Origin of the sequence: Nonomuraea sp. NPDC050790 (genome assembly GCF_044456745.1) — a bacterium.
Taxonomy (GTDB): domain Bacteria; phylum Actinomycetota; class Actinomycetes; order Streptosporangiales; family Streptosporangiaceae; genus Nonomuraea.
The window spans coordinates 57125-114795 of record NZ_JBITGF010000017.1 but is presented as its reverse complement, the minus strand read 5'-3'; the positions used below and the strand labels follow the sequence as shown (position 1 = coordinate 114795).

The 57671-nt window shown below is 72.3% G+C and carries 44 protein-coding genes (2 of these 44 running past the window's edge); 31 read left to right on the top strand and 13 right to left on the bottom strand.

Translation table 11 applies throughout. From position 1 onward, the window contains the following. From ACIBEJ_RS49730 to ACIBEJ_RS49700, 7 genes are all read left to right on the top strand, one after another. Window positions 1–25, top strand: partial view of an acyl-CoA dehydrogenase family protein gene (locus ACIBEJ_RS49730; protein ID WP_397190054.1) — the 3' portion only. It extends 1136 nt beyond the left edge of the window; the window shows 25 of its 1161 coding nt (coding positions 1137–1161); its start codon lies off the left edge, out of view; its stop codon occupies window positions 23–25. 2 nt (window positions 26–27) lie between these two features. Continuing rightward, window positions 28–753, top strand: a complete 726-nt coding sequence (locus ACIBEJ_RS49725) for a thioesterase II family protein (RefSeq protein WP_397190053.1) — start codon at window positions 28–30, stop codon at window positions 751–753. Further along, window positions 750–2111 carry an AMP-binding protein gene (locus ACIBEJ_RS49720; protein ID WP_397190052.1) on the top strand — a complete coding sequence of 454 codons (1362 nt, stop codon included), beginning with the start codon at window positions 750–752 and terminating at the stop codon, window positions 2109–2111. The genes ACIBEJ_RS49725 and ACIBEJ_RS49720 overlap by 4 nt, the downstream gene beginning before the upstream one ends. Continuing rightward, complete coding sequence (locus ACIBEJ_RS49715; protein ID WP_397190051.1) at window positions 2108–5206, top strand: amino acid adenylation domain-containing protein; 3099 nt, start codon at window positions 2108–2110, stop codon at window positions 5204–5206. Before ACIBEJ_RS49720 ends, ACIBEJ_RS49715 begins: the two co-directional genes overlap by 4 nt. A gap of 11 nt (window positions 5207–5217) precedes the next feature. Next, on the top strand, window positions 5218–5385 hold the full coding sequence (locus ACIBEJ_RS49710; RefSeq protein WP_397190050.1) for an MbtH family protein: 168 nt from the start codon (window positions 5218–5220) through the stop codon (window positions 5383–5385). A gap of 18 nt (window positions 5386–5403) precedes the next feature. Beyond that, entirely contained in the window at window positions 5404–13959 is an 8556-nt protein-coding gene (locus tag ACIBEJ_RS49705) for an amino acid adenylation domain-containing protein (RefSeq protein ID WP_397190049.1), read from the top strand. Between the two features lie 194 nt (window positions 13960–14153). Further along, entirely contained in the window at window positions 14154–17057 is a 2904-nt protein-coding gene (locus ACIBEJ_RS49700; RefSeq protein WP_397190048.1) for a BTAD domain-containing putative transcriptional regulator, read from the top strand. A gap of 4 nt (window positions 17058–17061) precedes the next feature. Here the strand turns inward: ACIBEJ_RS49700 and ACIBEJ_RS49695 are convergent, their stop codons facing one another. Next, window positions 17062–18042 (bottom strand): LacI family DNA-binding transcriptional regulator, encoded by a 981-nt coding sequence (locus ACIBEJ_RS49695; protein WP_397190047.1) that lies wholly within the window; start codon window positions 18040–18042, stop codon window positions 17062–17064. A 154-nt stretch (window positions 18043–18196) separates the two neighbouring features. On the opposite strand from ACIBEJ_RS49695, the gene ACIBEJ_RS49690 reads away from it, so the two are divergent. From ACIBEJ_RS49690 to ACIBEJ_RS49670, 5 genes are read left to right on the top strand one after another with little or no spacing between them, the layout of a single operon-like run. Beyond that, window positions 18197–19471, top strand: coding sequence for an ABC transporter substrate-binding protein (locus ACIBEJ_RS49690; protein ID WP_397190046.1), 1275 nt, complete (start codon window positions 18197–18199; stop codon window positions 19469–19471). After that, window positions 19468–20280 carry a carbohydrate ABC transporter permease gene (locus tag ACIBEJ_RS49685; RefSeq protein WP_397190045.1) on the top strand — a complete coding sequence of 271 codons (813 nt, stop codon included), beginning with the start codon at window positions 19468–19470 and terminating at the stop codon, window positions 20278–20280. Before ACIBEJ_RS49690 ends, ACIBEJ_RS49685 begins: the two co-directional genes overlap by 4 nt. After that, window positions 20277–21125: a carbohydrate ABC transporter permease gene (locus ACIBEJ_RS49680; RefSeq protein WP_397190044.1), complete on the top strand. Its 849-nt coding sequence runs from the start codon at window positions 20277–20279 to the stop codon at window positions 21123–21125. Before ACIBEJ_RS49685 ends, ACIBEJ_RS49680 begins: the two co-directional genes overlap by 4 nt. A gap of 2 nt (window positions 21126–21127) precedes the next feature. After that, window positions 21128–22858, top strand: coding sequence for a DUF2264 domain-containing protein (locus tag ACIBEJ_RS49675; RefSeq protein WP_397190043.1), 1731 nt, complete (start codon window positions 21128–21130; stop codon window positions 22856–22858). Beyond that, complete coding sequence (locus ACIBEJ_RS49670) at window positions 22855–25011, top strand: malectin domain-containing carbohydrate-binding protein (protein WP_397190042.1); 2157 nt, start codon at window positions 22855–22857, stop codon at window positions 25009–25011. The genes ACIBEJ_RS49675 and ACIBEJ_RS49670 overlap by 4 nt, the downstream gene beginning before the upstream one ends. A 34-nt stretch (window positions 25012–25045) precedes the next feature. On the opposite strand, the gene ACIBEJ_RS49665 is transcribed toward ACIBEJ_RS49670, so the two are convergent. The 3 genes from ACIBEJ_RS49665 to ACIBEJ_RS49655 form a co-directional block, all read right to left on the bottom strand. Then, complete coding sequence (locus ACIBEJ_RS49665) at window positions 25046–25690, bottom strand: cysteine hydrolase family protein (RefSeq protein ID WP_397190041.1); 645 nt, start codon at window positions 25688–25690, stop codon at window positions 25046–25048. 268 nt (window positions 25691–25958) lie between these two features. Beyond that, a complete protein-coding gene (locus ACIBEJ_RS49660) occupies window positions 25959–27104 on the bottom strand; it encodes a GlxA family transcriptional regulator (RefSeq protein ID WP_397190040.1) in 1146 nt (381 codons plus the stop codon). A 66-nt stretch (window positions 27105–27170) separates the two neighbouring features. After that, window positions 27171–28304 (bottom strand): serine hydrolase domain-containing protein, encoded by a 1134-nt coding sequence (locus ACIBEJ_RS49655; protein WP_397190039.1) that lies wholly within the window; start codon window positions 28302–28304, stop codon window positions 27171–27173. A gap of 199 nt (window positions 28305–28503) precedes the next feature. On the opposite strand from ACIBEJ_RS49655, the gene ACIBEJ_RS49650 reads away from it, so the two are divergent. Next, on the top strand, window positions 28504–29217 hold the full coding sequence (locus tag ACIBEJ_RS49650; RefSeq protein WP_397190038.1) for a helix-turn-helix domain-containing protein: 714 nt from the start codon (window positions 28504–28506) through the stop codon (window positions 29215–29217). A gap of 71 nt (window positions 29218–29288) precedes the next feature. On the opposite strand, the gene ACIBEJ_RS49645 is transcribed toward ACIBEJ_RS49650, so the two are convergent. Both ACIBEJ_RS49645 and ACIBEJ_RS49640 read right to left on the bottom strand, forming a co-directional pair. Beyond that, the gene (locus ACIBEJ_RS49645; RefSeq protein ID WP_397190037.1) at window positions 29289–30653 is read right to left on the bottom strand and encodes a D-arabinono-1,4-lactone oxidase; all 1365 of its coding nucleotides are present in this window, start codon (window positions 30651–30653) and stop codon (window positions 29289–29291) included. A 12-nt stretch (window positions 30654–30665) separates the two neighbouring features. Next, window positions 30666–30917, bottom strand: a complete 252-nt coding sequence (locus ACIBEJ_RS49640) for a hypothetical protein (protein WP_397190036.1) — start codon at window positions 30915–30917, stop codon at window positions 30666–30668. 138 nt (window positions 30918–31055) lie between these two features. Here ACIBEJ_RS49640 and ACIBEJ_RS49635 point away from each other — a divergent pair, with 138 nt between their 5' ends. Beyond that, entirely contained in the window at window positions 31056–32033 is a 978-nt protein-coding gene (locus tag ACIBEJ_RS49635; RefSeq protein ID WP_397190035.1) for an aldo/keto reductase, read from the top strand. Here ACIBEJ_RS49635 and ACIBEJ_RS49630 read toward each other — a convergent pair. Together ACIBEJ_RS49630 and ACIBEJ_RS49625 are read right to left on the bottom strand one after the other, a co-directional pair. Further along, entirely contained in the window at window positions 32021–32452 is a 432-nt protein-coding gene (locus tag ACIBEJ_RS49630; RefSeq protein ID WP_397190034.1) for an NUDIX hydrolase, read from the bottom strand. The genes ACIBEJ_RS49635 and ACIBEJ_RS49630 overlap by 13 nt on opposite strands. Then, window positions 32449–33048, bottom strand: a complete 600-nt coding sequence (locus tag ACIBEJ_RS49625) for a TetR/AcrR family transcriptional regulator (protein ID WP_397190033.1) — start codon at window positions 33046–33048, stop codon at window positions 32449–32451. Before ACIBEJ_RS49625 ends, ACIBEJ_RS49630 begins: the two co-directional genes overlap by 4 nt. A 131-nt stretch (window positions 33049–33179) precedes the next feature. Here ACIBEJ_RS49625 and ACIBEJ_RS49620 point away from each other — a divergent pair, with 131 nt between their 5' ends. Genes ACIBEJ_RS49620 through ACIBEJ_RS49605 form a run of 4 tightly spaced genes read left to right on the top strand, consistent with a single transcriptional unit; the run spans window position 33180 to window position 38691 of the window. Further along, window positions 33180–36278 carry a bifunctional cytochrome P450/NADPH--P450 reductase gene (locus ACIBEJ_RS49620; RefSeq protein WP_397190032.1) on the top strand — a complete coding sequence of 1033 codons (3099 nt, stop codon included), beginning with the start codon at window positions 33180–33182 and terminating at the stop codon, window positions 36276–36278. 52 nt (window positions 36279–36330) lie between these two features. After that, complete coding sequence (locus tag ACIBEJ_RS49615) at window positions 36331–37005, top strand: response regulator transcription factor (protein ID WP_397190031.1); 675 nt, start codon at window positions 36331–36333, stop codon at window positions 37003–37005. Continuing rightward, the gene (locus ACIBEJ_RS49610) at window positions 37002–38315 is read left to right on the top strand and encodes an ATP-binding protein (protein ID WP_397190030.1); all 1314 of its coding nucleotides are present in this window, start codon (window positions 37002–37004) and stop codon (window positions 38313–38315) included. The genes ACIBEJ_RS49615 and ACIBEJ_RS49610 overlap by 4 nt, the downstream gene beginning before the upstream one ends. After that, on the top strand, window positions 38299–38691 hold the full coding sequence (locus tag ACIBEJ_RS49605) for a VOC family protein (protein WP_397190029.1): 393 nt from the start codon (window positions 38299–38301) through the stop codon (window positions 38689–38691). Before ACIBEJ_RS49610 ends, ACIBEJ_RS49605 begins: the two co-directional genes overlap by 17 nt. Here the strand turns inward: ACIBEJ_RS49605 and ACIBEJ_RS49600 are convergent. Next, window positions 38668–39963 carry a sulfatase gene (locus ACIBEJ_RS49600; RefSeq protein ID WP_397190028.1) on the bottom strand — a complete coding sequence of 432 codons (1296 nt, stop codon included), beginning with the start codon at window positions 39961–39963 and terminating at the stop codon, window positions 38668–38670. The two genes, ACIBEJ_RS49605 and ACIBEJ_RS49600, sit on opposite strands and share 24 nt — an antisense overlap. Window positions 39964–40068: 105 nt before the next feature. Between ACIBEJ_RS49600 and ACIBEJ_RS49595 the strand changes: the two genes are divergently transcribed. Beyond that, complete coding sequence (locus ACIBEJ_RS49595) at window positions 40069–40866, top strand: NAD(P)H-binding protein (protein WP_397190027.1); 798 nt, start codon at window positions 40069–40071, stop codon at window positions 40864–40866. Window positions 40867–40937: 71 nt separating this feature from the next. Continuing rightward, a complete protein-coding gene (locus ACIBEJ_RS49590; protein ID WP_397190026.1) occupies window positions 40938–41096 on the top strand; it encodes a hypothetical protein in 159 nt (52 codons plus the stop codon). On the opposite strand, the gene ispG is transcribed toward ACIBEJ_RS49590, so the two are convergent. Both ispG and ACIBEJ_RS49580 read right to left on the bottom strand, forming a co-directional pair. Further along, entirely contained in the window at window positions 41090–42184 is a 1095-nt protein-coding gene (ispG, locus tag ACIBEJ_RS49585; RefSeq protein ID WP_397190025.1) for a flavodoxin-dependent (E)-4-hydroxy-3-methylbut-2-enyl-diphosphate synthase, read from the bottom strand. The two genes, ACIBEJ_RS49590 and ispG, sit on opposite strands and share 7 nt — an antisense overlap. Beyond that, window positions 42181–43917, bottom strand: a complete 1737-nt coding sequence (locus ACIBEJ_RS49580) for a 1-deoxy-D-xylulose-5-phosphate synthase (RefSeq protein ID WP_397190024.1) — start codon at window positions 43915–43917, stop codon at window positions 42181–42183. Before ACIBEJ_RS49580 ends, ispG begins: the two co-directional genes overlap by 4 nt. Window positions 43918–44081: 164 nt before the next feature. On the opposite strand from ACIBEJ_RS49580, the gene ACIBEJ_RS49575 reads away from it, so the two are divergent. From ACIBEJ_RS49575 to ACIBEJ_RS49545, 7 genes are all read left to right on the top strand, one after another. Beyond that, the gene (locus tag ACIBEJ_RS49575; RefSeq protein ID WP_397190023.1) at window positions 44082–45137 is read left to right on the top strand and encodes a polyprenyl synthetase family protein; all 1056 of its coding nucleotides are present in this window, start codon (window positions 44082–44084) and stop codon (window positions 45135–45137) included. Continuing rightward, on the top strand, window positions 45134–46090 hold the full coding sequence (locus ACIBEJ_RS49570; RefSeq protein WP_397190022.1) for a 4-hydroxy-3-methylbut-2-enyl diphosphate reductase: 957 nt from the start codon (window positions 45134–45136) through the stop codon (window positions 46088–46090). Before ACIBEJ_RS49575 ends, ACIBEJ_RS49570 begins: the two co-directional genes overlap by 4 nt. Further along, a complete protein-coding gene (locus tag ACIBEJ_RS49565; RefSeq protein WP_397190021.1) occupies window positions 46087–47475 on the top strand; it encodes a family 2B encapsulin nanocompartment shell protein in 1389 nt (462 codons plus the stop codon). Before ACIBEJ_RS49570 ends, ACIBEJ_RS49565 begins: the two co-directional genes overlap by 4 nt. Then, window positions 47475–49625, top strand: a complete 2151-nt coding sequence (locus ACIBEJ_RS49560) for a germacradienol/geosmin synthase (protein WP_397190020.1) — start codon at window positions 47475–47477, stop codon at window positions 49623–49625. The genes ACIBEJ_RS49565 and ACIBEJ_RS49560 overlap by 1 nt, the downstream gene beginning before the upstream one ends. After that, the gene (locus ACIBEJ_RS49555; RefSeq protein WP_397190019.1) at window positions 49622–50950 is read left to right on the top strand and encodes a family 2B encapsulin nanocompartment shell protein; all 1329 of its coding nucleotides are present in this window, start codon (window positions 49622–49624) and stop codon (window positions 50948–50950) included. Before ACIBEJ_RS49560 ends, ACIBEJ_RS49555 begins: the two co-directional genes overlap by 4 nt. Before the next feature lie 132 nt (window positions 50951–51082). Then, window positions 51083–51535 (top strand): hemerythrin domain-containing protein, encoded by a 453-nt coding sequence (locus ACIBEJ_RS49550; RefSeq protein WP_397190018.1) that lies wholly within the window; start codon window positions 51083–51085, stop codon window positions 51533–51535. Beyond that, window positions 51532–51882 (top strand): nucleotide pyrophosphohydrolase, encoded by a 351-nt coding sequence (locus ACIBEJ_RS49545; protein ID WP_397190017.1) that lies wholly within the window; start codon window positions 51532–51534, stop codon window positions 51880–51882. Before ACIBEJ_RS49550 ends, ACIBEJ_RS49545 begins: the two co-directional genes overlap by 4 nt. Window positions 51883–51901: 19 nt before the next feature. Here ACIBEJ_RS49545 and ACIBEJ_RS49540 read toward each other — a convergent pair whose 3' ends face one another. Further along, a complete protein-coding gene (locus ACIBEJ_RS49540) occupies window positions 51902–52036 on the bottom strand; it encodes a hypothetical protein (protein WP_397190016.1) in 135 nt (44 codons plus the stop codon). A 154-nt stretch (window positions 52037–52190) separates the two neighbouring features. On the opposite strand from ACIBEJ_RS49540, the gene ACIBEJ_RS49535 reads away from it, so the two are divergent. Then, window positions 52191–53171, top strand: coding sequence for a hypothetical protein (locus tag ACIBEJ_RS49535; protein WP_397190015.1), 981 nt, complete (start codon window positions 52191–52193; stop codon window positions 53169–53171). 253 nt (window positions 53172–53424) lie between these two features. Here the strand turns inward: ACIBEJ_RS49535 and ACIBEJ_RS49530 are convergent, their stop codons facing one another. After that, a complete protein-coding gene (locus ACIBEJ_RS49530) occupies window positions 53425–55527 on the bottom strand; it encodes an ATP-dependent RecD-like DNA helicase (protein WP_397190014.1) in 2103 nt (700 codons plus the stop codon). A gap of 328 nt (window positions 55528–55855) precedes the next feature. Here ACIBEJ_RS49530 and ACIBEJ_RS49525 point away from each other — a divergent pair, with 328 nt between their 5' ends. The 3 genes in view from ACIBEJ_RS49525 to ACIBEJ_RS49515 are tightly spaced (each overlapping or abutting the next) and all read left to right on the top strand, a layout consistent with a single transcriptional unit that may run on beyond the window. Continuing rightward, window positions 55856–56863 (top strand): ROK family protein, encoded by a 1008-nt coding sequence (locus tag ACIBEJ_RS49525; RefSeq protein WP_397190013.1) that lies wholly within the window; start codon window positions 55856–55858, stop codon window positions 56861–56863. Further along, window positions 56838–56990 (top strand): lasso RiPP family leader peptide-containing protein, encoded by a 153-nt coding sequence (locus tag ACIBEJ_RS49520; protein WP_397190012.1) that lies wholly within the window; start codon window positions 56838–56840, stop codon window positions 56988–56990. The genes ACIBEJ_RS49525 and ACIBEJ_RS49520 overlap by 26 nt, the downstream gene beginning before the upstream one ends. Then, a protein-coding gene (locus tag ACIBEJ_RS49515; RefSeq protein WP_397190011.1) for an asparagine synthase-related protein crosses the window boundary here: on the top strand, window positions 56953–57671 show its beginning. Its footprint extends 1090 nt past the window's final position; the window shows 719 of its 1809 coding nt (coding positions 1–719); the start codon lies at window positions 56953–56955; its stop codon lies beyond the right edge, outside the window. Before ACIBEJ_RS49520 ends, ACIBEJ_RS49515 begins: the two co-directional genes overlap by 38 nt.

Genomic DNA, 57671 nt, shown 5'->3' with positions numbered 1-57671 from the left:
CTTCCACATCCCGGGCGGAGACTGATCATGAGCGACTGGCTTCAGCCGATCCGCGAGCAGGGCAGGGACCGGTTCGTCTTCTTCCCCTCGGCGGGTTCGAGCGCCTCGGCCGCGATGGCCCTGGCCCACGCCGTGCCCGGCGGGTGGTCGCTGTGGAGCGTGCAGTACCCGGGACGCGGGCCCCGGCTGCGCGAGCCGCAGGCCGGCTCGGTCAGGGAGATCGCCGTGGGCTGCCTGCCCGAGCTGCTGCGGGCGCCCGGCCGCGTGCTGCTGTTCGGCCACAGCTTCGGCGCCTTCGCCGCCTACGACACCGCCCAGTTGCTGGCCGCCAAGCAGCGGCCCGCCGCAGGGCTGCTGGTCTCCGGCTCGGCCGCGCCCGGCTCGCCCATGCCCGACCTGTCGCCGGAACGGCTGAGCGCCGGATCGCTGATCGCCTCGCTGACCCGGCAGGGCGGCACCGCGGCCGAGCTGCTCGACAACGAGGAGCTCATGGAGCTGGTGCTGCCCGCGCTCCGCGCCGACCTCGCCCTCGGCAGGGAGTACGTGGACGACCACCCCGAGCCGCTGTCCATTCCGGTGCTCGCGCTGGCCGGACGGCACGACCCGGTCATGACCGAGGCGCACCTGGCGACCTGGCGCCGGCACACCGCCGCCTGGCTGGGTTGCGAGGCGGGCGAAGGCGATCACTTCTTCTACCTCCAGGACCCGGCGGTGCTCGCCGGGGCCGTGGACCGGCATTGGCGGGCGGCATGATCTACGACCAGGTGATGAGCTGGGTCGGCAAGGACCCCGAGGCGCCCTGCGTCCTGGAGGCTGGCAGGGTCTACACCTGCGGGCGGATGGCGCGGGACGTGGAGGAGTTCAGGACCGAGCTGGCCCGCGCCCGCGTCGGGCCGGGCGACCTCGTGGCCGTGGCCTGCGCGAGCCGCGGGCCGGCGATCGCGGGCATGCTCGCCGCCTGGTCGGCCGGCGCCGCCTACCTGCCCCTGGCCCACGGACAGCCGAAGGCCAGGGTGCGCACGATCCTCGACACCGCCCGGCCGGCGGCCGTGCTCACCGACGACGAGGGCGATGGGCCCGGCTCGGGCCGGTGCCGGCTGCTGCCCGATCCGGCCCCGATCGACCCGGCCGCCGCGTACGTGATCTTCACCTCGGGCTCGTCGGGCAAGCCGAAGGGCGTGGTCGTCGGCCACGCCGGGCTCGGCCCGATGACCCGGTGGTACAAGGAGATCACCACGCTGGAGCCCGGCGACGTCGCGGGACAGGTCGCGCAGCTCAGCTTCGACGCCAGCGTGCTGGAGATCTGGGGCGCTCTGGCCAACGGCGCCGCGCTCGCGGTGCCCTCGCTCGACGCCGTCCTCGACCCGCTCGACTACCAGGAGTTCCTGCGCGCGCACGAGGTCAGGGCGTCGTTCGTGCCGACCGGGATGGTCGCGGGCGTCCTCGACCAGGAGTGGCCGGCCGGCTTCCCGACCCGCATGTTGTTCACCGGCGGCGACCGGCTCACCCGGCGGCCCGAGCCGCGCCACCCGTTCGTCTTCTACAACATCTACGGGCCGGCCGAGTGCACCGTCGCCGCCACCTGCCAGCGGCTCGGGCCGGGGGAGGGGCCGCCGCCGATCGGGCGGGCGCTGCCGTACGTGCGGACCCGCGTCGCGGCGGACGGCGAGCTGTGGCTCGGCGGGCGCGCGGTGGCGCTCGGCTACCTCGGCGCGGGCGACGACGCCTTCGTCCGCCACGACGGCGAGCGCTGGTACCGCACCGGCGACCTCGTCTCCGAAGGCCCCGACGGGGTGCTCCACTACCTGTCCCGCGCCGACGACCAGATCCAGATCGGCGGGCGCAGGACCGAGCCCGCGGAGATCGTCCACGCCATCCTGATGCTCGCCGGCCTCACCGACGCCGTCGTCTACACCCGCGAGACCCCCTCGGGAGAGGTACGGCTGGCCGCCGCTGTCACCCCCGCCACCGCGAACCGGCAGGACATCCAGCGCCACCTCCAGGACCTGCTCCCGGCGTACATGATCCCGTCGGAGATCGCGGCCATGGACGCGCTCCCGCTCACCCGCCACGGCAAGATCGACGTCGACGCCCTGAGGGGAAGCCCGTGAACCACGTCCGCGTGCCCCGCGTCCAGCACCGCCTCTGGCTGGCCGACCAGCTCACCCCCGGCGAGGCCGGCTACCTGGGCAGCACGTTCCTGCGCCTGCGCGGCCCCCTCGACGCCGGGCGGCTGGAGCGGGCGCTCACCACGATCGTCGCCCGGCACGAGGTGCTGCGCACCTCCCTGGACACCCGCGACGGCGAGCTGGCAGGGGTGCTGCGGCCCGCCTCGGGCTTCCGCCTCGACGTGCGCACGGTCGCCGAGGACGACCTCGGCGCGGCGCTCGCGGCGGAGTCGGCGACGCCGCTGGACATCTCCGCCGGGCTGCCGCTGCGCGCGTTGCTGCTGCGCCTGGCGCCGGACGAGCACGTGCTCTGCCTGACCGTGCACCACCTCGCCTTCGACCGGGGCTCGGTCGGCGTCCTCCACCGCGAGCTCACCGAGCTGTACGCCGGGCGCGAGCTGCCGCCGATACCCCGGCAGTTCCGCGACCTGGCCGCCGCCGACGACGCCGCCTACGACGCGGGCGAGCTGGCCCCGATCGTGGCGGAGCGGCGCGCGGCGCTGGCCGACCTCAGCCCGTTCGAGCTGGCCCCCGACCATCCACGGCCGCAGATCCGCGGCGGCGAGGGAGCTCTGCGCCACGGGTTCGAGCTGACGGACGAGACCGCCCGCGCTCTGTCCGAGCTCGCCCGTGGCCAGGGCGCCTCCCTCTACATGGTGCTGCTGGCCGGCGTGCACGCCCTGCTCTACCGCTACAGCGGGCGCGACGACGTCACCACCGGCGCGTCCTCCTCGACCAGGCGCGAGCCGGTCATCGGCCCGTTCTTCAACATGCTCGTGCTGCCCGGCGACGTCTCGGCGAACCCGACCTTCGCCGAGCTGGTCGGCCGGGTGCGCGACGCCGCCCTGGACGCCTACGACGGGCGGGCGCTGGCCTTCGACTCCCTGGTCACCGAGCTGCGCGTCGAGCGCGACCCGTCCAGGACGCCGCTGTTCCAGATCCTCGTGGACCTGACCGCCCCGGTCGCGCCGCCCGAGCTGGACGGCGTCGAGGTGAGCGAGATCCTCACGCCGGGCGGCGGCTCCAAGTACGACCTCACGATCGAGTTCCGCCGCGAGGGCGACGGCGTCGCCTACTCCGTCGAGTGGGACACCGCGCTCTACGAGACCACCACGGTCATGCGGCTCATGGCGCACCTGCGGGCGGTGCTCGACGCGGTCGCCGCCGACCCGTCGCTGCGCGTGGACGAGGTGCCCGTGCTCGCCGACTCCGAGGTGATCGGCCTGCGCGCGCACGCCGAGCCGGGCCGGGTCGAGCTGCCCGATCGCTGCCTGCACGAGCTGTTCGCCGAGCAGGCCGCCCGCACGCCCGATGCCCCCGCGGTCGAGGACGGCGAGCTGACGCTGACCTACGACGAGCTGCGGCAGCGGGTCGACGCGGTCGCCCGCGCGCTGGCCGCCCGGGGCGTCGGCCCCGACACGCCGGTCGGCGTCATGCTGGAGCGCTCGGCCGACCTGGTGGCCGTGGTGCTCGGGGTGCTGAAGGCCGGCGGGGCGTACCTGCCGATCGAGCCCGACACCCCGCCCGCCCGCGTGCGCAGGCTCCTGGAACTGGCCGGCGCGCAGGTCTGCGTGAGCGCGGGCGAGGTCGCCGAGCTGCTGCGCGGCGAGGGCCCAGACCCCCAGCCGGTACGGCCCGGCCACCTGTGCGCCGTCTACTTCACCTCCGGCTCGACCGGCGAGCCCAAGGGCGTGGCCTGCACCCACCAGGGCTGGACCGGCCAGATGGCCAACCTCCAGGAGCGCTACCAGCTCGCCCCGGGCGAGGCCGTCCTGCTGAAGACGCCCCTGACCTTCGACGACGTGGCCAGGGAGATCTTCTGGCCGCTCATGGTCGGGGCGCGCGTGGTGGTCCTGCCGCCCGGCCTGCACCGCGACGCGCAGGCGCTGCTGCGGGCGGCGATCGAGCACGAGGTGGTCTGGCTGCAGTTCGTGCCGAGCATGCTGGTGATGTTCCTGGACGAGATCGGGCCGGGCGCGCGCGAGGGCCTGCACGCGCTGCGGCACGTGGTCTCCGACGGCGACCGGCTGCGCCCCGAGACCGTCGCCGCCTTCTACGACCGGCTCGGCTGCCGGCCCAGGCTGAACAACCACTGGGGCACCACCGAGGTCTCCATCGACTCCACGCACCACGTCTGCACCCCGGCCGACGCCGACGGCGGCGAGGCGGTCTGCCTCGGCCGGCCGATGGAGAACCACGAGGTGTACGTGCTGGACCACACCCTCCAGCCGGTGCCGCACGGCGCGGTCGGCGAGCTGTGCATCGGCGGCCTCGGCCTGGCCCGGGGCTACGTGGGCGACCCCGGCAAGACGGCGCGGGCCTTCGTCCCCCATCCGTGGCGGGCGGGCGAGCGCGTCTACCGGACCGGCGACACCGGCCGGCTGCGCCCCGACGGCTCCCTGCAGTACCGCGGCCGGCGCGACCACCAGGTGAAGGTCCGGGGCGTGCGGATCGAGCTGGGCGAGGTGGAGGCGGCCCTGCGCGCCTTCCCCGGCGTGACCGACACGGTGGTCGCCACCTGGGAGCCGGTCGCGGGCGACAAGCGCCTGGCCGCGTACGTGACCTTCGACGGGCCCGCCCCTACGACGGCCGAGATTCGGGCGTTCCTGGGCGAACGGCTCGCGCCGCAGGCCGTGCCCAGCGCGATCGTCGCGCTGCCGAAGCTGCCCAGGATGCCCAGCGGCAAGGTGGACCGCAGGTCGCTGCCCGAGCCGGACCCCGGCTCGCTGAGCGACGAGCCGTTCGTGCCCCCGCGCACCGACACCGAGCGGGCGATCGCCGAGGTGTGGGCGGCCGTGCTGGGCGTGCCCAGGCTGGGCGCCAACGACGACTTCTTCGCCATGGGCGGGCACTCCCTGCTGGTCACCAGGGCGGTCAACAGGATGCGCGAGTCCTTCGCCCTCGACATCCCGCTGCGCCTGGTGTTCGAGCACTCCACGGTACGCGCCGCGGCCGCCCGCATCGAAGAGCTGATCTTCGCCGAGATCGAGGCGATGAGCGACGACGAGGCCGCCCGCCTCATGGTCGCGGAAACGTGAGGAGGCACCCGATGTACAAGGTCGTCGTCAACGACGAGGAGCAGTACTCCATCTGGCCCGCCGGCCGGGACGTGCCGGCCGGCTGGAAGGAGGAGGGCACGAGCGGCACCGAGGAGGAGTGCACCGCCCACATCGAGCGGGTGTGGGTGGACATGCGCCCGCGCAGCCTGCGCACGTGAGTCCGTGAGGGAGCGACGATGAACATCGACAGCCTTTCGCCCGAGAAGCAAGCCCTGCTGCGCAGGCGCCTGCAGGGCCGGGCCGGGGGCGGCGACGGGGGCATCCCGCGCCGCCCGGCCGGCGCCGCGCCGCTCTCGCCGGTGCAGCACGCCATGTGGGTCACCAACCAGTTCCTGGACTCGAACGCGGTCTACACCGTCCCCCGGCTGCTGCGTCTCCCGGGCGAACTGGATGTCGACGCTCTGCGCCGCGCCCTCGACGCCCTGGTGGAACGGCACGAGATCCTGCGCACCGCCTACCGGGGCACGCCGCCGCTCCAGGAGGTCGCACCGCCCGCCCCCGCCGCGTTCCGCCTGGCCGCCGCGGCCGGCAGGGACGAGGCGCTCGCCCTGGCCATGGCCGAGATCGCCACCCCCTTCGACCTGGCAGAGGGCCCGGTCTTCCGCGCGCTGCTCGTGCGCGTCGCCGAGCCCGGCGAGCACCTGCTCGCCCTCACCACCCACCACGTCGCCTCCGACGGCTGGTCGTGCACGCTGATGCTGCGCGAGCTCGACGAGCTGTACGGCGCCGCGGTGGCCGGCCGCGCCCCGTCCCTTTCCCCGCTGCCCGTCCAGTACGCCGACTACGCCCACTGGCAGGCGCGCAGGGTCGCCGAGCGCGAACCCGCCCAGCTCGCCTACTGGCGGCAGGCGCTGGACGGCGTCCCCCAGGTGCTGGAGCTGCCCACGGACCTGCCGAGACCGGCGGCGGAGTCGCACGCCGGCGACGCGGTCGGCCTCGAACTCGACCCCGAGCTGAGCGGCCGGGTCCGCGCCCTGGCCGCCGCCCACGGCGTCACCGTCTACACCGTGCTGCTGACCTGCTACGCGATCGTCCTGAGGCACTACAGCGGGCAGCGCGGGTTCGCGATCGGATCGGTGCTGTCGGGGCGCAACGCCGCCGAGACCGAGGCGCTGCTCGGCCTGTTCGCCAACGCGGTGGCGCTGCCCATGGACCTGTCGGGGGAAGCGGCGTTCGCGGAGCTGCTGCGCCGTACGCACGAGGTGGTCCTGGGCGCCTTCGACCACCAGGACGTCACCTTCGACCAGGTGGTGGCGGCGGTGAAGGCCACCAGGTCGGCCGCGCGCAACCCCGTCTACCAGGTTCTCTACCAGTGCTTCGAGACCGGCGAGCGGGCCGGTGAGCTGCCCGCGCTGAAGGCCGAGCCGGTCGGCTTCGCCGACCCCACCGCCAAGGTGGACCTGACGCTGATCGCGGTCAACGGCGGCGCGGGCATCGAGCTGTCGCTGAACTACGCCACCGACCTGTTCACCGCGGACACCGCGCGGCGGCTGCTCGGCTACCTGGTCAACGTCGTGGAGCACGTGGTCGCGCGGCCCGGCGAGCCCGTCGGGAGCGCGGCGGTCATGGGGGACACAGAGACGCACCTGCTCACCCGCACCTGGGCCGGTTCCGCCGGAGGGGAACCACCTACCGGGACGGTGGTGAGCCTCTTCCGGGCGCAGGCGGCGGCCTCGCCCGGGGCGACCGCCCTGGTGTGCGGTGAGCAGGTGTTCGGCTACCGCGAGCTGGACGTGGTCACCGACCGGCTGGCGCGCGGGCTGCTGGCGCGAGGGGTGCGGCCGGGTGACGTGGTCGGGCTGGCGTTGCCCCGGGGTGCGGAGATGGTGCTGTCGGCGCTGGCCGTGATGAAGGCGGGCGCCGCCTATCTGGCGCTGGATCCGGCCTATCCGGCGGCGCGGCTGGCGTACATGCTGGAGGACGTCGAGGCGGCGCTGGTGATCGGCGACGGCGAGACGTCCGGCGTGCCCTTCTCCGACGTGGGTGCGGATGAAGGCGAGTTGCCTGGGCCTCGGCCGGAGGATCTGGCCTACGTGGTGTACACCTCCGGCTCCACCGGGCGGCCCAAGGGGACCGACGCCACCCACGCCGCCGTGGTGAACCTGCTGCACGGCGCCCGCGACCACCTGGGCGCCGGCCCCGGCGACCGGTGGCTGCTGCTCGCCTCCATGGGCTTCGACGCCTCCACGCTGGAGCTCTACCTGCCGCTGATCTCCGGGGGCCGCGTGGTCGTGGCGCCGGAGTCGGTCAGGGCCGACGGGGCGGGGCAGTGCCGGGTCATCCGCGAGCATGGGGTCACCCACGTGCAGGCCACCCCGTCCGGCTGGCGGCTGCTCATGTCCGGCGACGTCGGCGACTCGCTGCGGGTGGCCCTCTACACCGCGGAGCCGATGCCCGAGCCGCTCGCCGCCGAGATCAGGGCGCGGGCGGAGCGGCTGGTCAACGGCTACGGCCCGACCGAGACCACCGTCCACACCACCTACGCCGACGTGCCCGAGGGCGCGCCGCCCTTCCGCATCGGCCGGCCCATCGCCGGCGCCGCCGTCTACCTGCTCGACGAGCGGCTGCGGCCGGTGCCGCGCGGCGCGCTCGGCGAACTGTGCGTCGGCGGGCGCGGGCTGGCGCTCGGCTACCACGGGCGTCCCGGGCTGACCGCGCGCCGGTTCGTGCCCGACCCGTTCGGCCCGCCCGGCGCGCGCATGTACCGCACCGGCGACCGCGCCAGGTTCCTGCCCGACGGGCAGCTCGAACTGCAGGGCAGGATCGACGACCAGGTCAAGATCCGCGGCAACCGGGTCGAGCCGGGCGAGGTCGCGGCCGTCCTGCTGACCCACCCCGGCGTACGGCAGGCCGCCGTCGTCCCCGTCGAGGGGCCGGGCGGGCTCCGGCTGGCCGGATACGTCGTGCCGTCCGGCCAGGTCGAGGTGGCCGAGCTGCGCCGCCACCTGGCCGGGGCGCTGCCCGGGTACATGGTGCCGGCGACGCTGGCCGTACTGGAGGAGATCCCGCTCACCCCGAGCGGCAAGCTCGACCGCGCGCGGCTGCCCGCGCCGGAGGACGGACCGAGCGCCGCCGCGGAGCCCGCCACCGACGCCGAGCGTGCGCTGGCCCGCGTGTGGGCGGACGTGCTCGGCCGCGAGGCGGTCGGCGCCGGCGACAACTTCTTCGACATCGGCGGCGACTCCGTGCTGGCCATCTACGTCGTGGCAGGGGCACGCGCGGCCGGGCTGGAGATCACCCCGCGCCAGGTGCTGTCCCGGCAGACGCTGCGGGAACTGGCCGCCGTGGCCGTGCCCGCCGTCGAGCAGCGGGACGACACGGCCGCGCCCGAGACCTACCCGCTCTCGCCGCTGCAGGCCGGAATGCTCTTCCACACGCTGTTCGAGCCCGAGAGCACCGACTACATCGTGCAGTTCGTCCACACCGTCGAGGGCGAGCTGGACGTCCCCGCGCTGCGCCGGGCCTGGGAGCACGTCGTCGCGCGCCATCCGATCCTGCGCACCACGTTCGCGTGGGACGGCCTGCCGGAACCCATGCAGATCGTCCACCCCCACGCCCCGGTACGGCTGCGCGAACTCGACTGGACCGCCCTGCCGATGCCGAAGGTCGCCGAGCGCCTGGCCGCCCACCTGGCCGACGAGCGCGCCCGCGGCGTCGACCTTGAGAACGAGCCCCCGCGCCGCTTCGACCTCATCCGGCTGGCCGACGGCACGCACCGGCTGATCTGGCACGGTCACCACGTCCTGCTGGACGGCTGGAGCGTCCGCCTGGTCCTCGACGAGGTGCGGGAGGTCTACCGGAGCCTGCGCGAGAGCGGCGAGCCGCCCGCGCTGCCGGAGCCGGCGCCGTTCAGGAAGTACATCGAGTGGGTGCGCGGCCACGACCGGGCCGCCGCCGCGGGCTACTGGCGGGACATGCTCGCCGACGTCACCAGCCCCACCCCGCTGACGATCCTGCCGCCCGAGCGCGCCGACGGCCACGGCGCGACCAGGCAGGACGTCGCCCTGCTGCACGAGCGGCTGTCCGAGCGGGCCACGCGGCGGCTGCGCGAGCTGGCCCGCGAGCACCGCATCACGGTCAGCGCGATCGCCCACGCCGCCTGGGGACTCCTGCTCAGCCGCCACTCCGGCGGCCGCGACGTCGTCTTCGGCTCGACCGTGTCCGGGCGCTCGGGCGGGCTGCCCGGCGTCGAGCGGACCGTCGGGCTGCTGATCAACACGCTGCCGGTGCGGGTGCGCGTGCCCGAGCGCGCCACGGTCGCCGGCTGGCTGCGCGAGGTCCACGAGCAGCTCGTCGAGCACCGCGACCACGAGCACTGCGCGCTGGTCGACGTGCGGCGGCAGTCGGGGGTGCCCGCGGGGCAGCGGTTGTTCCACACGATCCTCATGTTCGAGAACTTCCCCCGCAAGGAGCGCGCGCCCGGCGGCCTGGAGATCACCGCCGCCCAGACGTGGGAGCAGACCGGCTACCCGCTGGTGCTGAACGTCGGGCTCGACGACGAGCTGCGGCTGCGGCTGGACTACCAGCCCTCCCGGGTCACCGCGGACGGCGCCCGGCGGCTGCTGGCCCACTACCGGATGCTGCTCGAAGAGCTGGCCGCCCGGCCTGGCGCGGCGCCCGCCGATCTCGCGCCGCTGCCCGCCGAGGAGTGGCGGGCCGTGGTCGAGGAGTTCAACGACACCGCGGCGCCGTACCCTCGGGAGCGTTGCCTGCACGAGCTGTTCGAGGACAGCGCCGAGCGGGCGCCCGGCGCGGTCGCGGTCGTGTGCGGCGGGGCCGGCGTCACCTACGGCGAGCTGGACGCGCGGGCCAACCGGCTCGCCCACCACCTGCGCGAGCTCGGCGTCGGGCCGGAGACGCTGGTCGGCATCTGCGTCGAGCGCGGCGTGGAGATGGCCGTGGCGGTGCTCGGCGTGCTCAAGGCCGGCGGCGCCTACGTGCCGCTCGACCCGGAGTACCCGCCGGAGCGGCTGGCGTTCATGCTGGCCGACACCGCGGCGCCGGTCGTGCTCACCCAGGAACGGCTGGCCGGACGGCTGCCCGAGCACGACGGGCGGGTGGTCGTGCTCGACGGCGGGCCGGACGCGGCGCGCATCGCCGCCCAGGACCCGGGCCGCCCCGAACGCTCGGCCCGTCCGGGCAACCTGTCCTACGTCATCTACACCTCGGGCTCGACCGGGCGGCCGAAGGGCACGCTCATCAGGCACCAGGGCATCGTCAACTACATCTGGTGGATGGTGCGCGGCTTCCCCCTCGGCGACGGCGACAAGGTCCTGCAACTGGCCGGGCTGAGCTTCGACATCTCCGTCTACGAGATGTTCTGGCCCTGGGCCTCGGGGGCGGCGGTCTTCCTGGCCAGGCCGGACGGCTACCGCGACCCGCACTACATCGTCCAGGTCATGACCGGCGAGAACGTCACCGCCGCGCACCTGGTCCCCTCGATGCTGCGGGCCATGCTGCCGCTGGTCGAGGAGGGCGGGCTGCCGCTGCGCTGGCTGTTCGCCAGCGCCGAGGCGCTCACGCCCGACGTGCTGCGCGAGTGGGGCAGGCGCTGCCCGGACACGCGCCTGCTCAACCTCTACGGTGCGACCGAGGTGTCCGTGGACTCCACCGCGTGGGTCTGCGACCCCGCCGCGGAGCGGGTCTCGGTGGGCGCGCCGATCGCCAACACCCGCGTGTACGTGCTCGACCCGGCCGGCGATCCGGTGCCCGTCGGGGTGGCGGGGGAGGCGTACCTGGCCGGGGACAGCGTCGGCCGCGGCTACCACGGCCGTCCCGGGCTGACCGCGCGGCGCTTCGTGCCCGACCCGTTCGGCCCGCCGGGCGGACGGCTCTACCGCACCGGCGACCTGGTCCGCTGGCTGCCCGAGGGGACGCTGGAGTTCCTGGGCCGGCTCGACCACCAGGTGAAGGTACGCGGCTTCCGGGTCGAGCTGGGCGAGGTCGAGGCGGTCATCGAGGCCCACCCGCTGATCGGCCAGGCCGTCGTGGTCGCCCGCGAGGAGGAGAACGCGCCCAAGCGGCTCGTGGCCTACGTGGTCGCCCGCGGCCGCCGGCCGACGACCTCCGAGCTGCGCGCGCACGTGCAGTCCCGGTTGCCCGACTACATGGTGCCGAGCACCTTCGTCATGCTCGACGAGATGCCGCTGAACCCGAACACGAAGGTGGACCGGCTGGCGCTGCCCGCGCCCGACGCGGTCCGCCCCGAGCTGGCCGCGGCCTTCGTGGCCCCGCGCACCGAGGTGGAGAAGATCCTCGCCGAGGCGTGGAGCGAGGTGCTGGGCGTGCCCGACGTGGGCGTCCACGACAACTTCTTCGACCTCGGCGGCGACTCGATCCTGTCCATCCAGGTCATGGTCAAGGCCCGCCGCGCCGGGCTCGCCCTCACCCCGCGGCAGATGTTCGCCGACCCGACCATCGCCGAACTCGCCCGCGCCCTGGAGAGCGCGGAGACCCCCGCCGCCACCCACGCCGAGCAGGGCACGGTCACCGGGGCGGTCCCGCTCACCCCCATCCAGCGCTGGTTCACCGCGCTCGACTGGCCGCACGACCATTACCACCAGACGGTACGGCTGCGCTGGACCGAACCCCCCGACCCCGATCGGCTGCGCGCCGCGCTGGCCAGGCTCACCGCCCACCACGACGCCCTGCGGCTACGGCTGCGCAGGACCCCGGCCGGCTGGACCCAGCACCTGGCCGCGACCGAGGACGCCGACCTGCTCCACACGGGCCGGGCGCCCGAAGAAGGGCTCGACCTGGAGCGCGGCCCGATCGTCCGAGCCCACCTGGACGGCCGCGAGCTGACCGTCACCATCCACCACGTGGCCGTGGACATCGTCTCGTGGGGCATCCTGCTCGACGACCTGGCCACCGCCTACCAGGGGCTGCCGCTTCCCCCGAAGACCACCTCCTTCCGCCACTGGGCCGTGAAGCTGGCCGAGTACGCGCAGTCGGCGGAGTTCGCCGCCGAGGCCGCGTACTGGAGGATGCCGCGGCCGCAGGCGGCGCCGTTCCCGGTGGACCTGCCGGGCGGCGACAACGTGGAGTCCTCCACCGCCACGGTGGTCCGCACGCTGGACGCCTCTTACACGCAGGCGCTGCTGCGCTCGGCGCACACCGCCTACCGCACCTCCGTGCACGACCTGCTGGTGACCGCGCTGGCCCAGACGGCGGCCGACCACACCGGCAGCCCCGACGTCCACATCGACCTGGAGGGACACGGGCGCGAGCCGCTCTTCGACGACGTTGACCTGTCCAGGACCGTCGGCTGGTTCACCGCGCTGCACCCGCTGCACGTCCACCTGCCCGACGCCCTCGACACCGGGCGCTGCGTCAAGATCGTCCGGGAGCACCTGCACACCACGCCGCACCACGGCATCGGGCACGGACTGGCGTGCGCGCACGAGGCGGCGCCGATCAGCTTCAACTACCACGGCCAGGTCCGCACCGCCGCCGAGACCGGGCTGTTCACCCGCATCAGGTCGGCGGGAGGCGGCGACCGCGCGCCCGCCGGACGCCGTCCCCACCTCATCGAGATCAACGGGGCCGTCGTGGACGGCGTCTTCCAGGTCGCCTGGAACTACTCGGCCAACCTCCACCGCGAGGAGACCGTGGGCGCGCTGGCCGACCGCTTCCTCGACCGGCTGGTGGCGCTGCTCATCCCCGCCCAGGGACACACGCCGAGCGGGCGCGCGTTCCTGGACCGGTTCTTCCCCGGCATTCCGGCCACCCGGCTGCGGCTGCGGCGCCACCGGGTGCCGGGCGCCGCCGTCGCGCTCGTGGCCGACGGCTCGGTGGCCGAGGCGTGGGGCGAGGGTCTCGCCTCGGCCGCCACCGGGGCGCTGGTCAGGCCGGACACCGTCTTCCAGGCGGGCTCGGTGAGCAAGCACGTCACCGCGGTCGGCGTGCTCAGGCTCGTCCAGGAGGGCCTCGCCGACCTCGACGAGGACGTCAACCACTACCTGCGCGGCTGGCGGCTGGCGGCGTCCGGTGTGACGCTGCGCGGGCTGCTGGCCCACACCGCGGGGCTCACCCGGGACGAGTTCGGCGGGGCGGGCGCGCGGCGGCCGGACGAGCCGGAGCCCGGCCTGCTCGACGTGCTGGACGGCCGCCTGCCCGCGGCCACCGCGCCGATCCGCGCCGAACTGGCGCCGGGCGAGCGCTACCGGTACTCGGGCAACCACTTCGTGGTGGTCGAGCAGGTGCTGCGCGACCTGACCGGCCGGCCGTTCGGCGAGCTGATGCGCGAACTCGTCTTCGGCCCGCTCGGGATGCGCGACAGCGGCTACGGTACCGCCTACGCCCGGTCGCTCGGCGAGCGCGCCGCCGTCGGCCACGACCAGGAGGGCCGCCCGCTCGACGGCGGCTGGCGGGTCTACCCGAGCGCCACGGGCGGGCTGTGGACCAGCGCCGCCGACCTGGCCAGGGTGGCCGCGGAGATCCAGCGGGCGCACGCGGGAACCGGCCGGCTGCTCGACCGGTGGGCCGCCGGGCAGCTCCTCACCCCGGGCTCCGGGGCCGCGTACGGGCTCGGGACCGTCGTCAGGGAGGTGGACGGTATCCGCTGGTTCGGGCACACCGGGGTGGCCGCGGGATACCGCTGCTATTCGGGTGTCGGCCTTGAATCGGGGGCCGGAGTGGTCCTGATGTCGAACGGGGAATCGGGGACGGACTTCGCCATCGACCTCCTCGTGGAACTCGACGCGGGATTCCACGCCTGGGCCGAACAGTAGTCAGACCTTGACGGGTGCCACCCTTGGATTTCAGCGGGTGGCACCCGTGCCGTTATCCCGATTAACTCGTATGTTGGCATTTGTGCTGGCCGAAACCCTGCCCCCGAATCGGGGTTCTCCCCAACGTCATATTTCACGCATATAGTGACCTCTGCAGATCAACGGTAACTCGTTGTCAAGTGAGTAGGTGGGCGTTGATCCTCGAGTTTCGGGTGCTTGGGCCGCTCGAAGTATTCGCCGGAACCAAGGTGGATATCGAGGGCCGCCGCCGCCAGATCGTGCTGGTGATGCTGTTACTGGAACCCGGCAGGGTGGTCACCACCGGCCGCCTCGTCGAGGCCCTGTACGGCGAGGAGCCCCCGAAGACCGCCGACGCCCAGGTCCAGATCTGCATCTCCCAGCTACGCGGCTGGTTCGGCAAGTACACCGACGCCGAGGTCATCGTCACCCACTCGGCCGGATACCTCATCAGGGTCCCGGAGGACTGCCTCGACCTCACCCGCTTCCGCCGCCACGTCACCCGGGGCCGCGAGGCAGCCCGCGCCCAGGACCTCGAAGGAGCGGTCAGCGAGTTCCGCGCCGGCCTGGCCCTGTGGCGGGGCGAGGCGCTGGAGGGCATCAACAGCCGCCGCGTCGAGGCCGCCGCCACCCGTCACAACGAGGAACGCTTCGCCGCGCTCCAGGAGTGCATCGAGCTCGAACTGCGCCTGCAACGCCACCACGAGCTGCTCGGCGAGCTCAAGGAACTCGTCGCCGTCCACCCGCTGCGCGAGGAGCTGCACATGCAACTCGCCCTCGCCCTCTACCGGGCCGACCGGCAGGTCGAGGCGCTCGAAGTGCTGCGGAACGTGCAGTACACGCTGGTCGAGGAGCACGGGCTCAGCCCCGGCGAGGAACTGCGCCAGCTTGAGCAGGCCATCCTCTCGCAGGACCCCGGCCTGGCCGCCGCGCCCGTGGCCGAGCCGGAGAAGATCGTGCCCCACCAGTTGCCCGCCGCGCCGTCCAACTTCGTCGGCCGCGACGAGGTCATCGCCGACGTGCGCGACCACCTGGTCGACTCGCGGCAGATGCACCGGGCCGCCGTCGTCATGGTCACCGGGCCGGGCGGAGTGGGGAAGACGGCGCTGGCCGTACACGCCGCGCACAAGGCCCGCGAGGCCTTCCCCGACGGGCAGCTCTACGCCCACCTGCGCGACGCCGACGGCCACCCCGTCCCCGCCGAGCAGGTGCTCGAACGCCTGCTGCGCTCCCTCGGCGTCGCCCCGTCCGTGCTGCCGAGCGGCATCGTCGAACTCGGCACCATGTACCGCAGCGTCATGGCCAACCGGCGCGTGCTCGTCGTCCTCGACGACGCCGCCAGCGCCCGCCAGATCCTGCCGCTGGTGCCCGCCGAGCCCCGCTGCGCCCTGCTCGTCACCAGCCGCCGCTCCGTCATCGGCCTGCACGGCGCCCACCACGTCGACCTCGACGTCTTCGACGAGGACACCAGCCTCGAACTGCTCTCCCAGGTCATCGGCCAGGGCCGGGTCATGACCCAGCACGCCGCCGCCAGGCGCCTGGCCGAAGCCTGCGGCCACCTGCCGCTCGGCCTCGGCATCGTCGCCGCCAAGCTCTCCATGCGCCAGCACTGGCAGATCGACCAGATGGTGCGCAGGCTCGCCGACGAGCGGCGCCGCCTCGACGAGCTGATCCTGGGCGACGCCAGCGTCCGCGCCACGATCTCCATCTCCTGCCAGGAGCTCGACCCGCCCGCCGCCCGGCTGGTGCTGCTGCTCGGCGCGCTGGACGAGGTGGACTTCGGCGGCTGGATCGCCGGGCCGCTGCTCGACATGGACCCCTACGCGGCCACCGACATCCTGGAGACCCTGGTCGAGGAGCGCCTGGTCGACCTCGTCGTCCGCGACGACCAGCAGGTCCGCTACCGGCTGCACGACCTCACCAGGACCTATGTACGCGAGCTGCTGGCCAGGGAGATCCCGGTCCAGGAGCAGGAGGAGGCGCTGCACCGGCTGCTGCGCTGCTGGCTGCACCTCGCCGGCCGGGCGCACCGGCAGGCGTACGGCGGCGACTACACCATCCTCCACTCCGGCGCCGAGCCGTGGCCCCTACCGGAGGAGCTGGTGGAGAGCCTGATCGAGGACCCCATCGAGTGGTTCCAGACCGAGCTCACCAACCTCGTCTCCAGCGTGCACCAGGCCGCCCGGCTCGGCCTGCACGAGATCTGCTGGGACCTGGCCGTCACTTCCGTCACCCTCTTCGAGACCCGCTCCTACCGGCAGGCGTGGCGCGAGACGCACGAGATCGCCTGGGGCGCGGTACGGCGGGCCGGGGACAGACGCGGCGAGGCCGTCGTCCGGTACTCGCTCAGCGGGCTGGAACTGGTCGAGCAACGTCTGGCCGAGGCGCAGCAGAACCTCGAGGCCGCCCGCTCCTGGTTCGAGGCCAGCGGCGACGTGCACGGCAGAGGGCTCGTGCTGCGGCACCTGGCCTTCATCGAGCGCACCAAAGGCCAGTACACGGTGGCGCAGGAATGGTACGAGCAGGCGCTCGAAGACCTGCGCTCGGTCGGCGACCCGGTGGGGGAGGCGCACGTGCTGCGCAACATCGCGCAGATCCACCTGGAGTCGGGGCGGGCGGAGGAGGCGGAGCCGTACCTGCGGGAGTCGCTGGCCATCTGCGTGCGTACCGGGTCCAGCCGGATCGAGGCGCAGGTGCGCTTCCGGCTGGGCGAGGCGCTGCTCACCCGGGGGCGGCTGGAGGCGGCCGAGGAGTCGTTCGACGCCGCCCTGCATACCGCGACCAGCATGAACGACTCCATCGGCGAGGCGTTCGCGCTGCTGGGGATCGGACGGGTGCGCCTGGCCCAGGGCGACCTCGTGGGCGCGAAGCCGCTGCTGGGCGACGCGCTGATGGCGGCCTGCCTGGGCGGAAGCCAGCAGTGCGAGGGGCAGGCGCTGCTGGCTCTGGCCGAGCTGGCCCTGGCCCGCGACGAGCCGGAGATGGCGGCGGTGCGCCTGGAACGCGCGGAGGCCATCTTCACCGACAGCGAGGCGAAGGTCTGGCGGGCCCGCGTGGACGAACTCCGCAGCAAGTTCTGAACGGTCAGGCGGGGCCGGTGCTCTCTCTGATCACCAGCTTGGTGACCAGCTCGACCCGCATGGTCTCCAGCTCCTCGCCGGCCAGCAACTGCAGCACCATCCGGGCCGCCATCGCGGTCATCTCCGACAGCGGCTGGCGGACGGTGGTCAGGCGCGGGGTGACCCAGTCGGCGAAGGGCAGGTCGTCGAAGCCGACCACGCTCACGTCGGCCGGCACGTTCAGGCCGCGCTCGCGCAGCGCGCGGTAGGTGCCGAGCGACTGGTGGTCGCTTCCGGCGAAGATGGCGGTGGGCGGGGCGGGCAGGGCCAGCAGGTCGAGGGCGTGGCGGTAGGCCAGCTCGTGCTCGAAGTCGCCGTGCCGTACCAGTGCCTCGTCGTAGGCGATGCCCGCCTCCTCCAGCGCCGCGCGGTAGCCGTCGTGGCGGGCGCGGGCCGACAGGCGCTGCGGCGGGCCGCCTATGAGGGCGATGCGGCGGTGGCCGAGCTCGATGAGGTGCCGGGTCGCGGTGTAGCCGCCGGGCCAGTTGGTGGCGCCCACGGAGGGCACGTCGGGGCCGGGGTCGGCGGCGGGGTGGACGACGGCGAAGGGGATGTCCAGCTTGCGCAGCGCGCTCTCCTGCTCGGGCGACAGCTCGGAGATCACCAGGATCGCGCCGAGCGAGCCCCGCCTGGCCAGGGCGTCGACCCACTGCCTGGCCAGTTTGGAGCGTCCGTGCACGGCCGAGACCACCAGGCCCATGCCCGCGCGCTGCACCACTTCCTCGGCCCCGCGGATCAGCTCGACCGCCCACGGGCTGTCCAGCTCGTTGACGACGAACTCCACCAGCCCGCCGGAGCCGCCGGGCTGGATGTAGCGGTGGCGGTCGAGCAGCCGCTGGACGCGGGCGCGGGTCTCGGCGGAGACGTCGGAGCGGCCGTTGAGGACCTTGGAGACCGTCGAGATCGACACACCCGCCTGTGCGGCGATGTCGGCCAGCCGTGCCATCTTTCGAAACCTCCCGAAACCAGGTCGCCCGAGGATCGCACGGGCAGGGTCCCAGCGACAACCGGCTCTTGACGACATCCGATGTCTCGGCCTACGGTACCGGCACGCTCAGGATTTGCGAAACTTATCGCAACTTTCCGATCCGAGGTGCACCATGAAACACGCCCTGACAGCGGCGGCCCTGGTGATGAGCATCGCGGCGTGCGGCGGCGGATCGCCGGCCGGCAACAAGGAGGAACTGCTCGTGTGGGTGGACAACACCCGTACGGCCGCCGCGCAGGAGTACGCCAGGGCGCACCGGGACCAGAACATCAGAGTCGTCACCATGCCACCGGAGGCCGGCTACGTCCCCACCAAGGTCTCGCTGGCCAACAAGACCGGCAAGGGCTGGCCCGACGTCGTCTTCCTGACCAACCCGGCCGAGGTCGCCACGCTGGCGGCCCCGCCGTTCGACTTCGCCGCCCCGCTCGACGAGGTGGTGCCCGCGACGGTGCGCGCGGCGTTCACCCCGGGCGCGCTCGACGCCTGCGCGTTCGGCGGCAGGCTCTACTGCCTGCGCAACGACGTCGCGCCCACCGTCCTGTGGTACGACGCCGCGCTGATGAAGGAGTTCGGCTACCAGGTGCCCAAGACCTGGCAGGAGTACACGAAGCTCGGCGAGCGGGTCGCCAAGGAGCACCCCGGCCACCTGATCGGCACCATCAACGGCAAGTACGGCGCCGGCGTCTTCTTCGCCAGCAGCGGCTGCCCGACCAGGGACGCGCGCAGCCTGAGCGAGGTGCGCATCGATGTGCGCGACCCGTCCTGCGTCCGGGTGGCGCAGGCGTTGCAGCCGCTGACCGCCAACAAGACCGTCACCACGATGAGCCCGACCGATCCGGCCTTCGCCAAGCTGGGCCAGAGCGGCAAGATCCTCATGCTGCCCGGCCCCGCCTGGTTCGGCGACTTCCTGTTCAAGCCGTCCTTCAAGCTGGCGCCCGGCCGCCTGGCCGCCGCCCCGATGCCGCTGTGGGAGGGCGACGACCGCCCCTACAGCGGCCAGGTCGGCGGCGGCGTGTTCGTCGTCTCCAAGCACGCGGGGCAGCGGACCAAGGCGGCGGCCGACCTGGTCACCTGGCTCACCACCGACCAGAAGCTCCAGGCCAGACAGCCGACCTTCCCCGCCCACGGCCCCTCCGCCCAGGCGTGGGGCGAGGCCAAGGCCGCCGACCCCTTCTACGCCGAGAATCCGGTGCCCGTGCTCACCGAGGCGGCGCGGAACATGCGGCAGGGCTTCGGCTTCGTCCGCTACGAGGCCGCCTGGCAGAGCAGCTTCAACGAGATCGTCGTGGCCGCGGTGACCGCGGGCGAACCGCTGGCCGGCGCGCTGCCCGACTGGCAGGACCGCCTCGCCCAGGCCGCCACGGCGACCGGATACACGGTCAAGTGAGGACCGCCGCCGCCTGGCTGCTCCTCGGTCCCTACGTGCTGTTCCTGCTCGCGTTCGGGATCGCGCCCGCCGGCTACGGGGTCTGGACGGCGCTGGCGGAAGGCGGATTCGACGGGCTGTTCGCCGACTACCGGCTCGCCGACGCCGCCCGCAACGTCGCGCTGTACCTGGTGCTGTGGCTGCCGGTCCTGGTGCTGCTCGTGCTGTCGCTGGCGCTCACCCTGCACGCCCGTCCCGACCGGTTCGGCGGCGTCATGCGGTTCGTGTACTACCTGCCCGGCGCGGTGACCGGCGCGGCGGCGGCCCTGCTGTGGTTGTTCATGATCTCTCCGGACATGTCACCCTTCTGGTTCCTGCTCTCCGGTACGGCCAGCGAGTACCTGGAGGGCGACAGCCTCATCGGCGTCCTGGTGGTGATGGGCGTCGCGATCCACGCCGGCGGCTGGGTCGTCGTCCTGTACGGCGCGCTGACCGCGCTGCCCCGCGAGGTGGTCGAGGCGGCGGCCGTGGACGGCGCCACCACCTGGCAGACCACGCGCCACATCAAGCTCCCGCTGGTCAGGCGGTACGTCACGTTCATCGTGATCAGCAGCTTCGCCAGCGGCAGCCAGGTGTTCGTCGAGCCCACGGTGCTCAGCACCGGCGCGCCCGGCCAGATCAGCCCCACCTGGTCGGTCAACCAGCTCGCCTACTTCTACGCCACCCAGGAGGGCGACTTCGGCAGGGCCGCCGCCCTCTCGCTGGTCATGCTGGCCGTCGGCCTCGGCGCGGCGCTGCTCGTCATCCACCGGACGGGCTTCTACCGATGATCAGACGAGCCGTCCTGGGCGTCTTCGCCGTCTTCTTCGCGCTGCCGCTGGTGTGGATGGTGCTGGCGCCCACCCGCACCGCCGAGGACCTGATCGGCGGCCCGCCCCTGAGCTTCGGCTCCCTCGGCAACGTCGTCACCGCCTGGGGCGACCTGATGACGTTCAACGACGGCGAGCTGACGCTGTGGATCGTCAACTCCGTCTGGTACGCCGCCGCCTCCGTCGTCCTCACCCTCGTGCTGTCGCTGCCCGCCGGCTACGCGCTCGCCGTGTACGTCTTCGCCGGTCGCCGGGCCGTCCTGACCGCCACCCTGATCGGGATGATCCTCCCGCAGGCCGCCCTGGTCCTGCCGCTCTACCTGGAGATGACCTCGGTCGGGCTGACCGGGACGCCGTGGTCGGTGATCCTGCCGCTGGCGTTCTACCCGTTCGGGGTCTACCTGTCGTACCTGCACTTCGCCGAGTCGCTGCCCGGCACGATCCTGGACGCCGGCCGGATCGACGGCGCGGGCGAACTGCGGCTGTTCTTCGTCATCGGACTGCCCCTGGCCAGGCCGGCGATCGGGCTCATCGCCTTCTTCGCCTTCGTGAACGTGTGGACGAACTTCTTCCTGCCGTTCGTGATGCTGGACGACGACCGGACGTTCACCCTGCAGCTCGGGCTGATGACGCTCCTGCAGTCCACCGGCGCGATCAACGCCTCCAGCGGCTTCTCCACCCTGGACATCCACCAGCCCGAGGCCGCGCTGGCCGGGCTGGTGGCCTGCGCGCCCACGCTGGCGGCCTTCCTGGTCGCCCAGCGTTTCCTGCGCGCGGGACTGCTCGCCGGCGCGGAGAAGGGGTGAGCGTGCGCGAGCACCTGCAGACCTGGACGCGCGAGCTGGTCTCGCCGCTGATCCCCTACTACAGCCCCGGCGGGGCCAGGGTCCGGCTCGGCGTGAACGCCGCGCTCCACGACGACGCCGCCGCCGAGCTGGAGTCCTTCGCCCGCCCGCTGTGGGGCCTGGCCCCGCTCGCCGCCGGCGGCGGCCGCTTCGACCACTGGGATCTGGTACGGCGCGGCCTCGCCTCCGGCACCGACCCCGCCCACGAGGAGTACTGGCGCGAACCGCGCGACAGCGACCAGCGCATCGTGGAGATGGCCGCCATCGGCTTCGCCCTCGCCCTGGCACCCGAGCGGCTCTGGGACCCGCTGAGCGGCGGCGAACGCGACCGGCTCGCCGCCTGGCTGGCCACCGCGCTGGCCCGCGACACCTCCGACAACAACTGGCGCTTCTTCGGCGTGCTCGTCTCGCTGGGCCTGTCGCGGGTGGGCGTCCGGCACGACCGGGCCGCCGTCACCGAGCGGCTCGACCGGCTGGAGACCTACGCGCTCGGTGACGGCTGGTACTCCGACGGCCCCACGGAACGCCGCGACTACTACGTGTCCTTCGCCATGCACTTCTACGGCCTGGTCTACGCCGCGCTCTCGGCCGACCGGGCGCGGGCCGAGCGGTTCAGGGAACGGGCCGCGGTCTTCGCCCACGACTTCCAGCACTGGTTCGCGGCCGACGGGGCGGCGGTGCCGTACGGGAGGAGCCTGACCTACCGCTTCGCGCAGGGCGCCTTCTGGGGCGCGCTCGCCTTCGCCGGCGTGGAGGCGCTGCCGTGGGGCGTGGTCAAGGGGCAGTTGCTGCGCCACCTGCGGTGGTGGCGCGCGCGGCCCATCTTCACCGCCGACGGCCTGCTGTCCGTCGGGTACGGCTACGCCCAGCCCATGCTGGCCGAGCAGTACAACGCGCCGGGCTCGCCGTACTGGGCGATGAAGGCGATGCTGCCGCTGGCGCTGCCCGCCACCCACCCCTTCTGGACCGCGCCCGAGCTGGCCGCCCCCGACCTGCCGGGCGTGCGCGCGCAGCCGCACGCCGGCGCGGTGCTCATGCGTGCCGAGCGGGGGCGGCACGTCGTGGCCCTGTCCGCCCGCCAGCACCACATGTGGGTACGGCACGGCGCGGAGAAATACGCGAAGTTCGCCTACTCCACCCACTTCGGCTTCAGCGTGCCAGGCGGCTACGCCGGCCTCGAACACGGCGCCCACGACAGCATGCTGGCCCTGAGCGAGGACGGCGTCCACTACCGGGTCAGGGAGGAGCCGCTCGACCACGCCGTGGACGGCGACACCCTGTACTCGCGCTGGCGGCCCTGGCCCGACGTCGAGGTGGAGACCTGGCTGACCGCGGCGCCGCCCTGGCACGTGCGCACCCACCGCATCGTGACGGCCAGGGCCCTGCACACCGCGGAGGGCGGCTTCGCCATCGACCGCGAACCGCCCCTGGAGCGCGAGGCGGCACCGGGGCGCGCCTGCGCACGGGGGCGGTCCGGGGTGTCGGCCATCGAGGACCTGTCGGCCTGCCGTACCGGACGGCTGGTCGTGGCCCTGCCCGGCACCAACGTGGCGGCGCCGCGCACCGAGATCCCCACGCTCGTCGAAGACCTTCCTCCCGGCGAGCACTGGCGCTCCGCCGCCGTGCTCGGGCTCACCGACCCCGGCGCCGACGTGCCCCCTCCACCCGACGCACCTGTGAGGAGAGTTCCGTGAGAAGAATCCTGCTCTTATGCGCGCTGCTGATGGCGGCGACCGGGCTGGCCGCGCCCGCCCAGGCGAGCGCCGCCCGCCACCTGTACGTCGCCACCTGGGGTGACGACCGCGCGCCGGGGAGCGCGTCGCGGCCGTTCCGCACCCTCCAGCGCGCCAAGGCGGCGGTCCGCGCGCTCAACGACGACCAGCGCGGCGACCTCGTCGTGCACGTCCGCCGCGGCGACTACGAGCTGGCCGGCGGCCTCGACTTCACCGCCGAGGACTCGGGCGGCAACGGCCACCGGGTCGTCTACCAGGTGTGGGGCGGCCCGCCCGGCTCGGCGCGCCTCATCGGCGGGCACAAGGTGACCGGCTGGAGCCGCTACCGGGGCGAGATCTTCAGGGCGCCGGTCAGCGAGCGCTTCGACACCCTGTACGAGGGCGCGGAGCGGGCCGTCAAGGCACGCACGCCCAACCATGCGCCCAGCCCCTTCGCCACCGCCAAGGCCGGATACTTCGTGGCCGAGCCCGGCGAGGTCGGCAACACCGTGCTGAAGTACCGCGACGGCGACCTCGACCCGACCGGCTGGGACCTCACCGACGCCCAGGTCTACCTGTGGCCGAGGGCCAATTGGTTCGCCGAGCACAACCCGATCGCCGCGATCGACCCCGCCACGCGCACGATCACGCTGAAGAACCAGACGCGCTACCCGATGGGCGTCGCCAACTACAACTCCCGCTTCTACGTCCAGGGCATGCTGTCGATGCTGGACCAGCCGGGCGAGTTCCACTACTCCACCACCGAGAAGATGCTCTACTACTGGCCGCGCGAGAGCCTGCGCGAGGTGATCGTCCCCACGACCAAGAGCCTGCTGCGGCTGTCCGGCGCCCACCACCTCACCTTCGACGGGCTCGGCTTCGAGGCCACCGACTTCTCCGCCTCCTACCGCCACGGCATGCTCGCCGCCGGGGACTCGGGCGAGACGCACCAGTACCCCATCTACGACCGGCAGATCAACCGCGTCGTGGACCGGATCGGCATGATCTTCATGACCGGCACGCACGACGTCACGATCAGCCGCTCCCACCTGCGCAACAGCGGCCACTCCGCGATCTACATGCTGTTCGCCAACACCCGCAACCGCATCGAGTCGAACTGGATCGAGCGCACCGGCCACACCGGCGTCTTCCTTGAGGGCAACTACCCCGCCGAGGGCGACACGCTGACCGGCAACGTCCTGACCAACAACCTGATCCACGACGTCGGCGAACTGCTCGGCCACGGCGCCGGCTACTGCCTCATGCAGGCGTCGGGCAACGAGATCTCCTACAGCGAGATCTACAACAGCCCCCGCTTCGGCACCTACATCGCCGGATACCGCGAACTGCCCAACGAGACCCTCTACGCCCGCGACAACGTCGTGAAATATCTCAACATCCACGACGTCATGCAGGACAGCCGGGACGGCGGCGCCGTCTACACCTTCGGCATGAGCACCGCCCCCGACGGCCCGTTCCAGACCAACACCTACGACCAGATCGTGGTCAACCAGTCCGCCAACCACCCCGAGGCCAACAACAGCCAGTCGGGCGCCAGCACCAACCCGGCCGCCGTCTACCTCGACGAGGGCACCTACGGCCAGCCCGTCAGCAACGTCGACGCCGCCAACATCCAGCGCACCCCGCCGTTCAAGACCAACAAGAGCGCCGGAGTCGTCACCAACAGCAGTTGGCTGCCCGGCTTCGACCCCTCCAAGGTCCACTACGGGCAGATCGGGCTGCGCGCCGACTTCCCCTACAAGACCCGCCACATCGCCGCGGGTTCGACCTCCGACCGGCAGTTCATCCACGGCACGAAGTCGACCTTCGCCGACGCGGCGGCCCCGCCGTACCGGGTGGGCGCCTTCTCCTACCGGCTGCCCGTCGCCAACGGCCACCACACGGTACGGCTCCGCTTCACCGAACCGGCGCACACCGAGGCGGGCAAGCGTGTCTTCTCGGTGACCGCGGAGGGCCGGACCGTCATCCAGGACCTGGACGTCTATCGCGAGAGCGGTGGCAAGAACCGGCCGCTGGAGCGCCGGTTCACCGTCCGGGTGACCGACGGCCGGCTCGACCTGGCCTTCCTTCCCACCACGGACCAGGCCGTCCTGACCTCCATCACGCTCCACTGACCTTCTGTGGCGGGCGTCCTCCCTGGTTGAGCGGTCAGGCGGGGAGGGCGTCGGCGGTGGGGACCACCACGCCGAACAGGTCGCCGATCTGGGTCAGCGCGGCGGTGTGCAGGGTGGCGGCAGACACCACGGCACCGTCTGCGGCGGGGTGAGCAGCGCCGTCCCCGGCGGTGTCTGCGGCGGCGAGTGGTCGGGTGGCGCAGGCGTCGGCGACGACGGTGGGGCGGTAGCCCCGGTTGAAGGCGCCCTGTGCGGTGAACGCGACGCACATGTGGGTCATGAAGCCCGCCAGGACGAGGTCGGGGCCGGCGCCCAGGCCGGTCAGGACCTCCTGAAGGCTGGTCTCGTGGAAGGCGTCGGGGAACGTCTTCACCACCACCGGCTCACCGTCACGCGGCGCGACCAGCGGGTTGATCGCACCGATCTCGGCCCGGACGTCGTAGGGCGTGTCCGGGCCGCCGTCGTTGACGATGTGGACGATCCTGCTGCCCGCGGCACGGGCGCGTTCGAGCAGGCGGGCTCCGGCGGCGAGGGCCTGGTCGGCGCCGGTGAGCGCCATGACGCTCGTGGTGTAGGTGTTCTGGTAGTCGATCATGATCAGGGTGGCGTCGGCCAGCCGGGCCGGGTCGGCGGGCAGGCCGGAGACCTGGCGGAGGGTCGGAGATGCGGTGGTGCTCATGGCATGGTTCCTTTCTGGGTGATCGGTTTCACGGCACGCTCACGCCACGGGCGGTCTGATGGCGCCGCCGGTGAGTGGCGAGTTCAGGCGTTCTGGTTGTGCCGCTCCCGCGTGGCAAGATCAGGCGTTCTCGCTGTGCCGCTCTCGCGTGGCGAGATCAGGCGTTCTGGCCGAGTCGCTCGCAGGTGGCGTGGCCAGGCGTTTTGGTTGTGGCGGTTGCGGGTGGCGTGGCCAGGTGTTTTGGTTGTGGCGGTTGCGGGTGGCGTGGTCAGGCCACGGTTCGGAAGCGGCGGCGGTAGGAGCCTGGGCCGGTGCCCAGGCGGCGGCGGAAGGCGCGGTGCAGGGTCTCCACCGAGCCGAACCCGCTCTCGGCCGCCACCCGCGGCAGCGGCAGGTCGGTGGTCTCCAGCAGCCGTCGCGCCGCCTCCACCCGCGCGGCCTCGACGTAGGCCCCGGGAGTGGTACCGGTGCGCTGCCGGAACACGCGGGCGAACTGCCGCTGGCTCAGCCCCATCCTGGCCGCCATCTCCACGGCGGTCAGCTCCTCCGCGAGGTGCTCGGCGATCCACAGCCGCAGGTCGTCGATGTCGCGGCGGCCGGTGGCCGCGTGGGCCATCGGGACGCTGAACTGGCTCTGGCCGCCCTGCCGTTTGAGATACATGACCAGCTCGCGGGCCACCGCCAGTGCCGTCTCCTCGCCGTGGTCGTCGGCGACCAGCGCGAGGGTCAGGTCCAGGCAGGCGCTGATGCCCGCGCCCGTCCACACCCGGCCGCTGGACCGCACGAAGATCGGGTCGGGATCGACCGTGACCTCCGGGTGGTCGGCGGCCAGTTGCGCGGCGGTGGACCAGTGGGTGGTGGCGGTCAGTCCGTCCAGCAGCCCCGCCTCGGCCAGGATGTGCGCGCCCACGCAGACCGACGCCACGCGGCGGGCGGCCGGGGCGGTCCGCCTGACCCACGCCACCACCTCGGGGTCGGCCAGGGCCAGCGGCCCCTCCGGGGTGACGTCCACGGCACCGGGCACCAGGAGGGTGTCCACCCGGTCACCGACCTCGTCGAAGGAGAGGTCGGCGACCAGGCGTACCCCGGCGGACGTGGTGACGTGGCGTACCCCGGCGCACGTGGCACCCTGACCGTCCCCGGTGGACGTGGCGCCCTGGCGTACCCCGGCGGACGTGGCACCCTGACGTACCTCGGCGGACGTGGCACCCTGGCGTACCCCGGTGGACGTGGTGCCCTGACCGTCCTCGGTGGACGTGGCGCCCTGGCCGCCGCCCCCGGGGCCGGCCAGCACCACGTCGTACAGGGCTCGGCCGCTGACCCGGTTGGCCAGGGCGAACACCTCGGCCGGGCCGGTCACGTCGAGCAGGTCGACGTTCTGGAAGAGCGCGATCACCACGCGGTGTGCGGACATGTCCTGATTGTCACCGAATGCGATGAGTGACCGCAACGACAGTTATCTGTCATATCCGGACATGCGTTACAGCCCCTTGGCGAACTCCGCCTTGACGACGTCGAAGACGATGTCCCAGGTCTTCCACTCGGTGTTGGTGTGCAGGGAGACGACGTGGCGGCCGTCCTCGCTGCTGACCGTGCAGATGTAGGAGCCCCACAGGCTGCCGCCCACGCCGCGCAGCACCATCCCGTTGGTGATCTCCCGGTCGAACTCGAAGACGCCGAGGCCGTAGCGGGCGTACGGCATCCAGTAGCCGCCCTCGGTGGAGATCGTCGTCCACATCTCGCGGTGCTGCTCCTCGGGCAGCAGTGCGCCACTGGCCAGCGCGCCGACGAAGCGTGTCATGTCGCCGGTGGTGGAGACGACGTCGCCGGCCGACCAGCCGAGGGAGGTGTTGAACACGGTCACGTCCAGGGGCGCCATGCCCGGGTCCTCGATCAGCGACTCCCAGTTCTCGGGGGTGACCGAGGCCGGGTCCACGCCGTCCTTGAGGAACTGGGAGGAGTAGAAGCGCGGGTGCGGCTCGGCGTAGTCCGACTCGTGCCGGCCGCGCACGCGCGTGCTGCTCAGGCCGAGCGGCTCGACGATGGTGCGGTGCACCTCGTCGGCGTAGCTGTTGCCGGTGACCTTCTCGATGATCGCGCCGGCGACGTAGAAGCCGCCGTTGGAGTAGGTGAAGGCCGCACCGGGCTCGAAGACCGGCGGCTGGGAGACCGCCAGCTTCAGCAGGTCCTCCTTGGTCCACACGTCGAGGTGGTGCTCGGCGAACCCGGAGCGGGTGGCGTAGCGGTGCGAGGCCTCGGGGGCCAGGCCGGTGGCGAACATGCCGCTGCTGTTGCTCAGCAGGTGCCTGATGGTGATCTTGTTGCCGTCGTAGCCATTGGTGAGCACGCCGGGCAGGTGGCGCTCGACCGTGTCGTCGATGCTCAGCCTGCCCTCCGCCTCCAGGGCCAGCATGGCGGCGGCGGTGAACGCCTTGCCGGAACTGCCCGTGTGCAGGTTCTCGCCGGGGACGCGCTTGGCGCCGGTGGCGAGGTCGGCGACGCCGGCCGTACCGAACCACGTCTCGTCACCGTCGCGGACCTCGGCGACGATGCCGGGCACGCCGTGCTCGGCGACGGCGCGGTCGAGGGCGTTCTGGATCTCGGTGTGGGTCATGTTCGTTCCCTTGCTCTATGCAATCTTCGCGACGGGCCAAAAGTTACGTTGCATACACGGAATCGTCAATCATTATTCTGTGAAGTTGGATGCAAAGATGCAGCTCAAAGCTATCAAATCGTTGCATGGGTGCTGACGGCTAATGCAATCGTTGTTTGCACTACGCTGTGGCCAGATCCCGATCGCCCGAAGGAGCCCGATGCCAGGACAGAGGCTCACCCAGCAGGACCGCCGCCAGATCGCCGCAGGGCTGCGCGACGGCCTGACCTACGCCGCCATCGCCCGCCACCTCGGGCGGCCCACCTCGACGATCACCCGAGAGGTGATGCGCAACGGCGGGCCGAACGACTACCGGCCAGAGCAGGCCCCGAGGCCCGGCAGGCGGACCACGCGCCCGCAGGGCTCCGGCCGGTCGGCGGTGGCGGCCGACCTCGGCGCCCGGGATCCGAGGGTCGTGGAGCGGGTGGCCGCGCAGTTGACCGAGCTGCTGATCCAGTCAGGACTGCCGCAGATGATGGCCAGGGTGCTCGCCGCCCTGTTCACCACCGACGACGGCGCCCTCACCTCGGCCGAGCTCGTGCGCCGCCTCGGCGTCAGCCCCGCCTCGATCTCCAAGGCGGTCGCCTACCTGGAGGAGATGGAGATCATCAAGCGCGAGCGCGACCCGCGCGGCCGGGCCGAGCGTTACGTCATGGACGACGACGTCTGGTTCCAGGCCATGCTGGCCAGCTCCAGGATCAACACCAGGATCGCCGAGGCCTCGCAGAGCAGCGCCAGGGCGCTCGGCGCGAGCACGCCCGCCGGGGTGCGGCTGGAGAAGCTGGGCCAGTTCCTCTTCCGGGTCAGCGCCGACCTGGTCCGCTCGGCCGAGCACTGGCGGCACATCTACGCGCCCGAGAAGCTCGGCAATTAGTTGCCAACAGTTTGCCATGTGGAGTGGGGTGCGAGCCCGGCTCGATACGTCCTGCAGCCCGTTCCGCAGAGTCAGGCCGGGAAGAGGGCGTCCACGTAGGAGTTGCGGAACTTGCCGGACGGGTCCAGGTCGCGGGCCAGGCGCCCGAACTCGGCGGCCCGTTCGTACATCGCGCTGATCTGCCGGGGCCGGGCCGTGGTCAGCTTGCCCCAGTGCGGCCGGGCGCCCAGCGGCATGAGCCGCTCCTCGACCGCGGCCAGGGCGGGCATGACCGCCGCGGCGTCGCGGATCCAGGTGAAGTGCAGGGTGACGGTGTCGCGGCCGTAGGCGGGGCTGAGCCACAGGTCGTCGCCGCAGACGGTACGCACCTCCGAGACGTGCAGCACGGGCGCCACCAGCGCGCCGATCTCCCGGATCGCCTCGAACGCCTTGCCGGCCGCCTCGCGCGGCAGGTAGTACTCCGACTGCAGTTCCTCGCCCGCTCCGGGCACGAACTCGGGGCGGAAGTGCGGCAGCCGTTCGTGCCACGGCCCCGGCACGCCGAGTTGCTGCGTGCAGGACTCGGGCGACATGCCGGGCACCGGGTGCACCGGCCGCTCAGCCGCCCGCCCTCCCGCCCAACCGCTCTCCGACCACCCATCCCCGACGACCGCCCCGCCGTCGACGACCGTCCCGTCAGCGAGGGCCGTCCCGCCGTGGATGGCCGTCCCGTCAGCGAGGGCCGTGCCGCCGCTGGTGGCTGTGCCGTCTCTCACCTCGTCCAGGCGGTGTTTGAGCCACACCTCCGCCCTGCCGCCGCGCCAGTCGGTGAACGTGCTGACGCTGTACGCGGCGCCGTACACCTCGTCGAAGCGCTCGGCCACCTCCTCCAGGGGCACGTCGAGACGGACCCGCTGCGCCACGTCGAAGGCGGGCTCGATCTCCAGCGTCAGCCGGGTGACCACCCCGAGCGCGCCGAGCGCGACGACGGCGCCGGGGAAGACGCCGGGGTCGTGCTCGCGGCTCAGCTCGGCCAGGTCGCCGCCGGGGCCGACGAGCTGCAGGGCGACGACGGCGGCGGCCAGGCAGCGGCGGCTGTCGCCCGAGCCGTGGGTGCCGGTAGCGCACGAACCGGCGACCGAGATGTGGGGGAGCGAGGCCATGTTGGCCAGCGCGTACCCGGCGCGGTGCAGGTGCTCGGCGACCTCCGCGTAACGCAGCCCGGCCGCGACGGCGACGGTCGAGCGAGCGGCGTCGATCTCCATGGCGGGCGGCAGGCCGTCCAGGCGGACCAGGTCGTGGCTGGTGTCGGCGACCAGGCTGAAGGAGTGGCCGCTGCCCAGGGCCCGTACGCGCGGGGCCGCGGCCACCACGCGCCGCAGCTCGTCGAGGGTCCGCGGCCGGTGCACGCGGGCCGCGCCGAAGGTGACGTTGCCCGCCCAGTTGGTGATCGGCATGTCGGCTCCTGGTCAGCGTCGCTCGTCGCCCGCGGGCGCGCCGAGCTTGCGGGAGACGCGTTCGGCCTCGCGCACGATGGTGTCCTGGAAGCGCTCGCTCAGCCGCTGGATGGGCGGCAGGATACGGCACTCGTCGACGCTTTTGTCGTCGTACGGCAGGGCGAACCCGACCGGCGGCAGCACGTCATTGGGAGCCGGCGCGGCGAACGTGCCGCGCATGGTGTGCGGGCGCGCCCTGCACGGGATCACCATGCCGACCTTCATGCCCCCAGATTGACACGCACCCACACCGCTTGGCAATATTATGCCAAACTTGGCAAGTAAGCTGTTCGGCGACCGGCTGCGAGCCCGCAGGGCTCGGGATCGGTGGCGGAGGGGCCACGCCGTTCTAGGGTGGAGCCCGTGGAGCAGCGAGCATTTGGCAGGACAGGACGATCCGCGTCGGTCGTCGGCCTCGGCACCTGGCAACTCGGCGCCGACTGGGGCGCCGTGGACGAGAGCGACGCGCTCGCCATCCTGGAGGCCGCCGTCGCGTCGGGCGTGACCTTCCTCGACACCGCCGACGTGTACGGCGACGGCCGCAGCGAACGCCTCATCGGCCGGTTCCTGCGCGGCCACGACGGCCTCACGGTCGCCACCAAGATGGGCCGGCGCGGACCGCAGGACCCGGCCGAGTTCACCCTCAAGAGCTTCGTGGAGTGGACCGACCGCTCCCGCGCCAACCTCGGCGTGGACCGGCTCGACCTGGTGCAGTTGCACTGTCCGCCGACGCCGGTGTTCGACACCGACGAGGTCTACGACGCGCTCGACACGCTCGTGCGGGAGGAGCGGATCGCCGCCTACGGGGTGAGCGTCGAGACCTGCGACGAGGCGCTGGCCGCGATCGCCCGTCCGGGCGTGGCCAGTGTGCAGATCATCCTCAACGCCTTCCGCCGCAAGCCGCTCGAACGTGTGCTTCCCGCGGCGCGTGCGGCCGGGGTGGCGATCATCGCCAGGGTGCCGCTGGCCTCGGGGCTGCTGTCCGGCCGCTTCCGCCCGGACACCGTGTTCGCCGCCGACGACCACCGCGCGTACAACCGGCACGGGGAGGCGTTCGACGTGGGGGAGACGTTCTCCGGGGTCGACTACGCGACCGGGCTGGAGGCGGCGGCCGAGTTCGCCGCGCTGACCCCGCCGGAGATGACGCCCGCGCAGGCGGCCCTGCGCTGGGTGATCCAGCAGCCGGGGGTGACGACGGTGATCCCGGGCGCCTCCACCGCCGACCAGGCCAGGGCCAACGCCGAGACCGCCACCCTGCCCTCGCTACCGCCCGGCACCCTGACCGCGATCGAGAACCTCTACGACCACCGCATCCGCTCCCAGGTCCATCACCGCTGGTGACCGGCGAGCAGGTGGAGGGCGTCGGTGGCGGCGGGGGAGAGGGTGTCGCCGAGGTCGGCGATCGGCAGCCAGGACACCGCGTCGGTGGTGCCGTTCACCTCGGTCACCGCCGCCGGGCCAGAGGCGACCTCGGCCCGGTAGAACAGGCCGACCAGGTGCCAGCTCACCCCGAGCCGCGTCACCGCGTAGGTCCTGGCGCCGACCAGGCGCGACCCGGTCAGGTCGAGGCCGGTCTCCTCGCGTAGCTCGCGGGCCAGCGCCTGCTCCGGCTGCTCGCCCGGGTCGATGCCGCCGCCGGGCAGGTGCCACGCGCCGGGCTGGAAGATCGGGGAGCTGTCCGACAGGCGGGTCAGCAGGATCCGGCCGCCGGAGGTGACGATCGCGTACGCCGACACACGCGTGCGTACCGGGGAGGTCATGGGGAGACCGCCAGCGCGATGGTGGTGTCGAGCATCAGGCGCAGGGTCGACTCGCAGGCCGCGAGGTCGTACTCGTCGGTCATGTACCGGGTCACGATCCCGTCGAAGCCGCTGAGGAAGAAGCGGGCGATCTCCTCGGCGGGCAGCGCGAGCTCCTGCCCGGCGCGTTCCGCGGCGTCGGAGAGCAGACGGGCGGCGGCGGCGTCGAGGTCGTGGGTGAACTCGGAGGCCACCGGGCGCAGCACCGGGTCCCGCAGCGAGAACATGATCATCTCGACCAGCAGCAGGTAGCGCTCGCGCTCCTCGGTGACCGTCCGCCACAGCTCGTTGACCAGCGCGGAGACCGTGGCGGCGAAGTCGGCGCCGATGGGCGTCGCGGCGAGGACGCGCTTGAGGAGCGTGTCGCCCAGGTCCTCCAGCACCAGCCGGTAGAGCTCCTGCTTGGAGCCGAAGGTGTAGTGCACCATCGCCTGCGCGACGCCCGCCTCGGCGGCGATGGCCCTGGTGCTCCCGGCCGCGACGCCTTCGCGGGCCATGAGCCCGATCGCGGCCGCCACGATCTGAGGACGCCGCTCGGCGGCGGGAACGTGAGCCATGCCCGCACCCTATCGGCTGTGACCTGCGGGCCCGCCTGGCCGCAAAGTCTTGTTCGATCGACTTAGTCGAGTGACAAAGTCTCGTGCTAGCCTGACGGCGAAGACGTACACCCGCAGAAGGGAACGTTCACGTGTCCAGAGCCGAGATTCCGTCGCCGCCCGCCCTGCCGATCGTCGGCCACGCGCTCAGCGCGCCCGTGGACCGGCAGGTCGCCTACCTGTGTGAGCTGGCCCGCGACTGGGGCCCGATCTTCAAGCTGGGCGCCTTCGGCCAGGAGTTCGTGGTCGTCACCGGCCTCGACCTCGTCACCGAGCTCTGCGACGAGAGCCGGTTCCGCAAGAACGTCCACTCCGACCTGGTCAACCTGCGCCCCCTGGCCGGAGACGGCCTGTTCACCGCCTACGCCGACGAGGCCAACTGGCGCAAGGCGCACGACATCCTGCTGCCCGCCTTCTCCGTCTCCGCCATGCGCGGCTACCACGCCACCATGCTCGGCGTCGCCCGCGAGCTCGTGGCCGCCTGGACGCGCGCCGGTGACGAGCCGGTGCAGGTCAGCGCGGACATGACCCGGCTGACCCTCGACACCATCGGCCTGTGCGGGTTCGGCTACGACTTCGCCTCGTTCGAGAGCGAGCGGCCGCACCCGTTCATCGGCTCGCTCGTCGGCGCCCTCACGTACGCGCAGGCCAAGGGCGCCTTCATCCCCGGCCTCGACGTCCTCTACCGCGGGCGGACCCGCCGCTTCCACCAGGACGTACGCGCCATGGAACACCTGGTCGACGAGGTGATCAGGCAGCGCAGGGAGTCCGGCGACCGGAGCACCGACGACCTGCTCGGCCGCATGCTCCACAGCGACGACCCGGAGACCGGCGAGCCGCTCGACGACCTGAACATCAGGTACCAGGTGATCACGTTCCTGATCGCCGGGCACGAGACGACCTCGGGCGCCCTCTCCTTCGCCCTGTACTACCTGGCCAGGAACCCGGTGGTGCTGGCCAGGGTGCAGGAGGAGGTGGACGCGCTCTGGGGCGACGCGGAGCGGCCCGACCCGTCGTACGCCGACGTGGGCAGGCTCGGCTACACCCGCCAGGTGCTGATGGAGAGCCTGCGGCTGTGGCCGACGGCCCCGGCGTTCGCGGTGGAGGCGCTGGCCGACACGGTGATCGGCGGCGGGTACGAGGTCAAGGCGGGCGAGTCGCTCTTCGTCCTGACGCCGCAGCTCCACCGCGACCCCGCCTGGGGCAGGAACGTGGAGCTGTTCGACCCCGACCGCTTCGCCCCGGAGGCGCAGGACGCCCGCCCGCCGCACGCGTTCAAGGCGTTCGGCAGCGGCGAGCGGGCCTGCATCGGCAGGCAGTTCGCGCTGCACGAGGCGACGCTGGTGCTGGGCCTGCTGACGCACCGCTTCCACCTGACCGGCGAGCCCGGCTACGAACTGCGGGTCAAGGAGACGCTCACGCTGAAGCCCGACGGCTTCACGCTCAAGGTCGAGCCCCGCACCACCGCCGACCGTCGCGCCGCGGCGGAACCGGCGGAGAAGGGCAAGGTCCGCCCGTCCGGGACGAAGGTCGCACCGGGCTCGCCGATCTCTATCCTCTACGGCTCCAACATGGGCACCTGCTCGTCCATCGCCCACGACCTGGCCGCCGAGGCGGAGGAACGCGGTTTCGCGGCCAAGGTCACCTCCCTGGACGAGGCCGCGGGCACGCTGGCCGACGCTCCGGTCGTCATCGTGGCCGCCTCCTACAACGGCCGCCCGACCGACGACGCGGCCCGGTTCGTGGACTGGCTGGCCGAGGCGGACAAGCTGCCCGGCACGCCGTACGCGGTGCTGGGGGTGGGCGACCGCAACTGGGCGGCCACGTTCCAGCGCGTCCCGAAGCTGATCGACGCGCGGCTGGCGCAGGCGGGCGGGCGCCGCCTGGCCGAGCGCGGCGTCGTGGACGCCTCGGGCGACCTGGAGGGCGCGGTCGACGCGTGGTCGGCGACGCTCTGGGCGACCCTGACCGGAGCGGGCGAACCGGCGGGGGAGCCCGAGGGCCCCGCCTTCCTGCTGGAACAGGTCACCAGGTCGCCCGCGGAGGAGCGCGCCGAGCACCACGGCGTCCGGCCGATGCGCGTGCTGCTCAACGAGCCGCTCACCCACCCCGACGCCCGCCAGAAGCGCCACCTGCGCCTGGAGCTGCCGCCGGGCGCCACCTACCGCACCGGCGACCACCTCGCCGTCCTGCCCGAGAACCCGCCGCACCTGGTCGAGCGCGCCGCCGCCCGGTTCGGTCTCGACCCCGCCCAGCGCGTACGGCTGCGCCAGGCCCGCCGTACCAGAACCCAGCTCCCCCTCGACACTCCGGTGACGGTGCGCGAACTGCTGTCAGGCTTCCTGGAGCTCCAGCGCCCGGCGACCGCCCACCAGGTGAGCACGCTGGCCGCCCACACCCGCTGCCCCCACACCAGGGCGAGGCTGGCGGCCGTGGACCCGGCGGGTTCCACGGTCCTGTCCCTGCTGGAGGAGCACCCGGCCTGCGAGCTGCCCTTCGAGGTGTTCCTGGAGCTCATGCCGGCTCTGCGCCCGCGCAACTACTCGATCTCCAGCTCCCCGCTGGCCGGCCCCGGCGCGGTGGACCTGATGGTCTCGCAGGTCAGCGGCCCGAACCGGAGTGGAAGCGGCTGGTTCCACGGCGTCGCCTCCTCGCACCTGTCCGAGGTGGCGGCGGGCGGCGTCGTGCAGGCGCGGGTGGTGCCGGGCCCGGCCGCCTTCCACGGCCTGGCCGACGAGGGCACTCCGGCGATCCTGGTCAGCGCGGGCACCGGCCTGGCCCCGTTCCGCGGTGTCGTCATGGAGCGCCTGCACCGCGGCGCCCGCGGCACCCTGCTCTGCTACTTCGGCTGCGACGACCCGGACCTCGACTACCTGCACCGGGCGGAGCTGGAGCAGGCCGAGGCGGCGGAAGTGGTCAGCCTGCGCCCGGCGTTCAGCGAGGTCGCCGGCGACGGCCCGCGCTACGTCCAGGACCGCCTCCTGCGCGAGGCGGACGAGGTGTGGCGCGTGCTGGAGGACGGCGGCCGCGTCTACGTCTGCGGCGACGGCAACCGGATGGCGCCCGGGGTGCGGGCGGCGCTGACGCGCATCCACGGCGCGCGCACCGGCGCGGATCCGGCCGCGAGCGAGGCGTGGCTGGAGGAGCTGCGTGCCGCAGAACGCTACAACGAGGACGTCTGGGAAGGCTGAAGATTGCCTGAGGGGCGTTTTGTCCGGTCCGGCGGGTTCGCATAATGGGCGGATGACCAGTTCGGCGCGGGTGATGGTGGTCGAGGACGCGGAGGCGATCCGGCTCGCCGTGCTGTCCGCGCTGGGCTCGGCCGGGTACGTGGTCCGCGGCCTGCCCGACGGGACCGGCTTCGAGCAGGACCTCAACACCTTCCAGCCCGACCTGGTCGTGCTCGACCTCATGCTGCCGGGCCGCGACGGCTTCGCGCTGCTGGAGGTGGTGCGCGGGCGCAGCGACGCCGGGGTCATCGTGCTCACGGCGAGGGACGGGGTCTCCGACCGGCTGCGCGGGCTGCAGGCGGGCGCCGACGACTACGTGGTCAAGCCGTTCGAGCTGTCGGAGCTGACCGCGCGGGTCGGCGCGGTGCTGAGGCGGCTGCGCCGTACGCCGTCGACGCTGCAGATCGGCAACCTGATCATCGACGTGGACAAGGGGCTGGTCCTGCGCGACGGCCGCCCCGTCGAACTGACCAGGACCGAACTGCGGCTGCTCGGCCACCTCGCGCTCCACCGCGGCCAGGTGCTGAGCAAGACCCAGTTGCTCACCAGCGTCTGGGGCTACGACGCCTACGACCCCAACCTGGTCGAGGTGCACGTCAGCGCGCTGCGCCGCAAGCTCGAATGCTCGGGCGAGCGGGTCCTGCACACCGTGCGCGGCCTCGGCTACGTCCTGGACGGACCCCGATGAGACGGTACGGCCGGCCCGCCGGATCCCTGCGCGGCCGGGTCGCGGGCTCGACCCTGCTGGTCGTCGCCGTCACGCTGGTCGTGCTGCTGGTGGCGGTGGACGGGCTGTTCGGCCTGCTGGCCAGGAGCCAGGCGGAGAGCCGGCTGGTGGACCGCGCCCAGTTCGCCGTCCAGCTCGACCGGCGCAAGGTCCTGCCGGACCGGCTGGTGCGCCGGGTCAGCGGCGCCGGCATCGAGGCGGTGCTGGTCGACCTGACCGGCCGCCGCCACACGCTCGGCGGCTTCCAGGCCGACCTCGGCGACCTGACGCTGACCAGGCGGCTGCCGGGCGGCGGCCTGCTCACGCTCTACGCCGACACCGAGACCATCGACGGGCCGCGGACCACGCTGCGCATGCTGATGCTGGTCGCCGGCTTCGCCGCGCTGGCGGTGCTCGGCGTCGTGCTGCCCGTGGCGCTGCGCAGGGCGACCAGGCCCATGGACGACCTGGCCGGACTGGCCAGGCAGATCGCGCGGGGGCAGCGGGGCAGGCGGCTTTCGCCCGAGCGCACCGACACCGAGCTCGGCCGGACCGCGGCCGCGTTCGACTCCATGCTCGACGCGCTGGAGGGCGCCGAGCAGCAGGCCCGCGAGTCGGAGAGCCGCTCGCGGCAGTTCCTGGCCGACGTCGCCCACGAGCTGCGCACGCCGCTGGCGGGCATCCAGGCGACGGCCGAGGCGGTGCTCCAGGCGCCCGCCGCGATGCCGGTCGAGGAACGCGAGCGCATGCAACTGCTGCTGGTGCGCGAGACGCGCAGGGCCGGGCGGCTGGTCGACGACCTGCTCGCGCTGGCCAGGATCGACGCCGGGCTCGGCCTGCACCGCGAGCCCGTCCACCTGCGGGCGCTGTGCGAGAGCGAGGCCGACCGGGTACGGCTGCGCGCCCCCGAGATCACCGTGGCGGTCGAGGGGGAGGAGGTCACGGTGATCGGCGACGCCCAGCGGCTCGGCCAGGTCGTGGCGAACCTGCTCGACAACGCCCGCAGGCACACCCCGCCCGACGGCCGGATCACGCTGACCGTCACGAGCGAGGACGGCCAGGCCGTCGTGGACGTGGCCGACACAGGACCGGGTGTGCCGCCGTCGGCGCGGGACCTGATCTTCCACCGGTTCGTGCGCCGCGACACCGCCTCCGACGGCGCCGGGCTCGGCCTGCCGATCGCCCGTGGCCTGGCGCTGGCCCACGGCGGCACGCTGACCTGCGAGGAGTCGCCGTCGGGTGCGGTGTTCCGTCTCCGCCTGCCAGCATGGGCGGATGGCCCTGCTGCATGACATCGTGTTCGACTGCCGACACCCGGCCGGCCTGGCGAGGTTCTGGGCACGCCTGCTCGACGACTACGACGTGGCGCCCTACGACGAGGAGGAGCTGGAGAGGCTGCGCTCGCGCGGCTTCTCCGGCCCGGAGGACGACCCGACGGTGCTGGTCGAGGGCCCCGCTGGGGCGCCGAGGATCTGGTTCGTCCGGGTTCCCGAGCCCAGGACGGCGAAGAACCGGGTGCACCTGGACGTGCGCGCCGCCGACGTCGAGGCCGAGCGCGCCCGCCTGGAGGCGCTCGGCGCCACCGAGGTGGCCAGGCACGAGAGCTGGATCGTGCTGGCCGACCCCGAGGGCAACGATTTCTGCCTACACCCCGCGCGCCGCGGCTAGCTCCCTGGCCAGGTCGTCGGCGCGCATCCGGTTCTCCAACTGGTGGGGGTCCCTGCGCAGGTCGTAGTACTCGCGGAACTTCACCCCGCCGCCGCCGTCGTAGTACTCGGTGTAGATGCGCGAGCCGGTGTAGATCGAGGCCCAGACGCCGGGTCCGGCCCCGTCGGGCTGGCCGTGGAACTCCAGGAACAGGTGGCCGCGCCGGCCGCCGCGCAGCAGCGACCTGCCGTCCATGCGGGCGCGCGGCCGGATCCCGGCGGCGTCCAGGATGGTCGGGGCGACGTCGATGTTGGCGGCCAGCCGATCGTCGTCCACGCCCTTGCCGAAGCCGCCCGCCGGCCACGACAGGTAGAACGGCACGCGGAAGGCCGGCTGGTAGGGCACGCTCTTGCCGATGTGGCCGTGGTCGGCCCAGCTGAAGCCGTTGTCGCCGATGAAGATGATGAGCGTGTCGTCGAGCTTGCCCTGCGCCACGAGCTCCGCCCTGACCGCCTTGAACAGGTCGTCCACCGACTTCAGCGTGCGGAGCTGGGCCTGGCGGACCTTCCTGCCCGCGGCCAGGCCCTGGGAGGCTTCCTGGATGTAGGGCGGCTTGTCGCTCTTGTCGGTCTCGGACACCGCGGGGTTGCCGTTCCACGGGGGCACGGGCAGGTTGGCGTACTTGTCCTCAGGGGTGTTGGGGCCGTGGGAGGCGTACGGCGACAGGTACAGGAACCACGGCTGGTCCTTGTTGGCCCGCATGAACTCCAGGGCGTGCTGCCTGACCAGCGTCGTCGTGTAGCCGGGGCGGCGGCCCACGGTGCCGTTGACGTTCCACTGGGCGCGCCGGTAGGCGGGACGCATGATCGCGAAGTCGTCGAAGTTCGGCGGGGCCTGGTTGAGGTCCCAGGCGTTGAGGTACTTGCCGAACAGGCCGGTGCGGTAGCCGCCCTCGCGTAGGTGGCTCTGCACGGTGGTGTCCTGGTCGAGCCGGCCGGGGGCGGTGTTGTCCACGACGCCGTGGTTGCGCGCGTAGCGGCCGGACATGATCGACGCGCGTGAGGGCGAGCAGAGCGGCGTGGTGACGCAGCCCTGGGTGAACGACACGCCCTGCCCGCCGATCAGGTTGACGATCGACGGGATCGCCCATTCGGTCTCTCTCCTGTGGTCGTCGGTGACGATCAGCAGGATGTTGGGGCGTTTCGGCTTGGCCGCCGCGGCGGCGGGAACGCCGGTGACCGCGGCTGCGGCAGCCGTACCTGCGATGAAGGTTCGTCTGCTGAGTTGACTCACGTCGCTGACCTCCAGAAAGCGGTGGTCAGCAATTATTGGCCGCTTTTGTGGGTTGATTTCCTGCCGAATGGGGCATTCCCAGCTTTCCTTAAGAAGGGGTGGAGCATGAACGAGATCCTGGTCCTGGGGGCGACGGGCTCGACGGGGCGTCGCGTGACCGACCGCCTGCGGTCGGCCGGCCATCAGGTACGGCCGGCCTCAAGGCGCGGCGAGGTCCGCTTCGACTGGAACGACCGGGACACCTGGCGCCCGGCCCTGACCGGAGCCGAGCGCCTCTACCTGATGGCGCCGGACGACGTGCCGGTCGATCCCGAGTTCGTGGCGGCGGCGGTCGAGGCGGGGATCCGCCGCATCGTGCTGCTGTCCAGCGGCGGAATCGAGGTGATGGGCGACGAGCGGCTGATGGCCGCCGAGCGCGTGGTGCGCGGCTCCGGCGCGGAGTGGACGATCCTGCGGCCGTCGTGGTTCGACCAGAACTTCGACGAGGGGGTGATGCGCGAGGCGGTGCTCGCCGGCGAGGTGGCGCTGCCGCTGGGCGAGGCCCGCCAGGCGTTCGTGGACGCCGGCGACGTCGCCGCCGTGGCGGCCGCGGCCCTGGTCGAGGACGGGCACGAGGGGCGCTCGTACGAGGTGAGCGGCCCGCGCGCGCTGAGCTTCGGCGAGGCCGTGGAGATCATCGGCCGGGCCTCGGGGCGGACCGTCCGCTACCTCGGCTCGGAGGCGGACTACCTGGCCGTCATGACCGGCTTCGGGATGCCGGAGGCGGAGGTGCGGGCGCAGATCGCGGCGTTCGCCGCGCTGCGCGACCAGGGTGACGCGGAACCGACCGGCGTGGTGCGGCAGGTGACGGGCCGGCCGCCCAAGTCGTTCGAGGAGTTCGCGAAGGACGCACGATGGGGTTGACACCACTCCGGGCGTAGTACTACGTTGAGAGCACTTCAAACGTAGTGCTCTCAAACCGAAGGATTCACCAGATGCGAATCAAGCTCCCCAGCTCGATCACCGGCACCACCACCGAGCAGGCCAAGGGCCGGTCCGCCAAGCGCGAGCACGCGCTGCGCGACATCCAGCCCACCGGCCGCGCCAACCTGTCCCGCCGCCCCACCGCCGCCCCGCGCAGGAGCTCCTACTGAGGTTGCTCCTCCCCCAGGCGCAGGGCCTCCTCGATCAGGGTCTCCACGATCCGCGACTCAGGAACGGTCTTGATCACCTTGCCCTTCACGAAGATCTGACCCTTGCCGTTGCCCGAGGCCACGCCCAGGTCCGCCTCGCGGGCCTCGCCCGGGCCGTTCACCACGCACCCCATGACCGCCACGCGTAGCGGGAACGGGAAGCCCTCCAACCCGGCCGACACCTCCTCGGCCAGCCGGTAGACGTCGACCTGTGCCCGTCCACAGGACGGGCACGAGACGATCTCCAGCTTGCGCCGGCGCAGCCCCAGCGACTCCAGGATGCCGATGCCGACCTTGACCTCCTCCACCGGCGGGGCCGACAGCGAGACCCTGATCGTGTCGCCGACGCCCTCGGCCAGCAGCACCCCGAACGCCACCGCCGACTTGACCGTCCCCTGCATGAGCGGGCCCGCCTCGGTCACGCCGAGGTGCAGCGGATAGTCGCAGCGCGCCGCGAGGCGGCGGTAGGCGGCGATCATCACCACCGGGTCGTGGTGCTTGACCGAGATCTTGATGTCACGGAAGCCGTGCTCCTCGAACAACGAGCACTCCCACAGCGCCGACTCCACCAGCGCCCCCGGCGTCGCCTTGCCGTGCTTCTCCAGCAGCCGGGGGTCCAGGGAGCCGGCGTTGACCCCGATCCTGATCGGCACGCCCGCGTCCGCGGCCGCCCGCGCGATCTCACCCACCCGGTCGTCGAACTTCTTGATGTTGCCCGGGTTCACCCGCACCGCCGCGCACCCGGCGTCGATGGCGGCGAAGACGTAGCGCGGCTGGAAGTGGATGTCGGCGATCACCGGGATCTGCGACTTGCGGGCGATCTCGGCCAGCGCGTCGGCGTCGTCCTGCGTCGGCACCGCCACCCGGACGATCTGGCAGCCCGCCGCGGTCAGCTCGGCGATCTGCTGCAGGGTCGCGTTGACGTCGTGGGTGGGCGTGGTGGTCATCGACTGCACGCTCACCGGTGCGCCGCCGCCCACCGGCACGCCGCCCACCATCACCTGCCGCGAGACCCTCGGCCTCTTCGTCGGCATTCCGAGCTCGATCATCGGGCCAGCTCCTTCCGTACGGCGTGCGCGATCCCAGAACCGGTCAGTCCCGCCTCGGCCAGTAACCGCTCGCGCGAGCCGTGCGGGACGAACGCCTGCGGCAGCCCGAGCGCGAGCACCCGCGGGCCGCCCGCGCACGCCTGCCCGACCGCCGCGCCCACCCCTCCGGTCACCACGCCGTCCTCGACGGTGACGACCAGGCCGTGCGCGGCCGCCGCCCTGACCAGGCCGGGGGCGACCGGCAGCACCCAGCGCGGGTCGATCACCCGCGCCCCCACGCCGTCCTCCGCCAGCGCCGCGGCCGCCTCCACGCAGGCCCCCGCGCTCGCGCCGACCGCGACGAGAAGCACGTCGTGCCCGGTGTTCCACAGCACGTCCATGCCGTCGGAACGTTCCACGGCGGCCAGCTCGGCGCCCGCGGCGGCCTTGGGGAAGCGCAGCGCCGTCGGTCCGCGCGCCGCCACGGCCTCGCCGAGCAGTTCCCGCAGCCGGGCGCCGTCGCGGGGCGCCGCCACCCGCAGGCCGGGCACCGCCGACAGGATCGCCAGGTCCCACATCCCGTGGTGGCTGGGGCCGTCGGGGCCGGTGATGCCCGCCCGGTCCAGGACGATCGTCACCGGCAGCCGCTGCATGGCCACGTCCATGAGCACCTGGTCAAAGGCGCGGTTGAGGAAGGTGGCGTAGACGGCGACCACCGGGTGGAAGCCCTCCAGCGCCAGCCCGGCCGCCGACACCATCGCGTGCTGCTCGGCGATGCCCACGTCGAACATCCGGCCAGGGAAGCGCCTGCCGAACGCCTCCAGCCCGGTCGGGCCCGCCATGGCGGCGGTGATGGCGACCAGGTCGGGCCGGACCTCGCCGAGCGCGCACAACTCGGCGGAGAAGACGTGCGTCCAGGTGGGGCCGCCGCTGGACAGCGGCTTGCCGGTACGCGTGTCGCTGGCCGGGACGGCGTGCATGTGCTCGCCCAGATCCAGCTCGGCGGGGCGGTAGCCGTACCCCTTGCGGGTCTTGCAGTGCACCACGCTGGGGCTCGGCAGCGTGCGGGCGGTGCGCAGCGCGCGCTCGACGGCGGCCACGTCGTGGCCGTCGACGGGGCCGATGTAGACGAAGCCGAGGTTCTCCAGCAGCGTGCCGAGGTTGCGGGCGCAGCCGCCGTGGGTGGGGGCGTAGGAGCGGCCGTTGTCGTTGAGCACGACGACGACCGGGCGGCCCTCGCCGTCGCTCAGGTTGTTGAGCGACTCCCAGGCCAGCCCGCCGGTCAGCGCGCCGTCGCCGACCACCGCCACCACCGCGCGGCGCTCCTCGCCCTTGAGCCTGCGGGCCTTGGCGATGCCGTCGGCGTAGGCGAGCGCGGTGGAGGCGTGGGAGTTGTCGATGTGGTCGTGCGGCGACTCCTCGCGCGAGGGGTAGCCGCTGAGGCCGCCCTGGGCGCGCAGGGTGTCGAAGTCGGCCTGGCGGCCGGTGAGCAGTTTGTGGACGTATGCCTGATGTCCGGTGTCAAACAGAAGTGTGTCCTCCGGGGAATGGAAGACGCGGTGCAAGGCGATCGTGATCTCGACCATGCCGAGGTTCGAGCCGAGGTGCCCGCCCCTCGCCATGACCTTCGCGATGAGGAACTCGCGGATCTCGCGGGCCAGGGCCCCCAGGTGAGCGGCTGGAAGAAGACGCAGGTCGCGAGGACCGGAGATGGTCTGGAGCAGAGGTTCGTCAAGTCCAGGACGGGCCGCCATGGTCGCTCCACAAGGGTCGGCTGCGGTCGTGGTCGAATCCTTGCTCCGCCGGGGGACATCCGTGAACAGGGTGTTCCGGTCAATGGAACGACCGATTTCACTCTCGGTATTCGTGTCCTAGCTTCTCGTGTGTGTCCGACGATCTCGAAAGAGGAGAACGGATCATGACGGCGGAGGTTGCGGATCCCCCCGTGGAGCCGGTCGACACGACCATCCACAGGGTCAGGACAGCGGTCGACGACCTGCTCGGCGAGTTCATCGACGCCCACCCCGCTCCCGTCGCCGACCCGGAACTGGCCGAGGGCCACCGGCTTCTGCGCGAGTTCGTGGTCAAGGGCGGCAAGCGCGTCAGGCCCCTGCTCTGCTACTGGGGAGCGCGCGGCGCCGGCGGCACGGACGAGGCGGCCCCCGTCGCCGCCGGCGCCGCGCTGGAGCTCTACCACGCGGGGCTGCTCATCCACGACGACATCATGGACGGCAGCGCCCTGCGCAGAGGCCGCCCGACCCTTCACCGGAGCCTGACCCGCCCGCTGCGGCACCCGGCGGCCGAGCCCTTCGGCAACAGCGCCGCCGTACTGCTCGGGGTGCTCGCCCAGGCGTGGGCCGACGAGCTGTTCGGCGAGGCGGGCGGCGCGCCGCGGCGGCTGTTCAACCGGATGCGCGAGGAGGTGATCGCCGGCCAGTACCTCGACATCCAGGCGCACCTCGACCCGACCGCCGAGCGCGCGCTCACCGTCATCCGCTACAAGACCGCCAAGTACACGGTCGAGCGCCCCCTGCAGATCGGCGGCGCGCTGGCCGGCGCCGACCGGTCGCTGCTGGAGGCGTACTCGCGCTTCGGGCTGCCGCTCGGCGAGGCGTTCCAGCTCCGCGACGACGTCCTGGGCGTGTTCGGCGACCCGGGTGTCACCGGCAAGCCCGTCCTCGACGACCTGCGGGAGGGCAAGGCCACCGTGCTGATGGCGCACGCGTTCGCCGAGGCCGACGGCCCCGCGCTGCGGCTGCTGCGCGACTGGCACGGCAACCCCGACCTCGACGAGAAGCGCGCCGCCGACCTGCGGCAGATCATCGTCGACACCCGAGCACTCGCCCGCGTCGAGACGATGATCGACGGCCGGGTCCGAACCGGACTTGAGGAGTTGCGGACATGCGCGATCGACCAGCACGCCCGGCAGGGCCTGGCCCTGATGGCCGACCGGCTCACCCACCGCAGCGCGTGAAGCGGGTCCTGCTCGCCGCGCCGCGCGGCTACTGCGCGGGCGTGGAACGTGCCATCCGCACCGTCGAGGAGGCCCTCAAAAGGTACGGCCCGCCGGTCTACGTCCGTAAACAGATCGTCCACAACACCTTCGTGGTCGCCGACCTCACCACCCGCGGCGCGATCTTCGTGGAGGAGCTCGACGAGGTGCCCGACGGCGCCCTGGTCGTCTTCTCCGCCCACGGCGTCTCGCCCGCGGTCAAGGACACGGCCGCCGGCCGCGGCCTGCGCAGCATCGACGCCACCTGCCCGCTGGTCACCAAGGTGCACAAGGAGGCGGTCAGGTTCGCCGAGACCGGCTACGACATCGTGCTCATCGGCCACGCCGAGCACGAGGAGGTCGAGGGCACGCTCGGCGAGGCCCCCGACCGCATGCACGTGGTCGACCCGGCCCGCCCCGACGAGGTCGAACTGCCGGCCGACCGGCCGATCAGCTGGCTGTCGCAGACCACGCTGTCGGTGGACGAGACCATGGGCGCGGTCCGGCGCCTGCGCGAGCGCTACCCCGGCCTCGTCGACCCGCCCAGCGACGACATCTGTTACGCCAGCCAGAACCGCCAGGAAGCGATCACCGCCATCGCCCCCGAGTGCGACCTGGTGATCGTGGTCGGCTCGGCCAACTCCTCCAACTCCCGCCGCCTGGTCGAGGTCGCGCTCGCCGCCGGCGCCCGTGCCGGCCACCTCGTGGACGGCGTGGCCGAGGCCGAGGAGGGCTGGCTCGACGGCGTGCTGACCGTCGGCGTCAGCTCCGGCGCCTCCGTCCCCGAGCATCTCGTGGCCGAACTGCTCGGCTGGCTGGCCGAGCACGGCTTCGCCGACGTCCAGACCGTGACGCTGGCGGAAGAACGCCTGATCTTCTCCCTCCCGCCCGAGCTCCGTGAGCTCCGCTCCTCCCCGATAGGTGGTGTCCTGTGACCGAAACCGTCCTGAACAACGAGAGCCCCCTCAGCCTCGGTACGAAAGCCGCACGCAACCTCGCGACCACGACCAAGACCCAGCCGCAGATGCAGGAGATCACCTCCAGGCATCTGCTCAAGGTATTGCCCTGGGTGGAGGTCGTGGGCGGCGCCTACCGGGTCAACCGCCGGCTCACCTACACGGTCGGGGACGGCCGGGTCACCTTCACCAACACCGGCGCCGCTGTGCGGGTGATCCCCGCCGAGTTGTGCGAACTGCCCGCGCTGCGCGGCTATGACGATATAGACGTGCTGACCGCTCTGGCCGACCGGTTCACGCAGCGCGAGTACGAGCCGGGATCGGTGATCGTCGAGGCCGGTTCCCCGGCGACCGAGGTCGTGCTCGTGGCGCACGGAAAGGTCAGCCTGGTCGGCGAGGGCGCCTACGGCAAGCAGGCGGTACGCGGCGTGCTGGCCGACGGCGACTACTTCGGCGACAGGTCGCTGGCCGGCGAGTCCGGCACCCACGACCTGACCGTCCAGGCGGTCACCGCGTGCACCGTGCTCGCCCTGCCCAGGTCCGCCTTCGACGAGGTCGCCGACCAGGCGGACGGACTGCGTGAGCACGTCGAGGCGTGGGCCGCCGACCCCGACCGGTCGCTGAACGCGCACGGCGAGGCCGAGATCGCCCTGTCCGCCGGCCACACCGGCGAGCCGACGCTGCCGGGCACGTTCGTCGACTACGACGCGGCCCCGCGCGAGTACGAGCTGAGCGTCGCCCAGACGATCCTGCGGGTGCACACCCGCGTGGCCGACCTCTACAACGAGCCGATGAATCAGACGCAGCAGCAGTTGCGGCTGACCGTGGAGGCCCTGCGCGAGCGGCAGGAGAACGAGCTGGTCAACAACCGCGAGTTCGGACTGCTGCACAACGCCGACCTCAAGCAGCGCATCCACACGCTGACCGGCCCGCCCACCCCCGACGACCTCGACGAGCTGCTGGCCCTGGTCTGGAAGAACCCGGCCGCCCTGATCGCGCACCCCCGGGCCATCGCCGCGTTCGCCCGCCAGTGCACCGAGCGGGGCATCTACCCGACGAGCGTCGAGGTCAACGGGCAGAAGGCGCCCTCGTGGCGCGGCGTGCCGATCCTGCCGTGCAACAAGATCCCGGTCAGCGACAACGGCCTCAGCTCGATCATGGCGATGCGCGTGGGCGAGGCGGCCCAGGGCGTCATCGGACTGACCCGCACCGGGCTGCCGGACGAGTACGAGCCCGGCCTGTCGGTGCGCTTCATGGGCATCAACGAGAAGGCGGTCATCTCCTACCTGGTCACGACCTACTACTCCGCGGCGGTGCTCGTGCCGGACGCTCTCGGCATCCTGGAGAGCGTCGAGGTGGGCTGATGCCGTATGAGCTGCCCGACTTCTACCTGCCGTATCCGCCACGACTGAACCCGCACGTCGAGACCGCCCGCGCGCACACCCGCGCGTGGGCGGCCCGGATGGGCTTCTTCGACAACCCGGACATCTGGACGCCGGCCGACCTGGAGGCGCACGACTACGGCCTGATGTGCGCCTACACCCATCCCGACTGCTCGGCCACGGAGCTCGACCTCATCACCGACTGGTACGTCTGGGTGTTCTTCTTCGACGACCACTTCCTGCACGCCTTCAAGCGGACCAAGGACCTCAGGGGCGGGCAGGTGTACCTGGACCAGCTCGACCTGTTCATGGCCGACGACCCGCCAGAGCCGACCAACCCCGTCGAGCTGGGCCTGAAGGACCTGTGGGCCAGGACGGTCCCGGCGATGACGGACGCGTGGCGGCGGCGCTTCGTCACCGTCACCCGCGACCTCACCCAGGAGTCGATGTGGGAGCTGTTCCACATCGACTCGGGCCTGGTCTCCAACCCCATCGAGTACATCGAGGAGCGCAGGAAGGTCGGCGGCGCGCCCTGGTCGGCCTGCCTGGTCGAGCACGCGGCCGGCGCCGAACTGCCCGCGCGCGTCGCGGGCAGCCGCCCGATCCGGGTGCTCACCGAGACCTTCTCCGACGCCGTGCACCTGCGCAACGACCTGTTCTCCTACCAGCGCGAGGTGGTGGCCGAGGGCGAGCTGTCCAACTCCGTGCTGGTCTGCGAGAACTTCTTCGGCTGCGGCACCCAGCAGGGCGTCGAGATCACCAACGACATGATCACATCGCGGCTGCACCAGTTCGAGCACACCGCGCTCACCGAACTGCCGGCCCTGCTCGCCGAGCACGCGCTCGCCCCGCACGAGCAGGACCGGGTGCTGCGCTACGTCAAGGGCCTGCAGGACTGGCAGGCCGGCGGCCACGCCTGGCACCTGGCCTCCAGCCGCTACACCAAGGCACGCCGCGAGCGCGGCCCGCTCAACGTCTCGCCCGCCCACGTGAAGAGCGGCCTGCGCAACTTCACCTACCGCCCTTTCTCCGAGACGACGGTACGGCTGCCGCACTTCCCCATGCCGTTCACCGTCCGCGACAACCCGCACCTGGACCGGGCCCGTGCCCACAACCAACGGTGGTGCGTGGAGATGGGCTTCACCACCGCCCTGCCCGGCCTTCCGTCCACGGCGCTGTGGACGGAAGGCCAGGTCAAGGGCTTCGACCTGGCGTTGTGCGCCTCCGGCCTCGCCCCCGACGTCGGCGCCGAGGCCCTTGAGCTGGCGACCGACTGGCTCGCCTGGGGCACCTACGCCGACGACTACTACCCGAAGGTCTTCGGCGGCGGCCACGACCTGACCGGCGCGAAGCTGTCCAACCGGCGGCTGTGCGCGCTCATGCCGGTGGACCTGGTCCCGCTCACCCTGCCGGTCAACGCGATGGAGCGGGGGCTGGCCGACCTGTGGGCGCGTACCGCGACCCCTCTTCCCGCGGACGAGCGGAGGCTGCTGCACGACGAGATCGCGCGCATGCTCGCGAGCTGGGAATGGGAGATCGTCAACCTCATCCAGAACCGGGTGCCCGACCCGGTCGACTACATCGAGATGCGCAGGCTCACGTTCGGCACCGGGCTCACCATCCGGCTGAACCGGCTCAACAGCCCGCACCCCCTGCCCGACGCGCTGTTCGGGACCCGCGAGGTCCTGGCCATGACCAGCGCGGCGGCGGACTACGCCTGCCTGGTCAACGACCTCTACTCCGGCCAGAAGGAGCTCCAGTTCGAGGGGGACCTGCACAACTCCGTACTGGTCATGCGCAACTTCTTCGACTGCGACGTGGATGAGGCCGTCACCGTCGTCACCAAGCTCATGTGCGCCAGGCTGGCCGAGTTCGAGCACGTCGCCGCCAACGACCTGCCCGCCATGCTCGACACCCGGGCCGCAGACGACGCGGTGCGGGCCGCGGTCGGCTGCTACGTCACCGGGCTGCAGGACTGGATAGCCGGAATCCTGCGCTGGCACGAGCAGTGCTCCCGCTACTCCGAGACCGAGCTCCGCCGCGGCTCCGCCGTCCGCTGGACCCAGGGCCCCACGGGGCTCGGCACGGCGTTCAGCCGGATCCACTCCCTGCTACCGATAGGCGCGCCATGACAGAATCCCTGCTCAGCCTCGGGACCGCGGCGGCGCGCAAGCTCGCCACGACCACCAAGACCGTCCCGCAGATGCGGGAGATCACGCCACGCCACCTGCTGCACGTGCTGCCGTGGGTGGAGGCGGTCGGTGGCGTGTACCGGGTCAACCGGCGGCTCAACTACACCGTCGGCGACGGGCGGGTGAGCTTCACCACGGTCGGCGCCGCCGTACAGGTGATCCCGGACGAGCTGCGCGAACTGCCGTCGCTGCACGACTTCGAGGACCCGGCCGAGTTGCAGGCGCTGGCCGACCGGTTCGTCCAGCACGACCTGGTCGAGGGGCAGGAGGTCCCGGACGGGCAGATCGTGCTGGTCGCGCACGGCAAGGTCGCCAAAACCGGCATCGGCGGGTACGGCCGCGCCACCGTCGTCGGCATGCTGGCCGACGGCGACCACCTGGGCGACCTGACCGGCGACGGGGCCCAGCCCGCCAGGGCGGTGACGGCCTGCACGGTGCTGGTGCTCTCCCGCGAGGACGCCGACCGGCTGCGCGAGCGCTCCGACGGCCTGCGCGAACACCTCGACCGCCCGGCCAGGACCGGCCCGAGCAACAAGCACGGCGAGGCCGAGATCGCCATGTCCGCCGGGCACCAAGGCGAGCCGACGCTGCCCGGCACGTACGTCGACTACGACCGCGGCCCCCGCGAGTACGAGCTGAGCGTGGCCCAGACCGTGCTCCGGGTGCACACGCGGGTGGCCGACCTCTACAGCGACCCGATCGACCAGACCCAGCAGCAGCTCCGCCTGACCATCGAGGCGGTGCGCGAGCGCGAGGAGCACGAACTGGTCAACAACCGCGAGTTCGGGCTGCTGCACAACGTCGACCTCAGGCAGCGCTTCCAGACCCGCACCGGCCCGCCCACCCCGCACGACATGGACGAACTGCTCTCGCGCCGCCGCAGCACGCACTACTTCTTCGCCCACCCCCGGGCGATCGCCGCCCTCGGCAGGCAGTGCACCGCCCGCCGGATCGTGCCGGACGTCGCCGAGGTCAACGGCGCCAAGGTGATGGCCTGGCGCGGGGTGCCGATCCTGCCCACCGACAAGATCCCGATCAGCGACCGGGGCCTCAGCTCCATCCTCGTCATGCGCACGGGTACCGAGAAGCAGGGCGTCATCGGACTGACCCGCACCGGGCTGCCCGACGAGTGCGAGCCCGGGGTGTCGGTGCGCAAGCTGGGCATCGACGACAAGGCGATCATCAGCTACCTCGTGACCACCTACTACTCGGCGGCGGTCCTGGTGCCCGACGCGCTCGGCGTGCTGGAGAACGTCGAGGTCTGACTACACCGGCGCGATGACGTCCGGGGTCGGCCGTCCGGCCGGCCCTCCGGGCGCGATGCTGGACAGTCCGGACGGCCCCGCCCCCGCCTGCACCAGCACGCCGCCCGGGGTGAGCCTCTAGGATCGTGGCCCGTGAACCAGATCGCCGCGTTCGGAACCCAGCTCATCGAGGTGCACGACTGGCTGCGGGAGGAACTCCGCCGACTCCGCGACGACCTCGCCTCAGGTGGCCGCCCAGCCGACCTGCGCGCCCACTGCCTGGCGTTCTGCACGGCGGTGACCAGGCACCACACCGGCGAGGACACCGTGGCCTTCCCCGCCCTCGCCGACCGCCATCCCGAACTCCGCCCGGTCATCGCCCAGTTGGAGGAGGACCACCAGTTGGTGGCCCACCTCCTGGAACGCGTCGCCTCCCTGGACGGCACCGACCCGGAAGCCGCCCTGGCCGAACTGGACGGCCTCACCGCCATCCTGGAGTCACACTTCACCTTCGAGGAACGCCGCATCGTAGCCGCCCTCGACGCGCTTGACCTGCCAGAATGGCGCGACCACCGCCCCGACTACCTGCTCCGGGACGAAGCGTGAGCACCGAGATCGAGGAGCTTGCCGCCCGCTTCCGCACCTTCGTGGAGGCCCGGGACTGGGAACGGTTCCACACCCCCAAGAACCTGGTGATGGCCCTGGCCGGCGAGGTAGGCGAACTGGTGGCAGAGTTCCAGTGGCTGGCTCCCGGCGAGCCGCTGGACGAGGAGACAACGGCCCGAGTCCGGGCCGAGCTGGGCGACGTAACCGGCTACCTGGTGAGATTGGCAGACGTCCTGGGAGTGGACCTCATCGCAGCCGCCCACGCCAAGCTGTCCGAAAGCGAAAAACGCTACGACCCAGCCACCTACCGCGGCTCAGCCCGCAAAGCCCCGCCCCTACCCCCCTAGCCCACCACCCGGCCGAGCCTCACTCCGGACTCGAGCTCCCGCGCTTGACGGTGATGTCGATCAGCCCGTCGGCGGCCTTGTCCACCGCGTACGCGGGACCGCCGAGCAGCAACGGCACGGCCACAGCCACAGCGGCGGCGATGGCCTCGGTCACCTGTCACCTGTCGAGAACGCAACGGCCCTGACCGCGATCCGGCGGCTGCCGAGACAGGCACGCCATCCCATATACCAAAGTCAGCCAAATGGAGACAAAAGTCGAGCGGATACTCTAATAATCTGCACATGTGAAATCTTCCGCATATGCACCTGTGATCGCTCTCCTGGTGTTGTCGCCAATCGGGGCGGAGCTATTGAGCGCCTATCTGGGTTTGTTCGTGGATCCGGTCGGCCTGCTGATCCAATTGGCGATCGCTATCCCGCTCTATGGCACGGCGGCGATCCTGATCCGGGAACTGACCTGTCGTGCCGGTCGCGGCTGGCCGACGATGCTGCTGCTGTCCGCGGCCTTCGGACTGATCCAGGCCGGGCTCATTGACCAGGGATTGTTCAACCCCCACTACATCGACGACCCGAGCTGGATGGCCGACCGGCAGCCGACGCTGATCCCGGAACTGGATCTCAGCATCAGCTATCTGGTGACGTTCGTCGGAGGTCACATGCTGTGGAGCTTCGGCGCGCCAATCGCCATCGTCCAGGCCGGCGCCCCGCGCTCGGCGCACCGTCCATGGCTGGGTCGCTTCGGCCTCACCGTCACATTCGTGGCATATCTGCTGAGCGCGGCCCTCATCTTCGCCGAGCACACGGCCGACAAACAGTTCGTCCTGTCCCCACTTCAGCTCGGCTGCACCGTCGCCGCCGTGATCGTTCTGGTCGTGACCGCGTTCCTGATCCCCCGCCGCTCCGACCGGCGTCCCGGACGCGTGCCGCCTCCCTGGCTGGTCGGCGGCGCGGCACTCCTGGTCGCCGGCGTGCTCACCCTGGCTCCGCCCGTGTGGCCCGGGGTCATCGCGAACATTGCGGCTCTGAGCCTGCTCGGAGCACTTCTCCTGGTGTGGTCGGGTCGCGAGGGGTGGACCGGTTCACACACCCTGGCAGCAGGATCGGCACCGCTGGCGAGCAATGTCCTGATCGCGTTCACCGTCGCCCCCGAAGGCGTCACCGACCTGACGACCAAGTACGTCTCCAACGCCATCGTGGCAGCCGCCGTCCTCGCCCTGCTGGCCTGGGTGTGGCGCCGTACCCGCCAGGCAGAGGCCGCAGGCCACGGCGGAAACCGGGACGCCCGATAGCGGACAGCCGCTGACGCTGGTGCCGCATCGGGGTGACGCGGTGTGCTGTTCGGCTCTCCCGAAACTTACCGGCCAATCAATCGATGCATAAAACGGATTTATGACAGAAAGGACTGCTTGCGTTCGTCCTAGTGGCGGCGAATGTCCCTGTTCCAGTGCACGGATAAGTCACTCGTGGTTGCCGTCGATCTTCCGGGATTTCTTCAGTACGCGCAGGCCGCACCGGAGGCGCACGATTAAAGCGTCCGAGCCTTTAGAGGCCCGTGGCCTCCAGGCGGGTGGTCAGGGAGGTGTTGCGGCGGTGGCCCAGGCGGTGGACGGCCAGGTCCAAGGCGTTGCGCTGGCCCACCAGGACCACCCAGGCTCGGGCCCGCGTGACCAGGGTGTACAGCAACCTCCGCCGCAACATGATGCCCCCCGACTCCGCCACCAGTGGCGCCACCACGATCGGGTACTCGCTGCCCTGCGCCCGGTGCACGCTGATCGCGTAGGCGTGGGTGAGGTCGTCGAGTTCGTCGAAGGTGTAGGTGACCAGGTCGCCGTCGTCGATCTGGACGTCGGCCTGGCGTTCCTCCGGGACCAGGCGGGTCAGGGTGCCGGTCTCGCCGTTGAAGACGCCCTTGTCGTAGTTGTTGCGGATGGGCATGACCCGGTCGCCGACGCGGAAGACGGTGGAGCCTGACCAGTGTTCCGGCTTGTCGTCGGCCGCCGGGTTGCGTACTTCCTGGAGGCGGCGGCCCAGCTCGGTGGTGCCGGTCGTGCCTTTGCGCATCGGGCTCAGGACCTGCACCTGGGCCGGGCTGATCTGCTGTTTGCGGGGGATCGCCACCGTCGCCAGGTGGACCACGCGGTCGGCGATCGCCTCGGGGTCGTCGAGCGCCTCGAACCAGAAGCCGCCGCCGCCCGGAAGCTCCGGCAGGTCTCCGGTCCTGATCCGGTGGGCGGCTCTGATGATCGCGCTGCCCTCCGCCTGGCGGAAGACGCGGGTGAGGCGTACCCGGGGAATGCTCTCGACGGCGAGCAGGTCGGCGAGCACGCTGCCGGGACCCACGCTCGGCAACTGGTCGCTGTCGCCCACCAGCAGCAGGTGCGTGCCGGACGGCAGCGCCGCGGCCAGCCTGGTGGCCAGCCCGAGGTCGAGCATGGAGACCTCGTCCACGACGACGAGGTCGGCCCGGACGGGCGTCTCGTCGAACAGCGCGTCGGGGTCGGGTTCGTGGGCCAGGGCGCGGTGGATGGTCATCGCGGGCAGCCCGGCCAGCTCCGACAGGCGTTTCGCCGCCTTGCCGGTGGGCGCGCAGAGCGTGACGGCGCCGCCCATCGCGCGTACGGTGGCCGCCAGCGCCCTGACCGTGTGGCTCTTCCCGCAGCCGGGGCCGCCGGTGAGGATCGACAGCGTGCTGGTCAGGGCCATGGTGACGGCGGCGCGCTGGTCGTCGTCGAGGCTTTCGTCCTCCTGGTAGGAGCGCAGCGGCAGCGTGGAGCGGGCACGGGCCAGGCGGGCGAGTTCGGCGGTGAGCCGCAGCTCGCGGCTGTGGAGCTCCTTGGGGTAGACGGCGTCGGACTCGCGGACGACGCGGCGCTCGGCGGTCAGCGCGTCGAGGCCCTGCCTGATCAGCTCCTCGTCCTGCTCGATGAGGGCGATGGTCTGGGTGACGAGCGCGGTGGGCGACAGGAAGCAGTGGCCGCCGCCGCTGGCCGCGGCGTCGAGCCGGTCGAGCAGCGCCGCCTGGATGCGCTGCGGGCTGCTCTCCGGTACGCCCGACCGCAACGCGATCCGGTCGGCGGTGGCGAACGCGATGCCCCTGACCCGGCCGATCAACTGGTAGGGGTCCTTGGCCAGCACCTCGCCCGACTCGGCCCCGAACACCTGGTAGATCTTGGCCGCGAGCAGCGGGCTGACCCCGAAGCCCTGGAGCACGACCATCAGCTCGGCGACCGCCTTCTGCTCGTGCCAGGCCTCGACGATCTGGGCCTGCCGGACGGGGCCGATGTTGATGACCTCGCGCAGCCGTCCGGGCTCTTCGTCGATGACGGCGAGGCTGCGCTCCCCGAAGTGGCCGACGATGGCCTGCGCGAGCCTCGGGCCGATGCCCCTGATCAGGCCGGAGCCGAGGTAGATCTGGATCGCGCGGACCGTCGAGGGGGTGACCCGCTCGCAGCCGGTCACGGCGTAGCGGCGGCCGTGGCGCGGGTGCTCCTCCCAGGCCCCGGCCAGCCTGACCGTCTCCCCGGGCTGCACCCCGCCCAGCGCCCGCCCGGCCGCCACGAACCCGGCCCGGCCGTCCGCGCTCATGCGGGCGACGGTGTAGGCGTCGTCACGCACGAAGACGAGCTGCTCGACGGACGCTTCCACGTTTCGAACCCTAGGCCATGCCACCGACAGCCCCGGAACCCGTGACTATTCATTCTGATATATCCATGCGACGATCGAGGTCTCAGTCGATTCGGGCGAGGTGGCCGTGCTCAACGGTCGCGACATCCTTCGCGGCAAAGACCGCACGCTGTTGCCCAATCACCTCAGAATCATCCGGGCGCTCATGTGCGCACCGATGAACCAATTGGATCTGACGCACCATTGCGGCGTCGCGCAGCCGACCATTTCCAATGCTCTCGGCGCGCTCCGGGAAAGGGGAATAGTCGCCGCCGCGGCCGGACGCAATTCCCCCGCGCGGCTGCACCCGATGACGGGCGTGGCGGTCGGCGTCTCGCTCGACGCCACGGGCTGCACGGTCCTGGCCAAGCGCCTGGACAGCCACGCCGCCGCCGATCCGGTACGGCTGCCGCACGGCCTGGAGGGCACGACCTGGCCCGACGCGGTCCTGGAGACGACCGGCAGGCTCATCGGCGAGTTGGGCGAGGCGGCCACGCACCTGGCGGCGATCGGCGTGGCCGTACCCGTCGCCGTCGATCCCCGGTCCGGCCGTCCTGGCTCGCTGCCTCCCTGGTGGCCCGGCGACCTGGACCCGGCGGCCGTGCTGTCGGCCCGCCTTCCCGAGGTGTGCGGCCCCGACGCGCCGCGGGTGCTGCTCGACCGGGCGAGCACGCTGGGCGCGCTGGCCGAGCACATCCACTGCTTCCGGCGTGCCCCGCTCGTGGTGTTCGTGGACGTCTCCCGGCACGTCAGCGCCGGGATCAGGACCTCCGACCGGATCGAGCGCGGGGCGCACGGCCGGGCGGGCGCGGTGGGCCACCTGGTGGTCAGGCCGGACGGCCGGCCGTGCTGGTGCGGCAACCGCGGCTGCCTGGAGACCTACCTGAATATCGATCTGATGCTGGCGGACGCCAGACGCGCGACACGGGCGCCGCACGCCTCCCTGGCCGAGGTGGCCGGCGCCGCCGCGGGCGGTGACCGGAGCTGCCGCCGCATCCTGCGGGAGGGCGGGGAACTGCTCGGCCAGGCGCTGGGCGCCGTCTGCACCGTCCTGAACCCCTCGGTGATCGTGGTCGGCGGCGAGGTGGCCAGGGCGGGCGGGCTGTTCCTGAACCCGTGCCGGGCCGAGATGGACAGGTTCACGCCCGACGCGGCGGAAGTGGTCGCCAGCACGCTGGACGACGCCCCGGCGACCGGCGCCATGATGCTCGGCATCACCGGACATTCCTGGCTGACACGCGAAGCTAGGCGAGGCACACCCGTCACTCGTGACACTCGGCTAGAGTCTGCACATGGCAGAGGCGGAGACCACGCCTGATTTCGGGGAGCCCGGGCAAGCGGCCTACGAGCCGCCTCTTCTCATACGACTGGGTCGCGTTGGCGACCTCACCCTCGGCAGCTCTTCCAGTGGAAAATCCGACGCCAACTCGCAGTACTACTGGTGACCCGCCAGGCTTCGCCGTCACCGTCGACCCCGCGCCGCCCGGCGAGTTCCGCCTGTACGGGCGGTGGCCGGCCGACCAGGTCCTGACCGTCGAGCACGGCGAGACCCGCCTGGTGGCGCTCGGCCACCGGCTGCCCCAGGCCGACGCCGCGACGGCCGATCTCGCCGACGCCGTGCGCGCGGGCGACTTCGACCGGCTGGGCCGCTGGCCGGGGTCTGGGCTGGTGGTGGTGCTGAGCCCGGCGGCGGTGCTGGTCTATCCCGATCTGGCCGGGCAGTTCGGCGTTCACTTCGCCAGCCGGGCCGGCCGTACCGTGATCGCGCAGCACGCCCGGGTGGTCGCGCGGATGGCGGGGCTGGCGCCCGACCCGCTGTCGGCGGCGGTGGCGATCGCCTGCGCGGACGTGCTGCCGCTGGCGGCGGGCCGCTCGCCGTTCGCCGGGGCGCGCAGCGTCGAGGGCGGCCAGGTGCTGGAGGTGACCGGGCGGGGCACGCGGGTCCGGGTGCACCATCCGCGTGCCGTCTTCCCCGGCGCCGGGCTCGCGGACTCGGCGGATCTGCTGCGCCGGGCGCTGGTGTCCGCGGTGGACGCGCGCTGCGGCGATCCGGCCCGCCGCGTCACCGCCGACTTCAGCGGCGGCCTCGACTCCACGTCGATCGCCGCGCTGGCCGCGCGCCGGGG

What these genes read in the sequence shown, in the direction of transcription:
- ACIBEJ_RS49725 (WP_397190053.1), top strand. Translation starts at nt 28, where the DNA reads ATGAGCGACTGGCTTCAGCCGATCCGCGAGCAGGGCAGGGACCGGTTC.
- ACIBEJ_RS49720 (WP_397190052.1), top strand. Translation starts at nt 750, where the DNA reads ATGATCTACGACCAGGTGATGAGCTGGGTCGGCAAGGACCCCGAGGCG.
- ACIBEJ_RS49710 (WP_397190050.1), top strand. Translation starts at nt 5,218, where the DNA reads ATGTACAAGGTCGTCGTCAACGACGAGGAGCAGTACTCCATCTGGCCC.
- ACIBEJ_RS49705 (WP_397190049.1), top strand. Translation starts at nt 5,404, where the DNA reads ATGAACATCGACAGCCTTTCGCCCGAGAAGCAAGCCCTGCTGCGCAGG.
- ACIBEJ_RS49695 (WP_397190047.1), bottom strand. Translation starts at nt 18,042, where the DNA reads ATGGCACGGCTGGCCGACATCGCCGCACAGGCGGGTGTGTCGATCTCG.
- ACIBEJ_RS49690 (WP_397190046.1), top strand. Translation starts at nt 18,197, where the DNA reads ATGAAACACGCCCTGACAGCGGCGGCCCTGGTGATGAGCATCGCGGCG.
- ACIBEJ_RS49680 (WP_397190044.1), top strand. Translation starts at nt 20,277, where the DNA reads ATGATCAGACGAGCCGTCCTGGGCGTCTTCGCCGTCTTCTTCGCGCTG.
- ACIBEJ_RS49665 (WP_397190041.1), bottom strand. Translation starts at nt 25,690, where the DNA reads ATGAGCACCACCGCATCTCCGACCCTCCGCCAGGTCTCCGGCCTGCCC.
- ACIBEJ_RS49660 (WP_397190040.1), bottom strand. Translation starts at nt 27,104, where the DNA reads ATGTCCGCACACCGCGTGGTGATCGCGCTCTTCCAGAACGTCGACCTG.
- ACIBEJ_RS49655 (WP_397190039.1), bottom strand. Translation starts at nt 28,304, where the DNA reads ATGACCCACACCGAGATCCAGAACGCCCTCGACCGCGCCGTCGCCGAG.
- ACIBEJ_RS49650 (WP_397190038.1), top strand. Translation starts at nt 28,504, where the DNA reads ATGCCAGGACAGAGGCTCACCCAGCAGGACCGCCGCCAGATCGCCGCA.
- ACIBEJ_RS49645 (WP_397190037.1), bottom strand. Translation starts at nt 30,653, where the DNA reads ATGCCGATCACCAACTGGGCGGGCAACGTCACCTTCGGCGCGGCCCGC.
- ACIBEJ_RS49640 (WP_397190036.1), bottom strand. Translation starts at nt 30,917, where the DNA reads ATGAAGGTCGGCATGGTGATCCCGTGCAGGGCGCGCCCGCACACCATG.
- ACIBEJ_RS49630 (WP_397190034.1), bottom strand. Translation starts at nt 32,452, where the DNA reads ATGACCTCCCCGGTACGCACGCGTGTGTCGGCGTACGCGATCGTCACC.
- ACIBEJ_RS49625 (WP_397190033.1), bottom strand. Translation starts at nt 33,048, where the DNA reads ATGGCTCACGTTCCCGCCGCCGAGCGGCGTCCTCAGATCGTGGCGGCC.
- ACIBEJ_RS49615 (WP_397190031.1), top strand. Translation starts at nt 36,331, where the DNA reads ATGACCAGTTCGGCGCGGGTGATGGTGGTCGAGGACGCGGAGGCGATC.
- ACIBEJ_RS49610 (WP_397190030.1), top strand. Translation starts at nt 37,002, where the DNA reads ATGAGACGGTACGGCCGGCCCGCCGGATCCCTGCGCGGCCGGGTCGCG.
- ACIBEJ_RS49605 (WP_397190029.1), top strand. Translation starts at nt 38,299, where the DNA reads ATGGCCCTGCTGCATGACATCGTGTTCGACTGCCGACACCCGGCCGGC.
- ACIBEJ_RS49595 (WP_397190027.1), top strand. Translation starts at nt 40,069, where the DNA reads ATGAACGAGATCCTGGTCCTGGGGGCGACGGGCTCGACGGGGCGTCGC.
- ACIBEJ_RS49590 (WP_397190026.1), top strand. Translation starts at nt 40,938, where the DNA reads ATGCGAATCAAGCTCCCCAGCTCGATCACCGGCACCACCACCGAGCAG.
- ispG (WP_397190025.1), bottom strand. Translation starts at nt 42,184, where the DNA reads ATGATCGAGCTCGGAATGCCGACGAAGAGGCCGAGGGTCTCGCGGCAG.
- ACIBEJ_RS49580 (WP_397190024.1), bottom strand. Translation starts at nt 43,917, where the DNA reads ATGGCGGCCCGTCCTGGACTTGACGAACCTCTGCTCCAGACCATCTCC.
- ACIBEJ_RS49575 (WP_397190023.1), top strand. Translation starts at nt 44,082, where the DNA reads ATGACGGCGGAGGTTGCGGATCCCCCCGTGGAGCCGGTCGACACGACC.
- ACIBEJ_RS49560 (WP_397190020.1), top strand. Translation starts at nt 47,475, where the DNA reads ATGCCGTATGAGCTGCCCGACTTCTACCTGCCGTATCCGCCACGACTG.
- ACIBEJ_RS49555 (WP_397190019.1), top strand. Translation starts at nt 49,622, where the DNA reads ATGACAGAATCCCTGCTCAGCCTCGGGACCGCGGCGGCGCGCAAGCTC.
- ACIBEJ_RS49525 (WP_397190013.1), top strand. Translation starts at nt 55,856, where the DNA reads ATGACGGGCGTGGCGGTCGGCGTCTCGCTCGACGCCACGGGCTGCACG.
- ACIBEJ_RS49520 (WP_397190012.1), top strand. Translation starts at nt 56,838, where the DNA reads ATGGCAGAGGCGGAGACCACGCCTGATTTCGGGGAGCCCGGGCAAGCG.